Genomic DNA, 53,077 nt, shown 5'->3' with positions numbered 1-53,077 from the left:
CCGCACCTCCCGGCATGCGCGACGTGACGCCGCGCACCAATACCGGGCCGGGCGTGACCACGGGCGCCGCGCCGAGCAAGGCGGCCCCGGATACGCCGGCACCCGCTGACGGCGCGAAGTAACGAATTGCAACAATATGCAACAGCGGCGGGATTCAGATCCCGTCGCTTTCGTTTGTCTTAGCTGAACATCTTGTTGAGCTCGCCGCCGGGATAGCCGCTCGCCAGCTCCGCGAAGGTCCCCTTCTCCGCCATTTCCTTCGCGGCCCGCATGAAGCCGCCCCAGGCGGCGCGAGCGAGTGAACCGCCGACGCTGATCCGGCGCACGCCAAGATCGGCAGCTTCCTGCAATGACAGCCCGGAGCCGCCGATCAACAGGTTGAACGGTTTGGGTGCGACAGCCTTCACCACCGCGGCGATGTCCTCGCGGCCCTTCAGGCCCGGCGCGTAAAGGCAATCGGCGCCAGCATCTGCGTAGGCCGTCAGCCGGTCGATGACCAACTTGAGGTCGGTCACGCCCCACAGATCGGCCTCGCAGCGGCCGACCAGCAGCACGCCGCTATCGCCGATCGCCTTGCGCGATGCCTTGATGCGCTCGACTGCGAGCGCGCGCTCGTAGATCGGCTTGTCCTTGTCTCCGGTGGAATCCTCGATCGACAGGCCGGCAACGCCGGTGCGCACACAGCGATCGACATTGTCCGCGACCTGGTGCGGCTCGACCGCAAAGCCGCCCTCGAAATCAGCGTTCACGGGGATGTCGACCGACGTGCTCAATGCCGCCAGATGCTGACAAACGTCCTCGACGGTGACGTGGTTGTCGGCTTTGCCGATGGTCCAGGCAAAGCCCGCACTCGACGACGCGAGTGCCTTGAAACCGAGATGCTGCAACGCTTTCGCGCTGCCGACGTCGACCGGATTGGGCAGGATGAAGCAGCCGCTCTCGTGCAGCTTCCTGAAGGCCGCGCGCTTGTCAGCAGTTGTCACGTGCATGTTTCTCTCCCTTGTTGGCCGCGCAGAGATGGGGACGTGCCGCCACGAGCGCTAGTGCGCGTCGTGCACCGCGCGGCTGTCCTTTGGCGCCTGCTCGCGATCATTCATGCTGTAGTCACGGATGACGCTGGCGATACGCAAGTGATAATCGGCGAAGATTTTCGCGCGGCCCTTGGCCTGGGTGCGGCGATGCTCCATCGTGTTGCGCCAGGCTTGCACGGCCGCCTCGTCCCGCCAGAACGACACCGATAAGATCTTGCCCTTCTCGGTCAGGCTTTCGAAACGCTCGACCGAGATGAAGCCGTCGATGGTTTGCAGGATCGGCTTGAGGTCGGCCGCGAGGTCGAAATAATCCTGGCGGTGTTCCGGCTTCGGCCAGACCTCGAAGATCACGGCGATCATGGGCGTCTCTCCTGTCGTTGATGGCCTACGATAGCACTTACAAAACCACTTGGCGCAGAAACGTGCGCTCTTCCGCGAGGATGAATTTGTGCTCCTCGGCGAAGTGGAAGTTGGCCATGCCTTCCGTATCCTGACGCAGCCGGGCGCGATAGGCCTCATACGCAGCCAGACTCTCGAAGGTAATCAGCGCAAACGCGATGTTGTTGGTGCCCTCGTGCGGCATGAAATAGCCGATCAGATCGCCGCCGCATTTCGGGATGATGGTGAGCCAGCGCTTCGAATACTCCTCGAACTGCGCGCGCTTGAAGGGATCGAGCTGGTAGCGGATGAAGACGGTGACGGACATGATGGGCTCCTCTGGTTCCACACCGCCATTGCGAGCGCAGCGAAGCAATCCAGGAATCCCTCTGCGGAGGCAGCCTGGATTGCGTCGTCGCTTCGCGCCTCGCAATGACGAACAACCCCACGCTACGCGCTTGCCCGACCGCAATGCTTCGGCTACCATCGAAGCATGAAATCAGGTCCCGACATCGCCATGATCGCCTCGCTCGTCGGCGATCCCGCACGCGCCAACATGCTCACGGCGCTGATGAACGGCCGCGCGCTCACCGCGAGCGAGCTGGCGCAGGAGGCCGGCATCACGCCGCAGACCGCGAGCTCGCATCTTTCCAAGCTCGAGGCCGGTGGCCTGATCGAGCCGGAGAAGCAGGGCCGCCACCGCTACTACCGCCTCACCGACGACGATGTCGCCGGGGTGCTGGAGGGGCTTGCGGGCCTCGCCGCGCGGACCGGCCATATGCGCGTGCGCACCGGGCCGAAGGATCCGGCGCTGCGGCGTGCCCGGATCTGCTACGACCATCTCGCCGGCGATCTCGGCGTGCAGATGCTCGACACCCTCCGCGCGCAAAACCTGGTCAGGCAGAAGAAGCAAGAGATTGAGCTGACGGCCGAGGGCGAGCGGTTCCTGGCGAAGCATTTGCAGATCTCGCCCGACATGCTCGCCCATCCCCGCCGGCCGGTCTGCAAGGCCTGCCTCGACTGGAGCGAGCGGCGTCACCATCTCGCGGGCACGCTGGGCGCCGCCATGATGCAGCGTTTCGCCGAGCTGAAATGGGCTGCCCGCGACGCCACGCCCGGCAGCCGCGTGGTGAATTTTACGCGCACCGGCGAGAAGCAGTTTGCCGCGTTGTTCGGGACTGCGAAGGACTGAACACAAGCGCGTGTAAGCGTCTCTCGTCGTCATGGCCGGGCTTGACCCGGCCATCCACGTCTTTAGTGCAGTTTGCGTGGCACCACGTGGATGCCCGGGCCTTCGCCTCGCCGAAGCGGCTTCGGCCGCGCAGGCGGGCCAAGCCCGGGCATGACGGAGAATGTGTCTCCTAGCGCCAACATGACTCAGAGCCTTCAATGATCCGCCTCCTCCCGGCCGTGCTTTGCACGGCTCTTCTCGCCGCTCCTCTTACATCCCACGCCGCCGACACCGCCCCGCGCGAACCCTACGGCATCGCGCTCGAAGGCTTTGCCTATCCCTATCCCGTGCACCTGCTGCCTCTGATCAATGACAGCGAGCAGCTCAGCATCGCCTATATGGACGTGCCGCCTGCGCAGCCGAACGGCCGCACCGTCGTGCTGCTGCACGGGCGCAATTTCCCGTCGAGCTACTGGGCGCCTGTTATCAAGATGCTGAGCGAGGCCGGCTTCCGTGTTGTGGTGCCGGACCAGATCGGCTTCGGCAAATCTTCCAAGCCGATCGGCGAATTGCATTTCGACAATCTGGCGCGCAACACCATCGCGCTGCTCGATCACCTCAACATCGACAAGGCCGAGATCGTCGCCCATTCGCTCGGCGGCATGCTGGGCGTCCGCATCGCCCGCGCCTTTCCCGACCGCGTCGCCCACCTTGTTCTGACGGCCCCGATCGGGCTGGAAGATTACCGCCTCTATGTACCGCCGACGCCGACCGAGAAGATCATCGAGACCGAGGACAAGCTCACGGCCGATGGCTATCGCAAGCAGCTTCAGACCAATTATGCGATCAAGCTGCCGCCGGACGCGATCACGCCGTACATCGACGCCCGCTTCAACATCAAGGGCAGCCCGGATTATCCGCGCTGGCTGCGTGCCTTCGTCAGTTCCGGCCAGATGATCTATCGTGAGCCGGTGGCGCACGAGATCGCACTGATCACCGAGCCGACGCTATTCATCATGGGCGCCGACGACCACAACGCTCCGGGCCGGCCGAACGCGCCGGAGGCGCTGCGCGCGAAAATGGGAGAGAACGCCGAGCTGGCGAAGGCACTCGCGGCGAAGATGCCGAATGCGCGGGCCGAGGTGATCCCGGACACCGGCCATCTCGTCTTCCTCGAGGCGCCTGAGAAGTACAGGGAGCTAGTCCTGGGCTTTCTCGGCCGCTAGCGTCATTGCTGTCGTCCGGAGCCGCGTGCGGGGAATGTTCATGCCGCATTCAGGTCATGATTGGCAGATTTGGCTGGCGTCGTGTCGGCATGTTGCGATTTTAACGTGTCGAATCGTGTCTTTTGATTCATGGTGCGCCGAAAAGCGCCAAGCCCTCCTACCTGCCCCCAAAACCTACACCCAAGGACGAGAAGGAAGATCAAATGAAATACCTGTTTGCCGCCGTGATGCTCGCCAGCGCGGTCGTTGGTTTCAGCGAGGCGGCGAGCGCCGCCGGCGGTTGCGGCCCCGGCTGGTACCGCGGCGCCTATGGCGGCTGCCGCCCGATGCGCGGTCCGGTCGTTGTCCGCCCGGGTCCGATCGTGGTTGCGCCGGCCCCTGTCGTGGTCGTGCCGCGCGCCCGCGTGTGCCCCTACGGCTTCCGCTGGTACGCCGGCCGCTGCCGCCCGTTCTGATCTCGTTTTTTTCGCATTGCGAAATGGCCGCGCGGCGAAAGCCTGCGCGGCCATTTTCTTTTTGAGCGCCTGACGTCGCACCGGGATGTTTCGAATCAGAACGGGGACCGCGATCGCGGTCCCCGTTCAAGCCTGGTGCGCGAAGCTTACCAATGGCGGCGGTGCCATCGCCGGCGATGCCAGCCCCAGTGACGGCGGCGCCAACCCCAATGGCGATGGCGGCCGTGCCAGTGCACCTGCTCCGGCTTCAACTGCGCGGCTTCTTCGCTGCTGGTGACTGCGGGATGAGCGTCGGGATTGCCTTGCGGCATGCGGGGGTCACCGAGCGGCTGCGGCGCCAGCGGCGCAGCCTTTGCGGCGGTCGTGAACGCGGCAGCTCCGGCCGCGACACCGATTGCAAATTTTAAAAAGTTCCGGCGCTCCATGACTTCTTTCCTCTTGGATGGTCGTGCCAGTGATGCAGAGGCGAGTGTCGTGGTGACGACATGAACCGAAGCTGAATCGCGCGTTCAGCTTCGCTGCGACTCCGACGGTGACAGCCCGCCGCCGGGCGCTACTTGCCAAACTCCTGCGCCAGCACCAGCAACTCGCGCGTGCGCGTCACGTCGGGCCAATCGCGGTTGAAATCGGCCACCAGTTGCGTCAGCGCTTCGCCCTTCAGCATGGCGTGCAGCGCAGCCTCGCTCGCGAACTGATACATCGCCTGATGCAGTGAGGGATCGTCGACGCTCCAGAACCGCCAGGCCTTGCTCACGCCGAAGGCCTTCATCGCGTCGGGCAGATGTTCGGTCTCGTACCACCTGTCGAAGGCGGCGCGCTTGCCGGCATCGGCGACGACGGCGCGGACGACGAAGAAGGCTGACGGCATCGGATTTTCCTCCTGTTGTTTGGGGTGAGACTAGCCGATGACGTCGGCGACGACAAAAAAGGACGGCACCGGTGTCGGAACGCGCATCTCTCACCCGTCCTATGCCTGAACAGCAGACGGAGACACCACATGCCCGACCTCACGCTCACCACCTTCGACTGGGTTCCCCCGCCCCCGCGCGGTTTCGTGCGCGACCTTCGGGTGCGCTGGGCGCTCGAAGAGGCCGCATTGCCCTATCGCGTCGCGAGCGCGCCGTTCGACGGGCGCGGCGCCGAGCATCTTGCGCACCAGCCGTTCGGGCAGGTGCCGTGGCTGACCGACGGCGATCTCTCGATCTTCGAGAGCGGCGCGATCCTGCTGCATCTCGGCGGCCTCAGCGCGAAGCTGATTCCATCAGATCCGCGCGGCCGCAACCAAGCCACGGAATGGCTGTTCGCCGCGCTCAATTCGGTGGAGATGGCGAGCCTGCCCTGGACGATGTCGAAGTTCATGGGTCATCCGAGCGATACGGCCGCGTGGAAATTTGTCGACGACTTCCTAAAACTCCGCCTCAAGCACATGGAGGCGGTGCTGGCCAACCGCGAATGGCTGGCAGGCACGTTCTCCGTCGCCGACATCCTGATGTCAGACGTGCTGCGCATCGTCGATCAGTTCGATGGGCTCGCGGACAGTCCCGCCTGCCGCGCCTACGTCGCGCGCGCCACCGCCCGCCCGGCCTTCGCCAAGGCCCATGCCGACCAGATGGCGCATTTCGCTGCGGCGGACGCGACCCGCTGACGCGGCGCCCGCGTCAGATGTGACGTGCCTCACATAATGAATCCGGCGATGGCCGTAGGGTCACGGCCATCAAATCATCCCTGCGGAAGGTGACACATGGCCCGCATCGCATATCTCAGAGACCAGCTTGCCCGCGCTGAAAGACTGGCTAAGGCGATCCTCGACCGGCAAACCGCGGAGCAGCTTCAGGCGTTCGCAGCCGAATGCCGCGAGGAGCTGCAGGTGCTGTCGCGCAGGGCTGCGGCGTGACATTGGCCTGCGAGCGCCGCGTCACACCAGCTTCATCGGCGCATCGGCGACCACGCGAAGGTCAATGCGGCTGATCAGTTGAGACCGAAGCGCCTCCGCATCCCCGATCGCGCTCTCCGTCTGCCGCAGCGTGCTGACGTTCGAACCGAGCGAGACGATCCCGCCGAGCACCAGAGCGATCGATCCGAGCGCGGCGGTCTGGCCCATTCCGAGCAAGCCGAGGATCGTGATCAGCAACAGCGCAGCACCGCCACCGATCGCGAGCTTGGATGCCAGGATGTACTTCCGACATCGTTCGGCGATCTCGGCCAAAGCCTCGATCCGCGCTTCGATGTCTGAAATCTCGTCGGTCGGATCGTCTTCGGTCATTGGATTTGGATCGAGGATGCCAACTCAGAAACAGAATCGGTAGCCCGCATGAGCAAAGCGACATGCGGGAAGCTTGACGAAGAACCCGGATGTCGCTTCACTCATCCGGGCTACGAGGCGTCACAACGGCAAATTGTCGTGCTTCTTCGCCGGCGTTTCCACTTTCTTGTCCTTCAGCATCGACAGCGCCCGCGCGATCCGCTTGCGGGTCGAGTGCGGCATGATGACGTCGTCGATGTAGCCGCGCTCGGCGGCGATGAAGGGGGAGAGGAAACGGTCTTCGTATTCCTTGGTACGCGCGGCGATCTTGTCGGGGTCGCCGATGTCGGCGCGGAAGATGATCTCGACCGCGCCCTTGGCGCCCATCACCGCGATCTGGGCGGTCGGCCAGGCATAGTTCATGTCGGCGCCGATCTCCTTGGAAGCCATGACGTCGAAGGCGCCGCCATAGGCCTTGCGGGTGATGATGGTGACCAGCGGCACGGTGCACTGCGAATAGGCGAACAGCAGTTTCGCGCCGTGCTTGATCAGGCCGCCATATTCCTGCGCGGTGCCCGGCAGGAAGCCCGGCACGTCGACGAAGGTGACGATCGGGATGTTGAAGGCATCGCAAAAACGAACGAAGCGTGCCGCCTTGCGCGAAGCGTCGGAGTCGAGCACGCCGGCGAGCACCATCGGCTGGTTGGCGACGAAGCCGACGGTGCGGCCGGCGATGCGGCCGAAGCCGGTGACGATGTTCTTGGCAAAAGCGTCCGCGATCTCGAAGAAGTCGCCCTCGTCCACGACCTTCAGGATCAGCTCCTTCATGTCGTAGGGCTTGTTCGGATTGTCGGGGATCAGCGTATCGAGCGACATGTCGACGCGGCCGATGTCGTCGAAGCTCGGCCATTCCGGCACGCCGTCGGTGTTGTTGGACGGCAGGAAGTCGATCAGGCGCCGCATCTGCAAGAGCGTCTCGACGTCGTTCTCGAAGGCGCCGTCGGCGATCGAGGAGCGCGTGGCGTGCACCGAGGCACCGCCGAGCTCTTCCGCCGTGACGACCTCGTTGGTGACGGTCTTCACCACGTCGGGGCCGGTGACGAACATGTAGCTGGTGTTCTTCACCATGAAGATGAAGTCGGTCATCGCGGGCGAATAGACGTCGCCGCCAGCGCAGGGACCCATGATGACGGAGATCTGCGGGATCACGCCGGAGGCGAGCACGTTGCGGCGGAACACGTAGGAATAGCCGGCCAGGGCTGCGACGCCCTCCTGGATGCGGGCGCCGCCAGCGTCATACAGGCCGATGATGGGCGCACGCGCCTTCATCGCCATGTCCTGGAGCTTTGTGATTTTCAGCGCGTGCGTTTCCGACAGCGAGCCGCCGAACACCGTGAAATCCTTGGCGAAGACAAACGTCTTGCGGCCGTTGACGGTGCCCCAGCCGGTGACGACGCCGTCGCCGGGCACCTTGTTCTTCTCCATGCCGAACTCGGTGGAGCGGTGCTCGACGAACATGTCGAATTCCTCGAACGATCCCTTGTCGAGCAAGAGCTCGATGCGCTCACGTGCGGTCAGCTTGCCGCGGGCGTGCTGCGCCTCGATGCGCTTCTCGCCGCCGCCGAGCTTTGCACCGGCGCGACGGTCTTCAAGGGCGTCCAGGATATTCTTCATTTGCTCCCGCCAGTTCTTAGCCTAAATGCGATTGCCGGGGGTTCTAACACGGCATTTTGCGGGCCGGGAAGCGGCTTTCGGTCCCGCAGGGCTGCCTTGCCGCAGCGGGAAAGCGCAAGGAATTTCAAAGTTTTGCCTGGGAGACGAGCATGACCGAAGGAGCGGCCGAGACCGGCGCGGCGACGGGCGGCGTCAACATCCTGCTGCGGCTGGAGGGCCTGACCCTGTTTGTGGGGATGGTGATGCTCTACTGGGCCTGGGACGGCTCATGGCTGGTGTTCGCACTGCTGTTCTTCGTCCCCGATCTCAGCTTCCTGGCATACCTGTCGGACGCCAAACTCGGCGCGATGGTCTACAACGCCGCCCACAGCTACATGGCGCCGGTCGCGCTGCTGACGCTCGGCTTCGGCCTCGCCTCGCCGCTCACCCTGTCCATCGCTTTGATCTGGCTCGCCCATATCGGCATCGACCGGGCGCTGGGCTATGGCCTGAAATATTCGGCCGGGTTCGGCTTCACCCATCTCGGCCAGATCGGTCGGCAGAAGGATACCTGACCGCAGCGCGCTGCCCGTAAATATGGCGGCCCGGCCCGGTTGACCGGACTTGCCGATTCAGGCTTGCTCAGGTTTACGATCAGGCGCCGAATGTTGCGTGAGCTCAGTCGGTACGGCGGCGGTCATCATTTCCGGCTGCAAGCATCACCTCATGTCCGCGACGGTCGTTCCACTGCCACCGAACCCATCGTCCGAAACCACCGACTTCCTGCGGCGCATGGCCAGCATGGTGTCGGGGCGGAACGGCGAGATGTTGCTGCGCGCGGCCGCGCTGATCGAGTCGCTGACGCAACGGGCGATGTCGGCGGAACGGCTCTATCACCGGGAGCACGAAGAGAACACGCGCAACAGCGACCTGCGCGAGGCCGGTGAGATGGCGTCCGACGCCATGGTCAAGCAAATCGACGCGCTGCGCAGCCAGCTTGCCGAGGTCACCGCGGCCGCGGCGGCCGAGCGCGCGGCATTCGATGCCAAGCGCGGCAGCCTGCTCGGCCTGATGCAGCACGCCGAGAGCCATATCGGCAAGCTCACAAGCGAGCTGGAGACGCTGCACGCCTCGGTCGACAGCTTCAACGAGACCGCCATCTCCGTGCCGATCGAGGTGCTGCGGCTGGCGCGCACCCAGTTCGATGTCCTCTCTGCCGGCTTTGCCCGCAAGGGCGACGTGATCTCGCAGGCGATGAGCGAGATTGGCGGTTTTGCGATCGACCAGGCGCTGACGGTGAAGAAGCCTGACACCGCCTGAGGCGAACCGCCGGCTTGCGTCAATTTGACAGCGCGCGGGCCTGTTGTTCTACTCACTGAAAATCACGGGGGAGGATCCGATGCCGACGGCATTCCGCGTCGCCATGGCGCTCTGCATTTCAACGCTGTTCGTCGGCATGGGCGCCAACGCACAATCGCTTCCCCGGGAAGTCGCCACCCGCGCCGAGATCTACCCGATCTCCTCGCTCACCCTCTCCGACCAGCAATTCCTCAGCGGCGACGCCGCGGCCGGCAAGCCGGTGACGGTCGCCGGCGAGCTGCGCGTGGCGCAAGGCAGCGGAAAACTCCCCGTCGTGGTGCTGATGCACGGCTCGAGCGGCGTCGGCGCAACGACCGAAGCCTGGGTGCACGCGTTCAACGCCATGGGCATCTCGACTTTCCTGATCGACGGCTTTACCGGCCGCGGGCTGACGGTGGTGGGGCCGAACCAGGCCCTGCTCGGTCGGCTCAACCTCGTCATCGACATCTACCGCTCGTTGGAGATCCTTGCAAAGCATCCCCGCGTCGATCCGGATCGCATCGTGCTGATGGGCTTTTCACGCGGCGGACAGGCGACGCTTTATGCGAGCCTCGAGCGCTTCCACAAGCTCTGGAACAAGTCCGGCATCCAGTTCGCCGCCTACATTCCCTTCTACCCCGACTGTTCGACGACCTATCAGAACGACACGGACATCGCCGCGCGCCCGATCCGCATCTTCCACGGCACGCCCGACGACTACAATCCCGTCAAGAGCTGCAAGGCTTTCATCGAGCGGCTCAAGACGGCCGGCCGCGACGTGGTGCTGACCGAATACCCCGACAGCGCGCATGGTTTTGACAGTGGGCTGCTCGGCGTCAATACGGTTGCCGTGTCCACGGGTGCGCAGACCGTGCGCAACTGCCAGATCCGCGAAGGCGACGGCGGCGTGCTGATGAACGCCGATACGAAAGCGCCGTTCACCTACCAGGACGCTTGCGTCGAGCTCAATCCGCATGTCGGCGGCAATCCAACGACTGCCGCCGAGTCGCGCAAGGCCGTTGAGGAGTTTTTGCAGGCGCTGTTCAAGCTGGGTTAGGCCAGCGCGACATGTTCCGTCATTGCGAGCGCAGCGAAGCAATCCAGAATCTTTCCGCCGAGGCAGTCTGGATTGCTTCGTCGCTTCGCTCCTCGCAATGACGAAGGCTACGGCTCGCCCGGCTTGAACGGCTCCTGCTTGTCCGGCGGCACGGTCTCTTCGGCCATTGCGAGCAACATCGCGACCATCACGTAATTGCCGGCGACCGCGGTGAGGTCGACGATCTGCTGGTCGTTGAAGACCTTCTTCGCGCGCGCGAAGGTTTCGTCGCCGACCTTCTTCGTCGCGGTGAGCTCGGTGACGAAGTCGTAGACGACGGCCTCGTCCTCGGCCATGTTCGCAGGCCGCTTATTGGCCTTCAGCTCCGCGACGATGTCGGGCGACAGGCCCGCTTTCGCCGCGAGCGGCGCATGGGCGTACCACTCCACCTGCGAGCGCCATTGCCGCCCGATGATCAGGATCGCGAACTCGTTGAGTTTTGTCGGGACCGAGGTCTCCCAGCGCAGATAGTGTAATAGGTCGAACAGGCGCTGGCCGAGCACCGGGCTGCGGATCATCGGATTGTAGGGACCGCCGATGCCGACGCTCGAGACCTTCATGATCTGCTCGCCGAGGGGCTTCTGCTTGGCGTCGAGCTGGTCCATGGTGAGCTGAGGAAAGCGCGGCTCCCTGCTGGTGGCGGGACCGGCAAACATCGTGGCGGCGAGCCAGCCGCCTGCGGCGGCAAGCGTGAGCGACGGCAGCCAGAGTGGCGTTGAGTTCATGTTCTCCTCCCGGTTTTTCTTGACCCGGGGGATGCTAGTCGAGCAGCGCCAGCGCGGTATCGCTAGATAGCGCCGATCTCGGCAAGGCAGGCTTGCGTCAGCGGCATGCGCTCTCCGACCAGGCGCGGCTCCTTGCAGTCCATGTTGAGCGCGAACACGGTGTGCGCTTCGCCCTTCTCGGCCCAGCCCACCATCCAGCCAAGCGATGGCTCGCCGCGCTCGGCGCCAAGCAGCCCGGACTTGGCGCGAATGACGCTATCGCCGACCTTGGTCACCGGCAGGATGTCAGCGACGAGATCCTGGCTGCGTTTCGAGATCGGCAGTGCGCGGCGGCGCAGCCGGTCGATGAAATCGACCTGCTCGACCGGATCGATGCGCAAGGCGCCGGTGAGCCAGAACTGATCGATGCCGCCGCCGATGTCGCGATTGCCATAGTCGAACAGATCGACGTACTTTTGCATGCGTTCTTGCCCGATCCGGCGCGCGATCTCCTGATAGACCGGCACCGCGCTGACGAGAATCGCGCTGCGCAGCGTGTGGTCCTTGTTCCAGGCCTCGATCGGACGCTTCACGCCGTCCCAGGGAAATACGTCCTTGTCGGGGTCAGTGACCACGCCGGTTTCGAGCGCAATCAACGAGTTCGGAATCTTGAAGGTCGAAGCCGGCAGCTTCGCCTCGCCCGAACGTTCCTTGTCGCTGGCGACGACCAGATAGTCCTCGACCTTGTAGCCGACGAACGTCCCCGCCGTGCCGAGGTCAGTGAAGCGCTTTGCGAGGCTGTCACGGATTTCATTTCGCGGTGGCGCGACGTGAGCGAATGCACGCGATGGCAGGATCGCGGTTGCGGCGAGAAGGCCGAGAGTGGAACGGCGGGTAAGCACTGGCGATGTCCGTTACGCGATGAAGATGGCCGCGACCATGCAGCCGCTAACGTGGTGAAACGATGACAGCTACCGCCTGCCCGACAGCCGCAGCACGAACACCAGCACCTCGGCGACGGCCTTGTAGAGGTCCGGCGGGATCTCCTCGCCGAGTTCGACCTTGGAGAGCGCACCGGCCAGGATCTCGTTCTCCTCGATCGGGATGTCGTTGGCCTTGGCGATCTCGACGATTTTTTCGCCGATCGTGCCCTTGCCCTTGGCGACGACGACCGGCGCGTTGCTGCCCCTCTCGTAATGCAGCGCAATCGCAAGCTTCGACGGGTCGCTCATGTAGCGCGATCCAGAAAGTGGCCGGCGCGGGCCGGTGCGGGCTGTGGCGGCGTGCCATCGCGGACCAGGATGTCGCCGGGCTTGAGCTCGGCCCTGGTCAGTGCCTGGTTGAGCTCGCCGATTCCGGCGCGAAGCTGCTGTGCGGTCGTCGGCCGCTCCGACCACATCCGCACGAAGGTCTTGTCACCGTTGAGCGTAATCAAAGCGTGCACGGGGCCAGCCGGCTCGACATTCAGCGTGAAGCGCGCGCGCCAGGCGCGCCTGGCGGGATCGGCGGATTCATTGCCGCCGTCGCGTGAGATCTCGAACTGCGCCATTGCCGTGCCCTGCGGCGTTGCGAATGGAATCTCGAAATTCCACTGCGGCACGCTCGGATCAATCTTGTGACCGCTGGCGTCGGTGCGATCGGGGAGCGAAGCAACCTGGAGCAACGTCTGGCGCGCGAGAGCGGCATCGGTGTCATCGAGCAGGCGATGCACGGTCGCAGCGAGCGGCGTATCCGGTACGAGTGACGGCGAGGCAATGAATTGCGGCGACGGCAGCGCGCCGCGAACCGGTGGTGGCGTCGCGCGCGCGGCGGCTTCGAAAATATGTCCCTCGGGTACGGCCTTGTTCGAGCCCGGCACGTTTCCCGTCATTCGCGGCAGGCTTTGCGTGATCTCTTGCAGGAGGCTCGCGGCAAGGCCTGCGGTCATGGCCCGCGGCACCGCGGCCTGCGGAGCACCGCCAGCGATGTCCGCCAACACAGAGGCTGCGATATTGACGCTGCGCGGCATTTGCGGTGATTGGGCGATCTCGGGTTCGGTTGCGGGCAATGCGGCCTGCGTCTCCGCGGCAGTGAGCTGCGGTGTCGCCACGGTACCAGCCGGAAGCGCGGCACCTTGCGCCTGTGGCGCAATCGCCTCGAGCGTCGTCAGCGTTTGGCGCAGCACCAGCAATGCCGCCTTCAGGTCCGGCATCGTGCCGGAGGACGACGTCGCGCCCTCGGCGAGCGAGGCTTCGAGGAATAGGCCGGATTTTTGGAATGCGGATTCAATGTCGCCGCCATCGAGCCCGGTGTTGAGCGGCGTCTGCTGCGCCAGCACGCCCAGCATCGCCTGCTTCAGCCCCGCCGGAAGATCGCTGCCGGTGACGACCGCGGCCAGATTGGCGAACAGCGGCGCCTGGCTGCCCTGCTTTGTGACCGCCTCGGCCGAAGCTGCGGTAACGGCGACCTGCTCCGATGGCGTCAGCACGTTGCGTCCCGCGCTCGCCGACGGAGCAATCGGCGGGCTGTCAACCAGCGAGGCCGCAGCCGGCGTCAGCGTGACCTGATCGGCGCTCGCCTCGCCTGCCCCGCCCATGACGGCGAGCCGGATGGTGCCGCCGTTCTGCGACACCGCAAGCTGGAGATTTTGGCCTGGTGCCAGCGCCACCTCGGACATCACATCCATCGACAGGTTGGCGATCGCGATCCGCACCAGATTGCCGGCGAGCACGCTGACGACTCTTGCGTCGACGACGCTGCCGGCCTGCAGCACAAGATCGGGCGTCACCGCGTCAGCAACAGGGCTGGCGGCACTGACGGGAACGATCGAGCTTATCGGCGTCGGCATGGCGAGGGGCCTGGGGAGCGTAGGCCCTACCCTAAGGCCGCCCTCGTAAACCTCTCGTTAAGGACCTTTGGCCGCGGGCGCGTTCACAGCGGCCAAAACGGTCACGGCGGCATGAAAGTCCTTGAGGCGGGCGGCGCGGCGGTCGGCGGCTTCCTCGTCGACTCCCCATTTCTCGGCATTCCAGTCCTCATCGACATAAGCCGCCGCCCAGACCTGGCCGGCATCGCGCACGCCATGGGCCAGCGCCAGCGCCAGCAGGGCCGAGCCGGTCAGGGTGGTGATCACGTGGAGGGCGGCGACCGACCAGGCATCCCCCGGCAGCGCCGCACGCGCGGCCTGGACGGCCGCCTCCGGCTGCGTTACAGGCATGACGCCTTCGGACAGGATGAAATGCGCTCCCAGCGTCTCAGCGGCCCAGAACAACACTGGGTCCCAATGCGCCGCCTCGCGGGCGACGAGCCCCTCGGGATGGCCGGCGCGATAGAACAGCAGATCGGACTGGAGATACTTTGCGAGGTCGTCGCTGACGAGATCGACGTGGTCGACGACGCCCTCGACCACGCTATTGGCGATCCGCGTCAGCGGCATCGTCATGGGATTGATCGTCTCTTTCTGATCCGCCCACTCGGCAGCCACTGCGTCGGCTAGCACGCGCGCAGGGATGATCACCTGGCGGCCGGAAGGCGTGCGGATCGCCTTGCCGTCAAGCGTGATGGCAAAGCCGCCCTCAGCCTCAGCGACCCCCACCTCCTTGTAGAAGCGCTTGCGCAGCGGCACGCGCGAGGCCTGGCGGACCAACTCCTGCGGATCAAGCGGGGATCGCCCCGCAGCTTCATCGAACAATTCGCGCATCTGGTTTTCGGCCCTGATCACTCAATGCTAGCCTTGTAAGGTAAGAGCGACGACCGATAAAGCGAGCGGCAGGTATGAGGGAACTTGCGGGCATTGCGGCTCTCCTTGCCGGGTTTTGGCCGGCCGCGGCGCAGGCCGGCTTTCGGACTCCGGAATCGGTGGTCCGCAACGTCTACGCTCATTACGGCCAGGGCGCGCCGGAGCTCTCAAAAGGCCTGCCGCAGGATGGCGCGACCGCCCGGCAATTCTTCGACCCCTCGTTGCGCAAGGTGTGGTGCCGCGGGTCGAGCCCTACGATTTCCTGGTGCAGAGCCCGAGCTGGAAGCTCGGCCCCGTCGCGATCGCGGTCGTTCGCAGGCAATACGACAAGACCTATGTCGCGGCGAGTTTCGACAATCGCGGCCGGCCGCTCCGGCTGAACTTCATCCTGGTGAACGGCCCGGAGGGCTGGCTGATCACGGATGTCGAGAGCACGCACGACAGCTTGCGGATGTTTCTCGAGCAGTTTCGACTGACGTAACCTAGCCGATCTGGCGTTCGTCGCCAGCCATGTCTTGCAGAAGGAAGCAATGACTACATGCGACTATTGCAGTGGGACTTATAGAGCCTGAGCGATAGAGGACGGGCTTATCGTAAGGTGCTTTGTCACTCAAGGCGGAGAGCATTGCTCAGTTGCTTCGATGGAGCGTCTTTGAGGTGCGGCAGGTTGCGTCAGCATGTCCCGGCAGGTTACACACAGGACAGAGATTTCCTCCGCCGAAAGCCCGGGCCCAGCGCCTTCCGTTCCGTCTGCAGGAATGGCGAAAGTCACGGGACCAAGGCCGTCGATCTGGCCAAGGCAATAGACGTTGCGCGCGAGAGCCACTAAAGGTTTGGAAAAGAGCTGGTGGACAATCAATACCGGTGAGCTTCGCCGATGGCCGCCACAGCCGACGTCAGATCAGGCTAGTTTTGGTAGCTCCCACCTATCATGGGCAAGAACGAGTCAGCTTTGGATGATTTGCTAGAGGATGGACCAGGAGACATCGAGCAAATGGCTATTGCAGCCGGTAGAGGAATGGTCGGGAAATAAACAGCCCGTCACGTCCGTTCTGTTGGGCATTTTGGTGTGTTCCGGCGCCATCATGATCCTCTTGCATGGGATCGGGCTCGGATCGTGGTCAAGCGCCGCAGTGCTAATTTGCCCGCTGGTCGGTCTTGTCGCCGTGGGCCACTTCCGGAATACGATCTGGGATTCCGTCTTCCTCCTGTTCGTGCTTTGGCTTGGCATTTCTACCGTCGTCAATGGCCCAGGGCCTCTGAAGGAGGAAATCCTATTTATCCTCACCTTGGCGGCTTATCCCGCAGCTCGGTTGTCTGGAACGACCGGGCGACCATTTTTCGCGGTGCTCGGTCTGGTCGGGTTCCTTGGCCTGGTATGCATCGTCGTGGCGCTCCGAGATCAATGGAGCGATCTCCACGGGAAACCATTGGTCTTCGGCACTTTTGATGCCGCTCCGGCCCAGATTTCCGTTTGCTTTGCTCTTCTGCTGGCTGGTCTCGTCGCCTCACACCTCAATCGCTTATGGTTGGTTATCGGCTACATATGTGCCGGCGTGGTATTTGCCATCTTGGCGGCGTCACTCCTGCGTTTTTCGTTTGTGGCGCTGCTGTGCACGTTAGCCTGCGAAGCTGCTATCTCTCGCCGCACCCGAACTAAGGCACTCGTCGCCATCTTGGTGGTTTCGACCTCCTGGGCCGCCGGGTATTACACTCGCGTCGCTACCGCCGAGCGTCTAGCCGTCGCCATATCGGCTTCTCCTCCTGCTGAGGTGGGCTCTCCCGCTCAGGTGGGCCCTCCTGCTCAGGTGGGCGCTCCGGGCGAGCTCGGTCCTCGGGGCGACGTCGGTCCTCGGGGCGAGGTCAGTCCTCAGGCTGAGGTCGTTCCTCAGGCTGAGGCGGGCCCAGCGCCGTGCGGCGACCTAAAACAATATAATTCTGTCCTGACACGAAAGAAGCTCATCAGCGACGTGGCCAGCGCCATACCTCGTGCGGGGATCTTTGGTCACGGCCTTTCGAGCTTCACCCAGATGACATGCCTGGGCATGGAAACCCACCTCAGCCTAGCCCAGGTTGTCATTGAGTTCGGATGGGTGGCTGGCGTGCTGCTTGGATTTATAGCGCTTGGAGCGCTTGCCATGACCGCCCGCTTGGAACGAGCCGAGGCCAGATTTGCCTTTATGGGCTTCCTTTTCGTGGCAATGCTAAGCTTTGCTCATTGGCGATTTGGCGCGAGACGGGCTGCTTTTCCTGTTCTTGGGCTACCTGGTACGAATTTCGGAGCCGCAACCGTAGCGCTGGTATTTCGTCGTCGGGATCCCGCAGTGGCGTTTGACCGGTTTCGCAAGCGGTAGGAATGACGTAGCCAGCCAACCTGCGCGCCGCACTTAATTACTCTTCCGGCGCGTTCTCGATCGGATCAAACCGGCTCGCATCGAGCCCGAGCAGGTTCCATGACTGCTGCATGTGCTGCGGCAGCGGCGCGGTGGCATCAATGAAGCCGCCGCGGGGATGCGGGATGACGATGCGGCGCGCCAATAGGTGCAGCCGGTTTTGCAGGCCGCCCGGCAGTTGCCAGTTCTCGATGTTGAAATATTTGGGATCGCCGACGATGGGGTGGCCGATATGCTCCATGTGGGCGCGCAACTGGTGGGTGCGCCCCGTCACCGGCTTCAGCGACACCCAGGTCAGCTTGTTACCGGCGGTTTCGACCACCGCATAGTATGTCACCGCGTGACTTGCGCCCTCGTCGCCATGCTGGGCGATGCGCATGATGGTGTCGTCCTCGCTCTCCTCCTTGGCAAGGAAGGTCGAGATGCGGCCCTGCTTCGGCTTCGGGAGCCCCGGCACGAGCGCCCAATAGGTTTTTCGCGCCGACCGCGAACGGAAGGCGCCGGTCAGATGCGAGGCGGCAAAGCGGGTCTTGGCGACCAGGAGGCAGCCCGACGTCTCCCTGTCGATGCGGTGCACGAGGCGCGGCTTCTGGCCCTTAGAATCGCGCATCACCTCCAGCATCTGGTCGATGTGTCGCGTCATGCCCGAGCCGCCCTGCACGGCAAGTCCGGCCGGCTTGTTCAGCACGAGAACGTCGTCGTCCTCGTAGATCGTCATCTCCTTCAGCGCGGCAAGCGTCTTTTGCGCCGCCTCCGACTGCGGGTTGGGTGCCTTCGGCGTGTCGAGCTTCAGCGGCGGAATGCGGACGCTCTGGCCCTCCTCCAGGCGGTCCTTGCTGTCGACGCGCTTGCCGTCGACGCGCAGCTCGCCTTTACGAACGACGCGCTGGATGTGGGAGAACGACAGGCCGGGAAAGTGCGCTTCAAGGAAGCGATCGACGCGCATGTTGTTCTCGTCGGCCGTCACCTTGACGGTCTGCACCTTGGTCGGCAGCAATACCTCGACGGGCTTTGCCGGTGCAGCCTTTTCCGGTTCGGCTTTGGGCGCGCGCCGCTCGACGCGCTCGCTCGCAAAGCGCGGCGGCTTCGCACCGGGCTTGCCGCCCGGCCGCAGCCCAGCAGGCTTCGCGCTGCGCGCCTTGAACGGGCGCGCCTCCTTGCGCTCATCGCGCGAACGGGGCTTTGGATCGGTTCTTTTGATGCGGCGGCTCATGGTGCCTGCGTAGCTCAAAAGCAGCCTCGCGTCACGGCGAAATGGCGATTTTGGCTTCAGCCACCCCGCTCCTTCCGCAACTTCGCCCAATAATCCAGCCGCTTGCGGATCTCCCGCTCGAACCCCCGCTCGGGCGGGTCGTAGAAGGTCTGGCGGCCCAGGGCTTCCGGGAAATAATCCTGGCCGGAGAAGGCGTCGGGCGTGTCGTGGTCGTATTCGTAAGATGCGCCGTAGCCTTCCGACTTCATCAGCTTGGTCGGCGAGTTGAGGATGTGCTTCGGCGGCAGCAGCGAGCCGGCCTGCTTTGCGACCTGCATCGCCTTGCCGAAGGCGGTGTAGACGGCGTTCGATTTCGGTGCGGTGGCGAGATAGACCACCGCCTGCGCGATCGCGAGCTCGCCCTCGGGATGACCGAGGAAGTCGAAGGCGTCCTTGGCCGCGTTGGCGATGACCAGCGCCTGCGGATCGGCAAGCCCGATATCCTCGACCGCCATGCGAACGACGCGGCGGGCCAGAAACAGCGGGTCCTCGCCGGCATCGAGCATGCGCGCGAGATAATACAGCGCGGCATCGGGATCGGAGCCGCGCACCGACTTATGCAGCGCCGAGATCAAATTGTAATGGCCGTCGGCCGACTTGTCGTAGATGGGCGCGCGACGCTGCAATATCTCCTGCAACTGCGCGGCGTCGAAAATCTCGTCCTTGCGCGCGGCGCGCCAGACTTCCTCGACGAGCGTCAGCGATGCGCGGCCGTCGCCATCGGCCATGCGCACCAGCACGGCGCGCGCTTCCTCGTCGAGCGGCAGCTTGCGGCCCTCGACCTCCTCGGCATGCGCAAACAGCTTTTCGATCGCGGCCGCGTCGAGCGAGCGAAACACCAGCACGCGCGCCCGTGACAAAAGCGCCGCGTTGAGTTCGAAGGACGGGTTTTCGGTGGTGGCGCCGACCATCACCACCGTGCCGTCTTCCATGACCGGCAGAAACGAATCCTGCTGGGCGCGGTTGAAGCGATGCACCTCGTCGACGAACAGCAGCGTGCCCTTGCCCATCTCGCGGCGTGCACGCGCGGCCTCAAAGGCCTTCTTCAAATCGGCAACGCCGGAGAACACCGCGGAGATCTGCTCGAAATGCAGATCGGTGGCGTCCGCGAGCAGCCGCGCCACCGTGGTCTTGCCGGTGCCGGGCGGGCCCCAGAACACCAGCGAGCCCAGCGTGCGCGTCTCCAGCATGCGCGTGAGCGCGCCGTCGGGACCCAGGATGTGATCCTGGCCGACGACCTCCGAGAGCGCGCGCGGCCGCAGCCGATCCGGCAGCGGATGCGGAGCCTCGTGATCGAGCCCCGCCGCGGCGAAGAGAGTTGGCGTCTCCTGTGGTCGCTTCGGACTCATCCGCCCAGCGTGACGTTGATCTGCTGGCCGCCGCGCACCAGCGTGATGCGCCAGATGCGCTGGCGCTCGGCCGCCGCCTTTTCGAGATCGCTGGTCTTGCTGATCTTTTGGTTGTTGACCGCCAGGATGACGTCGCCCTTCTGGAAGCCGACATTCGCGGCCGCACTGTCGCCGCCGAGATCGGTGACCACCACGCCTTCGGTATCGGCGTCCAGATGCAGCTCGTCGGCGAGCGCCGGGGTGATGGTCGAGACCTTCGCGCCCTGGAGCGGCGAGCGCGCGGTGATGACGAGCTCGTTGCGGCCGGCATCGGGCGCGGCGTCCAGCGCCACCGTCAGCTTGACCGGCTTGCCGCCGCGCTGCACGTCGATCTGCGCGGTGCCGCCGAGCGGCCGTGTGGCGAAGCGATAGTCGAAAGCGTTGGGATCATCCACGGTCTGGCCGTCGATCGAGACGATCAGGTCGGAGGATTTCAGCCCGGCCTTGGCCGCCGGCCCGTTCGGGACAACGCTTGCGACCAGCGCACCGGTGGGCGAACGCAGGCCGAGACTCTCGGCGATCTCCGGCGTCACCGCCTGCAACTTCGCCCCGAGCCAGGGCCGCTTCACCGCCTTGCCGCCGCCCTTGGCGGAGGCGACGACGACGCGCACCATGTTGGCGGGGATCGCGAAGCCGATGCCCTGCGAGCCGCCGGAGCGCGAATAGATCGCGGTGTTGATGCCCGCGAGCCTGCCGTTCATGTCGACCAACGCGCCGCCGGAATTGCCAGGATTGATCGCCGCGTCGGTCTGGATGAAGAACTGGTAGTCGGTGATACCGACCTGCGTGCGCGCCAAGGCCGAGATGATGCCGTGAGTCACGGTCTGGCCGACGCCGAAGGGATTGCCGATCGCCAACACGACGTCGCCTACCATCAGCTCGTCCGAATTGGTAAATTCGAGAGCCGGAAACTTCTCCTTGGTGTCCTTCAGACGCAGCACCGCGAGATCGCTGCGAGAGTCCTTCAACACGATCTCGGCCTCGAACTCACGCTTGTCCGACAGCGACACCTTGACCTGGTCGGCGCCTTCGATGACGTGGACGTTGGTGACAACGAGCCCCGACGCATCGACGATCACGCCCGAACCGAGCGAGCGCTGCACCTGCTCCTGCTGCTGGCCGGGCACGCCGAAGAAGCGGCGGAAGATGGGGTCGTCGAGCAGCGGGTTGCGGTTCTGCACCACCTTGGCGGCGTAGACGTTGACAACCGCCGGCTGCACCCGCTGCACGATCGGCGCATAGGACAGCCGCAGTTCGGCGGGCGAGGACGGCACACGGCGGTCCTGCGCGGCGGCCGGATTGAAGTTGGCCGAAAAAGCTATGCACAGTGCCGTGACGACGGCGGTCCAGGTCGATCGAAACATTCCTACCTCTTGGAAAAGACGCCGGAATATAGGCGCGTTCGCCCCCCATTAGAAGGGCGCCCGGCGGCATATTCGACCCCCTTTGGCGTGTCCGGCCTGCAAGCTGTGCGTGCGAAATAGCAATTTGCCGGGGCTGTGGATTGGCATGATGTGCGTCATCTTGCATGGTGGTGCAAGGCGGATTCGGTTGCGGCGAATTTACACCAGTGGGAACCGCGCAACCGGCCGCAGCGTCGCGGGGCAGTCATCGATCAAACCTAGGCTCTCCGCCAGCGACTTGGGGAAGTTCGTCAAACGATGGAGTCATGACGTGAGCAGGACAAGAATTGCAGCCACGGCGATGGGTCTCGCCGCCGCACTGGCAGCCTCGCAGGCCCAGGCCCAATCGGCGAGCAGCAGCGACCAGGAGATCGCGCTCCTGAAGCAGCAGCTGAAGATGCTGGAGCAGAAGCTCGACAAGCTCCAGAGCCAGACCGCCGCGAATACCGCGGCCACAGCGAAGGCCAGGCTTGAGGCGAAGGCGGAGGCGAAAGCCGAAGCGCGTTCCGAAGCGAAGGCCGCCGTCGCCAACGCCAACGCGGCGATCCCGCTCAAGGGACCGGCGCCCGCATCCGGCGTCGTCGTGACAATGCCGAACAACCGACCGACCATCTGCACTGCCGATGGGGCTAACTGCGTCGGGATCACAAGCCGCGTGCATTGGGATGTCGGCGGCTACGACTATCGGCCCAACACGGCGGCGACCGTGCCGCAAAAGCTCGACAGCGGCGAGAACGTCCGCCGCGCGCGCATCGGTGTCGCCGGCAAGTTCTTCCACGACTGGAATTTCGCGCTGGTCTACGACTTCGGCGGCTCCTCCGACGGGTTTGGCGGCGCAGCTCCGGGTTCGCTGCCCGGCGGCGGCGTCTCCGGCATCGAGAACGCCTATCTCAGCTATACCGGCCTGAAACCGTTCGGCGGCAAGATGGCCATCGAAGGCGGCATCATGGACCTGCCCTACACCCTCGATGAGGCCACGAGCTCCAACGACATCATGTTCATGGAACGCGCCTCGGCGGGGATCGTCGCCACGAGCATCGCTGCGGGCGACTTCCGTTCGGCGGTCGGCACGCGCTGGTACAACGACGTGTTCTGGGCTGGCGCCTATGTCACCGGTCCCGCCACCGGTGCGATCCACTCAGCGTCGAGCGTTGCGCCGAACGGCACCACGGAACAATACGGCGCGGTCGCGCGTGTCGCCGGCCAAGTCGTCAGCGGCAAAGACTACTCGGTCCATCTCGGCGGCAATGCCGAATGGCTGATCCAGCCGACGCGCAATCTGGTGACGGGTGCACAGACGGTGACGCTGAACGATCGTCCGGAACTGCGCATCGATCCCACGGCGCTGGCTACGACGGGCGCAATCGCCAATGCCTCCGGCGCGCAGGTCTACAGCGTCGAAGCGGCCGCCACCTATGGACCGCTGATCCTGCAAGGCGAGTATTTCTGGTACAACATCGATCGCAGCGCCAATACCGGCCTGCCGCCGCTGGGTGCGCCAAGCCTCAAATTCCAGGGCGGCTATGCGCAAGCCGGCTACGTGCTGACGGGCGAGGGTCGCAGCTATAATGCGGCGAATGCGGCCTATGGCGGCGTCAAGCCGGCACACCCGTTCTCCCTCGAGGGCGGCGGCTGGGGCGCGTGGGAGGTCGCGGGACGCTTCTCCACGATCGACCTCAACGATCAACTCGGGACCGCAACCGGCATCGCAGGCGGCCGGCAGACCGTCTACACGGCAGCGCTGAACTGGTATGTCAACGGCAACGTCCGTTTCATGCTGGACTATCTGCATGGCACGGTATCGAGGCAGGCCACGCCGATCTCGACCGCCGATGTCGGTTCGAAGTTCGATGCGGTCGCGATGCGGACGCAGTTCGCGTTCTAGGTCTCGCTTGTCATCCCGGGGGCGCGCGAAAACGCGAACCCGGGACCCGGCATCTGCAACACTATCTGAAGGAGACAAGCCATGAAGGCCGTCGGCTACAGGAAGTCGCTTCCGATCGAGGATCAGGACGCGCTGTTCGATTTCGAGACCGCCAAGCCCGAACCCAAGGGCCGTGATATCCGCGTGGCTGTGAAGGCGATCTCGGCCAATCCGGTCGATTACAAGGTGCGCAAGCGCGCAGCCCCGCCCGAGGGCGAGACCAAGATTCTGGGCTATGACGCGGCCGGCGTTGTCGACGCCGTTGGTCCCGACGTCACGCTGTTCAAGCCAGGCGACGAGGTATTTTACGCCGGCTCGATCCTGCGCCAGGGTACCAATTCCGAATTCCACCTGGTCGACGAGCGCATCGTCGGCAACAAGCCGAAGAGCCTGTCGTTCGCGCAAGCCGCCGCCCTTCCCCTCACCTCCATCACCGCTTGGGAGCTGTTGTTCGATCGGCTCGGTGCGGTGCCCGGCAAGAGTGTCGATCCGCGCACGCTCTTGATCACGGGCGGCGCTGGCGGCGTTGGCTCGGTCCTGATCCAGCTCGCCCGCCGCCTCACCGGGCTGACGGTGCTCGCGACCGCGACGCGGCCGGAGTCGCAAAAATGGTGCCTCGGTCTCGGCGCGCATGCGGTGATCGACCACGGCCAACCGATGAAAGAGCAGGTCGAGAAGCTTAAGCTGCCGCCCGTCGCGCTGGTGGCGAGCCTCACATTCACCGACCAGCACTACAAGAGCATCGCCGAGTTCATGGCGCCGCAGGGCAGATTCGGCCTGATCGACGATCCCCCGGAATTCACTGTGAGCGCGTTCAAGGGCAAGGCCATCTCGGTGCATTGGGAATCGATGTTCACGCGCTCCTCCTTTCAAACCGCCGACATGATCGCGCAGCATCATCTGCTCAACGACGTCGCCGACCTCATCGACAAGGGCGTCTTGCGCACGACGCTCGACCAGACCTTCGGCACCATCAACGCGGCCAACCTCAAGCGCGCGCATGCACTGCTCGAGAGTGGCAAGTCGCGCGGCAAGATCGTGCTGGAGGGATGGTAGCGGCCACTCACTCCGTCATGCCCGGGCTTGTCTACGGTGCCACGCCCTCGACAAACAGCAGCCGACGCTCCAGCGCCGTGTGCCGCAGCTTCAGCGCCTCGGCGTACTCGGCCGAGGCATACCATTCCTGCGCCCGCGCCATCGATGGGAACTCCACGATGATGATGGTCTTGGGCGGCGGGCCGCCCTCCACCAATTCGGCGGCGCCGCCGCGCACGAGATAGCGGCCGCCATATTGCGCGATGGTTGCTACGGCCAGCTCGCGATAGGCTTCCATCGCGGCTCTGTCGCGTACCTCGACCTCGGAGATCACATAGGCCGGCATCCGCAGGCCTCAGGCAATCGTATTGATGATGCCGCCCTCCGCACGCAACGCCGCGCCGTTGGTCGCCGAGGCTTCCTTCGAAGCCGCATACACCACCATGTTGGCGATCTCATCGACGCTGGCGAAGCGCTGGAGCAGCGAGCTTGGGCGATGTTGTTTGACGAAATTGGCCGCGGCCTCATCGACCGACTGGCCGTTCTGCTTGGCAAGATCCTTCACGAACGTCTCGACGCCCTTCGACATTGTCGGGCCCGGCAGCACGGAATTGACGGTGACGCCGGTGCCCCGTGTGAGCTGCGCCAGGCCCCGCGCGACCGAGAGCTGCGCCGTCTTGCTCATGCCGTAGTGGATCATCTCGACGGGAATGTTGAGCCCGGACTCTGAGGAGATGAAGACGATTCGGCCCCAGTTGCGCTTGAGCATGCCTTTCATATACGCACGCGAGAGACGCACGCCGCTCATCACGTTGACCTCGAAAAAGCGGCTCCAGTCCTCGTCCGGAATGTCGAAAAAGTCCCTCGGCTCGAAGATGCCGGCATTGTTGATGAGGATGTCGACGTCTGGCAGCGCCGCGGCCAGCGCCTTGCAGCCCGCCGCGGTCGAGACGTCGGCGGCGATGCCGCGGACCTTTCCGCCCGCCCCTTCCAGCTTGCGCACGGCCGCATCGACCTTGTCCTGGCCGCGTCCGTTGATCACGACGCTCGCACCCGAGCCGGCAAGGCCCTTGGCGATGGCGTGGCCGATGCCGGCAGTCGAGCCGGTGACGAGGGCGGTCTTTCCGGATAGGTCGATGTTCATGCGTGATCTCCGTTGATGCTTGCGGAGATATTGGGCGCTGCCGGCACGATAGCAATCGGCACTCACCGACGCGTGAGGAGCGGGACGTAACCAACAGGACGGCCAATAAAAAAGCGGCGCCCGAAGGCGCCGCTTTCTGAAAACTCTCTGCCGGTCGGCTTATGCCGCCTCGGCTTCCTTTTCCTGCACCGGACCGGAATCCAGGCCCTTGGCATCGACATCACGATCGACAAACTCGATCACGGCCATCGGGGCGTTGTCGCCGTAGCGGAAGCCGGCCTTGATGATGCGGGTGTAGCCACCCTGGCGATCCTTGTAGCGGGGCGCGAGCGTGTCGAACAGCTTCCTGACCTGATCCTTGTCACGCATCTCCGAGATGGCCTGACGGCGCATGGCCAGCCCGCCCTTCTTGCCGAGGGTAATCAGCTTCTCGACGATCGGACGCAATTCCTTCGCCTTCGGCAGCGTGGTGACGATCTGCTCGTGCTTGATCAGCGCGGCGCACATGTTGGCGAACATCGCGCGGCGATGCTCAGCGGTGCGGTTGAGCTTGCGATGAACCTTGCCGTGACGCATTTATCTATTCCTTGAATTTCATTCGTCGCGACGGTTCGTCGGACCAGTTGCTCAGGTGGGCTGCCTGCGTTCGCCCGCTAAGGCGCGATGAATTCGCGCCTTAGCCTGTTGTCGTTCGGATCAGTAGTGATCCTCGAAGCGCTTGGCGAGCTCGTCGATGTTCTCCGGCGGCCAGCCCGGCACTTCCATGCCGAGGTGCAGACCCATCTGGGCCAGCACTTCCTTGATCTCGTTCAGAGACTTGCGGCCGAAGTTTGGAGTGCGGAGCATTTCCGCTTCGCTCTTCTGCACGAGGTCGCCGATGTAGACGATGTTGTCGTTCTTCAAGCAATTGGCCGAGCGCACCGACAGCTCGAGCTCGTCCACCTTCTTGAGGAAGGCCGGGTTGAAGGCGAGGTCCGGGATGATCTCCTGGGCGACTTCCTTGCGCGGCTCTTCGAAGTTGACGAACACGTTGAGCTGATCCTGCAGGATGCGCGCCGCGTAGGCCACGGAATCATCCGGCGTCAGTGCGCCGTTGGTCTCGATCGTCATGGTCAGCTTGTCGTAGTCGAGGATCTGGCCCTCGCGGGTGTTCTCGACCTTGTAGGAGACCTTGCGGACCGGCGAGTACAGGCTGTCGACCGGGATCAGGCCGATCGGTGCGTCCTCGGGGCGGTTGCGCTCGGCGGGAACGTAGCCCTTGCCGGTTGCGACCGTGAACTCCATACGGATCTCGGCGCCCTCATCGAGCGTGCAGATCTGCAGGTCGGGATTGAGCACGACGACGTCGCCCACGGTCTGGATGTCGCCGGCGGTGACGACGCCCGGTCCGGACTTCTTGACGACCATGCGCTTGGGGCCTTCGCCCTGCATCTTGATCGAGATGTCCTTGATGTTGAGCACGATGTCGGTGACGTCCTCACGGACGCCCGCGATCGAGGAGAACTCGTGCAGCACGCCGTCGATGTGCACCGACTGCACTGCCGCGCCCTGGAGCGAGGACAGCAGGATGCGGCGTAGCGCGTTGCCGAGCGTCTGGCCGAAGCCGCGCTCGAGCGGTTCGGCGACGATGGTCGCGAAACGGGTCGGATCGCTGCCGGGCTGTACCTGCAGCTTGTTCGGCCGAATCAGTTCTTGCCAATTTTTCTGGATCGTCACTGTTTCACCCATACAGGCCAGTCAGACTGCTGTTGCAGGCACTGGCGTTGGAGAAAGGCCGCAGATCATTTCCACGGCTTTGCAAAAAATCATCGCGGGCGCCAATGCGCCCGCAATCTGGTATCAAACGCGCCGACGCTTACGGGGACGGCAACCGTTGTGCGGGATCGTGGTCACGTCGCGGATCGAGGTGACGGTGAAGCCCGCGGCCTGCAGCGCCCGGAGCGCCGATTCGCGGCCCGAACCGGGACCGGCGACTTCGACTTCCAGCGTGCGCATGCCGTGCTCCTGCGCCTTCTTCGACACGTCCTCGGCGGCAACCTGTGCGGCATACGGGGTCGACTTGCGCGAGCCCTTGAAGCCCATCGTGCCGGCGGAGGACCAGGCAATCGTGTTGCCCTGCGCGTCGGTGATGGTGATGGTCGTGTTGTTGAACGACGAGTTCACGTGCGCGACGCCGGAGGCGATGTTCTTGCGCTCACGACGACGAACGCGGGTGGCTTCCTTGCCCATAGACTACCTTTCCTGAAGATCTCAACGCCGCCGTAATGCCAGCGGCTACACCTGTGGAACGAAAGGCGCGTGGCGAACGGGTCATCCCCGGGTCGCCACACGCCGTGATTGGATGCGAAAACTTACTTCTTCTTGCCGGCGATGGCCTTGGCCGGACCCTTGCGCGTACGCGCGTTGGTGTGGGTACGCTGGCCACGCACCGGCAGACCGCGACGATGGCGCAGGCCGCGATAGCAGCCGAGGTCCATCAGACGCTTGATGTTGATGCCGACCTCACGACGCAAATCGCCCTCGACCATATAGTCGCGGTCGATCACTTCGCGGATCTGGAGCACTTCGGCGTCGCTGAGCTGATTGACGCGACGATCCACCGGGATCTTCACCTTCTCCAGAATCTCACCGGCGATCTTCTGACCGATGCCATGGATGTACTGGAGCGCGATCAGCACGCGCTTGTTGGTCGGGATGTTCACGCCGGCAATACGGGCCACGGCCTTCTCTCCTGTCGCCAATCCCTCGTCAGGAATCGGGCTATAAGTGCTTGGTTTCTCGGGCAGGTGTTCACAAACGCGAACACGACGCCCACCCCTGGTCTTCCTGGGGCCCGGCATCGTTTGAAACTATCCGACTTGGATGCGGGCTTATTAGGGGATTCAGGGGGCTTTCGTCAACCGCTGCTAGCGCTTAGCTCGCCTTTTCGTGACCTTTTTTGCGGCCTTTTTGGCACCTTTCTTGACAGCCTTCCTGGCGGTCTTCTTGGCTGCCATCTTCTTTCCTGCCTTCTTGGCGGCTTTCTTGACGATTCTCTTGCCCGCCTTCGTAGCCTTCTTGGCCGCCTTCTCGGATTTGGCAGCCTTTTTGGCCGCTTTCGCAGACTTTTTGGCCGATTTCTTCGCCGCCTTGGCCTTTCTGGCCGGGGCCGCCTTTGTCGCACTCCGGGCGCGCGTCTTGCCATGTGCCTTGCCATGCGTCTTGGGCTCGACCGCCCCGAGCGCCAGGAGCTGGCGATGGATGGCGCGGGTGACCTCATCGATGGCCATCATGCCGTCGATGGTCGAGAGCTTGCGCCGCTCGGAATAGTAGTGAATCAGCGGTTCCGTCTGGCTGCGGTAGCTGGCGAGTCGCTTGGTCAGGACCTCCGGGGTGTCATCGAGCCGGACCTCTTCCCCGCGCTCGCGCATCTGGGCGACGCGAGTCTCGACGCGATTCAGGAGCGCGCTTTCGTTGACGCGGAGCTCGATCACGGCATCGAGCTTGAGGTGCTTGTGCTTGAGCAGCTCATCCAGCGCCTCGGCCTGCGGCACGGTCCGCGGGAAACCGTCAAGGATGAAACCGTTTTTGGCATCCGGCTGATCGATCCGATCGGAGATGATCCCCACCACGACATCGTCTGGCACGAGACCGCCGCTGGCCATGATCTCCTTAGCCTTGAGCCCGACCGGCGTTCCGGCCGCCACCGCTGCACGCAACATCTCGCCGGTCGAGAGCTGGACGATGCCATAGCGCTGCACCAGCAGCTGCGCCTGGGTGCCCTTGCCCGATCCCGGTGGCCCCAGAAGTATAATTCTCATCGGCGTACGCCCCCCGATTGGTGCGCGATACGTCGCGCGCCCGTGTTTTGAAGTCCAGTTACAGTGCAAATCATAATCAGCGCCGCACCGCTACCCATATCATAGGGGAGCAAATGGCCGGACGCCAAGAAGCCTTTGAGATCAATGCTTGCACGACAGGAAGAGCGACTCTGCCGAGGCGACCGAATGGCCGGCTCGCCGTCCGCGCGCATTGCACGCGCGGCGAATCGGCGGCGCAATCGCGCCGCCCGAGGGACGCCGCGCTTAACGGCGGCGGCCGCGCAGCTTCGACTTCCGGATCAGGCCTTCGTACTGATGCGCCAGGAGATAGCCCTGCACCTGCGCCACCGTGTCCATGGTGACGCTGACGACGATCAACAGCGAAGTGCCGCCAAAGTAGAACGGCACCGACGCGTAGGAGATCAGGATTTCCGGAATCAAGCAGACGATCGCCAGATACACCGCGCCGAGCACGGTGATCCGCGACAGCACGTAGTCGATATATTCCGCGGTACGCTCGCCCGGGCGGATACCCGGAATGAAGCCGCCGTGCTTCTTCAGATTGTCCGCGGTCTCGGTCGGATTGAACACGATCGCGGTGTAGAAGAAGGCGAAGAACACGATCAGCGCCAGATACATGATCAGGAACAGCGGACGGCCGTGGCCGAGCTGGGTGTTGATCCACTGGAACCATTCCGGCCCGCTGCCCGCGTTGAAGTTCGCAACCGTGGTCGGCAGCAGCAGCAGCGAGGACGCGAAGATCGGCGGGATCACGCCCGAGGTGTTGAGCTTGAGCGGCAGATGCGAGGACTGCCCCTCGAACATCTTGTTGCCGACCTGGCGCTTCGGATACTGGATCAAGAGCCGGCGCTGGGCGCGCTCCACGAACACGATGAAGGCGATCACGGCCACCGCCATGATGATGACCACCAGAATCAGGCCGGTCGACATCGCACCCTGACGGCCGAGCTCGAGCATGTTGGCGAGCGCCGCGGGCAGCTCGGCGACGATGCCGGAGAGAATGATCAGGGAAATGCCGTTGCCGATGCCGCGCGAGGTGATCTGCTCGCCCAGCCACATCAGGAACATGGTGCCGCCGGTCAGCGTGATCGCCGTCGACAGGCGGAAGAACATGCCGGGGTCGCTGACGACGTTGCCAGCGCCTTCGAGGCCCACCGCAATGCCGTAGGACTGGAACGCGGCCAGGATCACCGTGAGATAACGGGTGTACTGGTTCAGCAGCTTGCGGCCGGACTCGCCTTCCTTCTTCAGCGCCTCGAGCTGCGGCGAGACGGTGGTCAGGAGCTGGATGATGATGGACGCCGAGATGTACGGCATGATGTTCAGCGCAAAGATCGCCATGCGGTGAATGCCGCCGCCAGCGAACATATTGAACATGCCGAGGATGCCGCCCGCCTGGGAGCGGAACACCTGCTCCCAGATGTTGGGATCGATGCCGGGCAACGGGATGTAGGTCCCGAGCCGATAAACGAGCAGCGCGCCCAGGGTGAACCAGATGCGCTTCTTCAGTTCGTCGGCCTTGGCAAACGCACCGAAATTGAGATTGGCTGCCAGTTGTTCCGCTGCAGAGGCCATCTTGGACTTTCTCCCGCCGCTTATTGCGCCGTTATGCCCGCGGCCGGGCTACATTATACCGGACACCGGACATTATCTGGGGCTACGGCTTCGATAAGTCCATCGTCCCGCGTGCGTAAAGGCCCGCGAGCCGCGGGCCGATGACGCAGTTGTTACGCCGCCTCGCCTTCTTCCTTGGCAGGCGCGAGGATCTTCACCGAGCCGCCGGCCTTCTCGACTGCCGCGATCGCGGTCTTCGAGGCGCCGTGCACTTCGATGTTGAGCTTGGCCTTGAACTCGCCGCGGCCGAGCAGCCGCAGGCCACCCTTGGCGCGGCGCAGCACGCCGGCCTTGACCAGGGATTCGACGTTCACGACGCTGCCGGCGTCGATCTTCTTGGCATTGACCGCATCCTGGAGCCGGTCGAGATTGATCTCGGCGAACTCCACGCGGAAGATGTTGTTGAAGCCGCGCTTGGGCAGACGGCGATGCAAGGGCATCTGGCCGCCTTCGAAACCCTTGATACGCACGCCCGAACGCGCGGTCTGGCCCTTGCCACCGCGGCCGGCCTGCTTGCCCTTGCCCGAACCAATGCCGCGGCCGACGCGCATACGCTTCTTGCGCGAGCCGGCATTGTCGGCGATATCGCTGAGCTTCATCGCCCTGCTCCTTGTTTCTTGCGCATGACCTTCACCGAAAACGGGTCCCGCTTCGGGATCGTGCGCCTTTGCTTACTTCTCGTCGACAATGCGAACGAGATGGTGAACTTTCAAGATCATGCCGCGGACCGCCGGGGTGTCCGGCAGTTCGCTGATGCGGCCGATCTTGTTGAGCTTGAGCCCGATCAGCGTCGAACGCTGCGAGTGATGGCGGCGGATCGCGCTGCCGGTCTGCTCGAGCTTGATCGTCTTTGCGGTCGTAACGGCACTCTTGGCCATAGGCGTCTACTCCGAAAAGCTTCCGTTATTCGGCAACCGCCTCGGCGTCACCACCGATACGGCGGGACTGGAGGGTGGACACCTTGATGTTGCGGCGGGCAGCGACCGAGCGCGGCGAATCCTGATGCTTCAGCGCATCGAAGGTCGCGCGAACCATGTTGTACGGGTTCGACGAGCCGATCGACTTCGCAACCACGTCCTGGACGCCGAGCGTCTCGAACACGGCGCGCATCGGACCGCCGGCGATGATGCCGGTACCGGCCGGAGCTGCGCGCAGGTAAACACGGCCCGCGCCATGACGGCCGGCGATGTCGTGATGCAGCGTGCGGCCCTCGCGCAACGACACGCGGGTCAGGTTGCGCTTGGCGGATTCGGTTGCCTTGCGGATCGCCTCGGGCACTTCGCGCGCCTTGCCGTGACCGAAGCCGGCGCGGCCCTTCTGGTCGCCGATCACGACCAGCGCTGCGAAACCGAAGCGCTTGCCGCCCTTGACGACCTTGGCGACGCGATTGATGTGGACGAGCTTGTCAACGAACTCGCTGTCGCGCTCTTCCCTGCGTTCACGTCCGCCGCCGCGTTGATCGCGTCCACCACGTTGTTCGCGTTCTGCCATGGTTTTTCCAGTCCTTCAGAGGCTTACGCCTCAATCCTCAAATTCTGTTAGAAGCTCAGCCCGCTTTCACGCGCCGCGTCGGCAAGAGCCTTGACGCGCCCGTGATAGAGATAGCTGCCGCGATCGAACACGACTTCCTTGACACCCTTCTCGGCGGCGCGCTCGGCCAGCAGCTTGCCGACCGCCTTCGCCGCATCGATGTCGGCGCCGGTCTTGCCGCCATCGCGCATCGACTTCTCGAGCGACGAGGCAGAGGCCAGCGTCTCGCCCTTCAGGTCGTCGATGACCTGGGCGTAGATGTGCTTGGACGAGCGGAACACCGACAGGCGCGGACGGCCGCCACCCGAGCGGCGCAGCTTCAGTCGTACACTGCGCTTGCGCCGGGCATTCGTAACCTTGGCTTTCGACATGACCGGCTCCGTTACTTCTTCTTGCCTTCCTTGCGGAAGATGAATTCGCCAACATACTTCACGCCCTTGCCCTTGTAGGGCTCCGGCGGACGATAGGAGCGAATCTCGGCGGCGACCTGGCCGACGCGCTGAATGTCGCTGCCGGTCACCGTGATCTCGGTCGGCTTCGGCACGGTGATCGTGATCCCCTCCGGGATCGCGTAGACCACATCGTGGCTGTAGCCGAGCGCGAGCTGCAGGTTCTTGCCCTGCAGCGCGGCGCGGTAACCGACGCCGGTGATTTCGAGCTTCTTCTCGAAACCCTTGGTGACACCCTCGACCAGATTCGCGACCTGGGCGCGAGCGGTCCCGTACAGGGCCCGCGCGCGGTTGGTCTCGACCCGCGGGTTCACCTTGACCTGGCCGTTGTCGAGCTTCACCTCGACGTCGTTATGGACGACGAACTGAAGCTGGCCCTTCGGCCCCTTCATCTTGACAGTCTGCCCGTCGACGGTCGCGGTCACACCCGACGGCACCGCTACCGGTCTTTTGCCAACACGTGACATGGATCAAAAATCCTTCTCAGAACACCGTGAAGAGAACTTCGCCGCCCACGTTCGCTTCACGCGCACTGTGGTCAGCCATGATTCCCTTCGGCGTCGACAACACCGAAATGCCGAGTCCGTTATTGACCCGCGGCAGGTTCTTCACCGAGGCGTACACGCGACGTCCGGGCTTGGAGACACGCTCGATCTCACGGATAACGGGCTCGCCGTCGAAATACTTCAGCTCGATCTCGATCTCGCTGCGGCCCGAGGAATGCTCGAGCGTCGCGTAACCGCGGATGTAGCCTTCGCTCTTCAGCACCTCGAGCACGTTCTCGCGCATCTTCGAGCCAGGCGTGGAGACCTTGTTCTTGGAACGCATCTGCGCGTTACGGATGCGGGTGATCAGATCGCTGATTGGATCGTGCGTAGACATCTAAACGACCCTCCTTACCAGCTGGACTTCACGAGGCCCGGGACCATGCCCTTGGAGCCAAGGTCCCGCATTGCGATGCGGGACAGTTTGGTCAAGCGATAGTTCGAGCGCGAACGGCCCGACAGCTCGCAACGCAGACGGATGCGGGTCGCCGACGAGTTGCGCGGCATTTCCGCCAGCTTCAGGGTCGCAGCGAACCGCTCCTCCATCGGCAACGTCTTGTCGGCGATGATCGCCTTCAACCGCTCGCGCTTCGGGGCGGCGTTCTTCGTCATCCGCTTGCGCCGGTTGTTCTTCTCGATTGAACTCTTCTTTGCCATGCTTGGCTCCTGGGTATCCGCGTTTGAGAGGCTTTAGGTCAGCGTCTCACTGCCGGAACGGGAAATTGAATGCGGTCAACAAGGCCCTCGCCTCGTCGTCGGTCTTGGCCGTGGTGCAGACGGTGATGTCCATACCGCGGGATTCCGTGACCTTGTCGAAGTCGATCTCGGGGAAAATGATGTGTTCCTTGAGGCCGAGCGAGTAGTTGCCGCGGCCATCGAAGCTCTTCGGGTTCAAGCCGCGGAAGTCGCGGACGCGGGGCAGCGCGACCGTCACCAGACGATCGATGAACTCGTACATACGGGCCTTGCGCAGCGTGACCTTGCAGCCGATCGGCTGGTTCTCACGCAACTTGAAGGTCGCGATCGCGATCCGCGAATAGGTCACGATCGCCTTCTGGCCGGCGATCTGGGTCAATTCCGCAGCGGCGTTCTCGGCCTTCTTGCGGTCGTTGACGGAATCGCCAACGCCCATGTTCAGCACGACCTTGTCCAGGCGCGGAACCTGCATGACGTTCTCATAACCGAACTTCTCGGTCATTTCCGTCCGGATCTTCGCGTCGTATTCCGCGCGCAGGCGCGGTGTGTAAGCGGCCTCAGCCATCGATCTCAGCTCCCGAGCTCTTGGCGATGCGGACCTTCTTGCCGTCCGCCAGAATCTTGAATCCGACGCGGGTCGGCTTCCCGTCCTTGCCGACATACGCGATGTTGGACAGTTGGATCGGCGACTCTTTCGAGATGATGCCGCCCTCCTGGGCCTGCGTCTGCTTCTGGTGGCGCTTGACCATGTTGATGCCGCGCACCAGCGCCGTACCGGCGTCGGGACGCACTTCGAACACCTCGCCGGTGCGGCCCTTGTCGCGGCCGGTCAGCACGACGACCTTGTCGCCCTTGCGGATCTTCGCAGCCATCACAGCACCTCCGGCGCGAGCGAGATGATCTTCATGTGGTTCTTGGCGCGCAGCTCGCGCGGCACGGGCCCGAAGATACGGGTACCGACCGGCTCGGACTGATTGTTGATCAGAACGGCGGCGTTGCGGTCGAAGCGGATGACCGAACCGTCGGCGCGGCGAATGTCCTTGCGGACGCGCACCACGACGGCCTTCATCACGTCGCCCTTCTTCACCTTGCCCCGCGGAATAGCTTCCTTGATCGAGACAACGATGATGTCGCCGATCGTGGCGTAGCGGCGCTTGGAGCCCCCGAGCACCTTGATACACATGACACGGCGTGCGCCAGAATTATCGGCCACGTCGAGGTTGGTCTGCATCTGAATCATTGATGCACCTCGTCCTCTTCTCTTTGCGCCAGCCCAGCCGGCGCTCAACATTAACCTGAAGTCAGTCGGCTAAAGCCAACAGATCAGGCGCTTTTCTTGTGTTCGCCCCGGATCACGACCCAGCGCTTCAACTTCGAAATCGGCTTCGATTCCTCGATCCACACCATGTCGCCCGGCTTGAACTCGTTGCTCTCGTCGTGCGCGTGGTAGTTCTTCGAACGGCGGATCGTCTTCTTGTAGATCGGGTGCGTAAAGCGGCGATCGACGCGCACCACGATGGTCTTGGCTTGCTTGTCGCTGACGACCACGCCCTGCAAAGTACGTTTCGGCATCTTCGTAAGCCTCTTACTTCTTCTTCGCGCGCGTCTGCGCGGCGACGGTCTTGATCCGGGCGATGTCACGGCGGGCTTCGCGCAGGCGCGAGGTGTTCTCGAGCTGCCCGGTGGCGCGCTGGAAGCGCAGGTTGAAGCGCTCCTTCTTCAGGTTCAGGATGGCGTCGTCCTGCTGATCGGGGCTCAACGCGCGGATGTCTTCGATTTTCATCTGGGCCATGGCCATTACTCCGCAATGCGCTCGACGAAGCGCGTCTTGATCGGCAGCTTGGCTGCCGCCAGGGTCAGCGCTTCACGCGCCGTCTGGGTGTTGACGCCGTCGATCTCGAACAGCACCCGGCCCGGCTTGACGCGCGCGACCCACAATTCCGGCGCGCCCTTGCCGGAACCCATGCGGACTTCGGCAGGCTTCTTCGACACGGGAACGTCGGGGAATATGCGGATCCAGACGCGGCCGGCGCGCTTCATGTGGCGGGTCAGCGCGCGGCGAGCGGCTTCGATCTGGCGCGCGGTGACGCGCTCAGGCTCGGTCGCCTTCAGACCGAACTGGCCGAACGCCAACGTCGCGCCCGAAGACGCAACGCCGTGGATACGGCCCTTATGCGCCTTCCGGAACTTCGTTTTCTTAGGTTGCATCATGGCTTCAAGCCCTCAAATTCTCTGTGCTGGCGTCAGGCTGCAGCGTTGTCCCGGCGCTGCCGGCCGCCGCGATCGCCGCCGCCACCAGTCTCACCTTCGGCCATTCTCTTGTCCTGGGCCATCGGATCGTGCTCGAGGATCTCGCCCTTGAAGATCCAGACCTTGACACCGCAGGTGCCGAAGGTCGTGAACGCGGTCGCAACCCCGTAGTCGATGTCTGCGCGCAGCGTGTGCAGCGGCACGCGACCTTCGCGGTACCACTCCATGCGCGCGATTTCCGCGCCGCCCAGACGTCCCGAGCAGTTGATGCGGATGCCTTCCGCACCGAGACGCATCGCTGACTGCACGGCGCGCTTCATGGCGCGGCGGAACGCCACGCGGCGCTCCAGCTGCTGCGCGATCGACTCGGCCACCAGCGTCGCATCGAGCTCCGGCTTGCGGATTTCGACGATGTTGATGACCACGTCGGACGCCGTGATGTCCGCGACCTTCTTGCGCAGCTTGTCGATGTCGGCGCCCTTCTTGCCGATCACCACGCCCGGACGAGCCGAGTGGATGGTGACGCGGCACTTCTTGTGCGGACGCTCGATCACGATGCGGGCAACGGCTGCCTGCTTGAGCTCCTTGTGCAGGATCTCACGAATCTTGACGTCCTCGTGCAGCAGCTTGCCGTATTCCTGCTTGCCGGCGTACCAACGGGAATCCCAGGTCCGGTTGATGCCGAGACGCAGACCGATCGGATTGATCTTTTGACCCATCGTGTTCTCCTGCGTCCCTTAAGCCGCTGCTGCGGCTTCGACCTGACGAACGATGATCGTCAGCTGTGAAAATGGTTTGTAGACACGGCCCGAACGGCCACGGCCGCGGGCGGCAAAGCGCTTCATCACGAGGCCGTTGCCGACGAAGGCCTGCGCCACGACGAGATCGTCGACGTCGAGGTCGTGGTTGTTCTCGGCGTTGGCAATAGCCGATTCCAGGCACTTCTTCACGTCAACCGCGATCCGCTTGCGCGAAAACTGCAGGTCGGCGAGCGCAGCAGCCGCCTTCCGGCCGCGAATGAGCTGGGCGACCAGGTTGAGCTTCTGCGGGCTCACCCGCAGCATCCGGGCGACCGCCTTGGCCTCGTTCTCGGCGAGGCTCCGTTCGCGCTTAGGTTTGCTCATCGTTTAATCCTCAAGCCTTCTTGGCTTTCTTGTCCCCGGAGTGGCCATGGAAGGTGCGGGTCGGCGAGAACTCGCCGAACTTGTGACCGACCATTTCCTCGTTGACGGCCACCGGCACGTGCTTCTGACCGTTGTAGACGCCGAAGGTCAGGCCGACGAATTGCGGCAGGATCGTCGAGCGACGGCTCCAGATCTTGATGACGTCGTGACGGCCGGACGAGCGCGCGGCATCTGCCTTCTTGAGCAGAGAACCCTCGACGAACGGGCCTTTCCAGACTGAACGAACCATGTCCGGCGTTCCTTACTTCTTCCGCTTGTGGCGGCTTAGGAGAATGAATTTGTTGGTCGACTTGTTGGAGCGGGTCTTCTTGCCCTTGGTCGGCTTGCCCCACGGAGTAACCGGGTGGCGGCCGCCCGAGGTACGACCTTCACCACCGCCGTGCGGATGGTCGATCGGGTTCATCGAAACGCCGCGGTTGTGCGGCTTGCGGCCCAGCCAACGGTTGCGGCCGGCCTTGCCGATCGACGTGTTCATGTGATCCGGGTTCGATACCGCGCCGATCGTGCCGCGGCAACGGCCGTGCACCAGGCGCTGTTCGCCCGAGTTCAGGCGGATGATCACGTAGTCCTGGTCGCGACCGACGAGCTGGGCGTAGGTGCCCGCGGAACGGGCGAGCTGGCCGCCCTTCCCGATCTTGACCTCGATGTTGTGGATGATCGTGCCGACCGGCATGTTGCCGAGCGGCATGACATTGCCCGGCTTCACGTCGACATAGTTGCCGGCGACGACGGAATCACCGACCGCCAAACGCTGCGGCGCCAGGATATAGGCCTGGGTGCCGTCTTCGTACTTGACCAACGCGATGAATGCGGTGCGGTTCGGATCGTACTCCAGCCGCTCGACCGTCGCGGGCGCATCGACCTTGTCGCGCTTGAAATCGACGGTACGCAACGTTCGCTTATGACCACCGCCGCGGAAGCGCACGGTGATGCGACCGGTGTTGTTACGGCCGCCGGAGGAGTGCTTGCCTTCGGTGAGCGCCTTGACCGGCTTGCCCTTGTAGAGGGCCGAACGATCGACCATGACCAGCTGGCGCTGGCCCGGCGTCGTGGGATTGAATGTCTTCAGTGCCATCGTCGTACGACCTTACAGACCGGTGGTCACGTCGATCCGGTGACCCTCTTCGAGAGTCACGATCGCGCGCTTGGAGTTCGACTGCGAGCCGAGATTGCCGCGGAAGATCTTGGTCTTGCCCTTGCGGACCAGCGTGTTGACACTCTTGACCTTGACGTCGAACAGCTTCTCGATCGCTTCCTTGATCTGCGGCTTGGTCGCCTTCGCGGCCACCTTGAACAGCACCTTGTTGTGCTCCGAGGCGATCGTGGCCTTTTCGGTCACGACCGGCGACAGGATCACGTCGTAGTGGCGAGGCTCGATGTTCTTCGTCATTTGAAGCGCGCCTCCAGCGCATCGATGGCGGCCTTGGTCAGAACAAGCTTCCGACGGCGCAGGATGTCATAGACGTTGATGCCCTGGATCGGCAGCACGTCCATGTTCGGGATGTTGCGGGCCGCAGCGGCGAAACCGTTGTTGAGCTCGGCGCCGTCGATGATCAGCGCGTTGGTCAAACCCAGACCGGAGAAATGACCGAGCAGCGCCTTGGTCTTGGCAGCTTCCAGCGCGGCCTTGTCGATCACGATGAGATCGCCGTCCTTGGCCTTGGCCGAGAGCGCATGCTTGAGGGCGAGCGCACGGACCTTCTTCGGCAGGTCGGTGGCGTGCGAACGCACCACCGGACCGAAGGCACGGCCACCTCCGCGGAACTGCGGCACCCGGGCCGAGCCGTGACGAGCACCACCGGTACCCTTCTGCTTGTACATCTTCTTGCCGGTGCGCCAGATCTCGGCGCGGCCCTTGGCCTTGTGCGTACCGGCCTGGCGCTTGTTGAGCTGCCACTGCACGCAACGTGCAATGATGTCCTGGCGCGGCTCGAGGCCGAAAATGGTATCGGAAAGCTGGACCGAGCCGGCTTCCTTACCTTCGAGGGTCGTGACCTTCAATTCCATCTCACGCCTCCTGCGCAGCCGGAGCAGCGTCCGCTTCGCCAGCAACCTTGAACTTGCCGGGCTTCGGAGCTTCCTTAGGCAGCGGCTTCTTGACGGCGTCGCGCACGCGGATCCAGCCGCCCTTGGAACCGGGAACGGCGCCTTCGACGAGGATCAGACCGCGCTCGACATCGAGCTGAACGACCCGAAGGTTGAGCGTGGTGATGCGGTCAACGCCCATGTGACCGGGCATCTTCTTGTTCTTCCAGGTCTTGCCCGGGTCCTGACGGCCACCGGTCGAACCGATCGAACGGTGAGAGACCGACACGCCGTGGGTGGCGCGCAGACCGCCGAAGTTCCAGCGCTTCATACCGCCGGCAAAACCCTTGCCGACCGAAGTACCGGTGACGTCGACGAACTGACCGACGACAAAGTGGTCGGCCAGGATCTCGGCACCGACGGGGATCATCTGATCCGCGGAGACGCGGAATTCCTCGACCTGCCGCTTCGGCTCGACCTTCGCGACCGCGAACTGGCCGCGCTCCGCCTTGGGCATGTACACGGTCTTGCGGCTGCCAGAACCAAGCTGGAGCGCGACATAACCGTTTTTCTCTTCGGTGCGGTGGCCTACGACCTGGCAATTGCCGAGCTTCAGCACGGTCACGGGGATATGTTCGCCGGCCTCTGTAAAGACCCGCGTCATCCCGACCTTTTGTGCGATCACTCCGGAGCGCATCGGCGTGCTTCCTGTTCTTTCTGTCCGCTAGTGGCGAACGTGATCCAAAAATCTTAGAGCTTGATCTCGACGTCGACACCGGCGGCCAAGTCGAGCTTCATCAAAGCATCGACGGTCTGCGGGGTCGGATCGACGATGTCGAGCAGGCGCTTGTGAGTGCGCATCTCGAACTGCTCGCGGCTCTTCTTGTCGACGTGCGGCGAACGGTTGACGGTGAACTTCTCGATGCGGGTGGGCAGCGGAATGGGTCCGCGGACCTGCGCGCCGGTGCGCTTCGCCGTGTTCACGATCTCGCGGGTCGACGTATCGAGGATACGATGGTCGAACGCCTTGAGACGGATGCGAATGTTTTGGCCGTTCATTGCCGTGGTCTTTCTTCAATGGGGTGGCGAATAGCGAATAGCGAATGTCACATTCGCTATTCGCCGATCCCTATTCTCGTAATTACTCGATGATCGAGGCGACGACGCCGGCGCCGACGGTGCGGCCACCTTCGCGGATCGCGAAGCGGAGCTTCTCTTCCATCGCGATCGGCACGATCAGGTGCACTTCCATCGCGATGTTGTCGCCCGGCATCACCATCTCGGTGCCTTCCGGCAGATGCACGACACCGGTCACGTCGGTGGTGCGGAAGTAGAACTGCGGACGGTAGTTGGTGAAGAAGGGAGTGTGGCGGCCGCCCTCTTCCTTGGTGAGGATGTAGGCCTCAGCCTTGAACTTGGTGTGCGGCTTGACCGAACCCGGCTTGCACAGCACCTGGCCGCGCTCGACGTCCTCGCGCTTGGTACCGCGAAGCAGCGCACCGATGTTGTCGCCGGCCTGGCCTTGATCCAGCAGCTTGCGGAACATTTCGACACCGGTGACCGTGGTCTTCTGCGTGGCGCGCAGACCGACGATCTCGATTTCCTCGCCGACCTTGACGATACCGCGCTCGACACGGCCGGTCACGACGGTGCCGCGGCCCGAGATCGAGAACACGTCTTCAACCGGCATCAGGAACGGCAGATCGACCGGACGCTCCGGCTGCGGAATGTAAGCGTCGACCTGCTTCATCAGCTCGAGGATGGCGTCATGGCCGAGCGTCTTATCGGAATCTTCGAGGGCGGCAAGCGCCGAGCCCTTGATGATCGGGATGGTGTCGCCCGGGAATTCGTACTTCGAGAGCAGCTCGCGGACCTCGAGCTCGACGAGCTCGAGCAGTTCCGGATCGTCGACCATGTCGCACTTGTTGAGGAACACGACGAGCGCGGGAACGCCGACCTGGCGGGCGAGCAGGATGTGCTCGCGGGTCTGCGGCATCGGACCGTCGGCGGCCGACACGACCAGGATCGCACCGTCCATCTGGGCGGCGCCGGTGATCATGTTCTTCACGTAGTCGGCGTGGCCGGGGCAGTCGACGTGCGCGTAGTGGCGGTTCTTGGTCTCGTATTCGACGTGCGCCGTCGAGATCGTGATGCCGCGCGCCTTCTCTTCCGGCGCCTTGTCGATCTGGTCGTACGCGGTGAACGTCGCGCCGCCGGCTTCGGCGAGGACCTTGGTGATCGCCGCGGTCAGCGACGTCTTGCCATGGTCGACGTGACCGATGGTGCCGATGTTGCAGTGCGGCTTGTTACGTTCAAACTTTGCTTTGGCCATTTGACTCTCCGTTCAATCGTCAGTTCGAGACCGACGACAATCAGGCAAACTTCTTCTGGACTTCTGCCGACACGTTGGCCGGCGCTTCTGCGTAGTGGTCGAACTGCATGGTGAAGGTTGCGCGACCCTGGCTCATCGAGCGCAGGTTATTCACGTAACCGAACATGTTCATGAGCGGCACCATCGCGTTGATGACGTTGGCGTTGCCGCGCATGTCCTGACCCTGGATCTGACCGCGCCGCGAATTCAGGTCGCCGATGACGGAGCCGGTGTAATCTTCCGGGGTCACCACTTCGACCTTCATGATCGGCTCGAGCAGGACGGACTTGCCCTTCTGCAAGGCTTCGCGGAATGCAGCACGCGATGCGATTTCGAAGGCGAGCGCCGACGAATCGACGTCGTGATACTTGCCGTCGACGAGCTGAACCTTGACGTCGACCACGGGGAAGCCCGCGACCACGCCGGAACTCAGCACGCTGTTGATGCCCTTCTCGACGCCGGGGATGTATTCCTTCGGCACCGCACCGCCGACGACCTTGGACTCGAACTCGTAGCCCTTGCCGGGCTCGTTCGGCTCCACGATGATCGACACTTCCGCGAACTGTCCGGTACCGCCGGTCTGCTTCTTGTGGGTGTACTTGACTTCGGACCTCTTGGTGACGCGCTCACGGAACGCCACCTGCGGCGCGCCGATGTTGGCATCGACCTTGTAGGTGCGGCGGAGAATGTCGACCTTGATGTCGAGATGGAGCTCGCCCATGCCCTTGAGGATGGTCTGGCCGGACTCCTGATCGGTCGACACGCGGAAGGACGGATCCTCCGCGGCGAGCTTCGCCAGCGCCACGCCCAGCTTTTCCTGGTCGGCCTTGGACTTAGGCTCGATCGCGATCTCGATGACGGGCTCGGGGAATTCCATCTTTTCGAGGATCACCGCCTTGTCGGGATCGCACAGCGTGTCACCGGTGCGCGCTTCCTTCAGGCCAGCCAGTGCGACGATGTCGCCGGCATAGGCTTCCTTGATGTCTTCGCGGTTGTTCGCATGCATCAGCAACATGCGGCCGATGCGCTCCTTGCGGTCGCGCGTCGAATTGATGACGCCGGTGCCCGACAGCAGCGTGCCGGAATAGATGCGGCAGAAGGTGATGGTGCCGACGAACGGGTCGTCCATGATCTTGAAGGCCAACAGAGCCAGCGGCTCCTTATCGTCCGGCAGGCGAACGACCTCGTTGCCGTCTTCATCGACGCCCTTGATGGCGGGCACGTCAACCGGCGACGGCAGATAATCCACGACTGCGTCGAGCAGAGGCTGCACGCCCTTGTTCTTGAACGCCGAGCCGCACAATACCGGGAAGAACGCGCCAGTCAGCACGGCCTTGCGGATCAAGCGCTTCAACGTCGGCTCATCGGGCTCCTTGCCGTCGAGGTAAGCGGCGAGAACTTCGTCGTCGAGCTCGACGGCGGCTTCCAACAACTTCTCGCGATATTCCTTGGCCTTCTCGACCATGTCCTCGGGAATATCGATGTCCACGAACTTGGCGTCGAGCTTCTCTTCTTCCCAGACCACGCCCTTCATGCGAACGAGGTCGACCAGGCCCTTGAAGTTGTTCTCGGAGCCGATCGGAAGCTGGATCGCGATCGGCTTTGCGCCGAGGCGGTCGACGATGTCCTGCATGCACTTGTAGAAGTCAGCGCCGGTCTTATCCATCTTGTTGGCGAAGACGATGCGCGGAACTTTGTACTTGTCGCCCTGGCGCCAGACCGTCTCGGTCTGGGGCTCGACGCCCTGGTTCGAGTCGAGCACGCACACGGCGCCGTCGAGCACGCGCAGGCTGCGCTCGACTTCGATGGTGAAGTCGACGTGGCCGGGAGTGTCGATGATGTTGAGACGCTTGCCTTCCCAGAACGCGGTGGTCGCGGCCGACGTAATCGTAATGCCGCGCTCCTGCTCCTGCTCCATCCAGTCCATCGTCGCGGCACCTTCGTGCACTTCGCCGATTTTGTGGCTCTTGCCGGTGTAATAGAGAATGCGCTCGGTGGTCGTGGTCTTGCCGGCATCGATATGCGCCATGATACCGAAGTTGCGGTAATTCTCTATGGCATGAACGCGGGGCATGGAGTGTTCCTTAGATTCCGTGTGTCGCCGTTACCAGCGATAGTGCGAGAAGGCGCGGTTGGCTTCCGCCATCCGGTGCACGTCTTCGCGCTTCTTGACGGCGTTACCCCGGTTGTTCGACGCATCCAGGAGCTCCGCAGAGAGCCGCTCGGTCATCGTCTTCTCGTTGCGATCGCGCGCAGCCGAGATCAGCCAGCGAATGCCCAGCGCCTGACGGCGCACCGAGCGAACTTCGACCGGAACCTGATAGGTCGCGCCACCGACGCGGCGGGAGCGCACTTCAATCGTCGGCATGACGTTCTCGAGCGCCTGCTCGAACACGCCGAGCGGGTTCTGCTTTGTCTTGCTTTCAATGAGGCCGAACGCGCCGTAGACGATGCCTTCGGCGACCGACTTCTTTCCGGCGTACATTACCGAATTCATGAACTTCGTGACGATGATATTCCCGAACTTCGGATCGGGAAGGACTTCGCGCTTTTCGGCAGAATGGCGACGAGACATGGACCTGGTTCCCGCTTACTTCGGACGCTTGGCGCCGTACTTCGAACGGCGCTGCTTACGGTTCTTGACGCCCTGGGTATCCAGAACGCCGCGGAGGATGTGGTAGCGCACGCCGGGTAAGTCCTTGACGCGACCGCCGCGGATCATGACCACCGAGTGCTCCTGGAGGTTATGGCCCTCACCGGGGATGTAGCCGATCACCTCGAAGCCGTTGGTCAGGCGCACCTTGGCAACCTTACGAAGCGCCGAGTTCGGCTTCTTCGGGGTCGTGGTGTAAACGCGTGTGCAAACACCGCGCTTCTGCGGCGACTGCTGCAGCGCCGGCACCTTCTTGCGCGACTTCTGCACTTCCCGCGGTTGAGCGATCAGCTGGTTGATCGTCGGCATCCTGGCATTACCCTTTGTGTTCTGCCGCGGCCCGTCACCGGGTCCGCAAATTCTTTCGAGCTACCCGCCCGACGAGGCCGCCTTCCGCGGAACAATCCGCACAAAGCGAAATCGCGCCAACCACCCGTCAACGGGCGGAAAGCGCTTCGACGCCACAGAGGACCGCAGTAGTTGAACCGGTCAGCTTGAAGCTGCGGCCCGCGCACCGAGGTCATGCATCCGAATTCGATCTCGAGAGAACATGCTCAAGAGAACTAAAATCGCACTGGCATTGCCTAGCTATGATCGACAGCGTTTGAGCGGCATTCGTCGAGGTTGGTGCCTGTCTTGGTGATCCCAGGGGATCAAACAGGTGGCCCGTTCCGACGTTGGCGATGCTCACCGCCTGTCGTTAAGTGAGGGGGTTCTATAAGTGGGAGTCGGTCAAGTCAAGGCGAAACGTCAGTCAGAAGCGCTTCCCGCACCTGCCGAAATCGCTTCTTGGGCCGCTCGCTGCGCCTTCGTGAGATGGAAACGAAGAGCGCGTCGCGCCACCTCGAAACCTATTTATACCCGGGTTAAATATACTTTTATAACCATTGGCTAAGGCTTTCTTTCCTGTTGGAGCGCCAATGTGCCGCCTTGGGCAGAGATTAGCGCCATGCGGTACACCGACATTGCCATTATCGGCGGGGGATTGTCCGGCTCGACCGCCGCCGCGATGCTCGGCCGTAGCGGCATTTCGACCATCCTGATCGATCCGCATGAGAGCTATTCGGCGGACTTTCGGGTCGAAAAACTCAGCGGTCACGTGCAGGTCGGGCGATTCCTGCAGACGGGAATCGCCGAATCGGTGTTGCACCGCGCGACCTTTGTGGGTGAGAACTGGATCGCGCGCTTCGGCCGCCTTCTCGACAAGGCGCCGAGCCGGCAGTTCAACATCCTCTACGATTCCCTCGTCAACGCTGTCCGCGACGAAATTCCTGCCGGCGTCGAGCGCATCTGCGCCAAGGCTGTCTCGGTTGAGACGAGTGCGGAGCGGCAGAAGGTCACTCTCTCCAACGACGCGATGGTCTCCGCCCGGCTGGTCGTGCTCGCCAACGGACTCAATGTCGGCCTGCGCCACCAGCTGGGAATCGCCCGAAAAGTCGTCAGTGCCTGCCATTCGATTTCGATCGGGTTCGACGTGGTGCCCGCGGGACGGGACTCGTTCGACTTCCCTGCGCTGACCTATTTCTCGGAACGGCCGAGCGACCGCATCCCCTACCTCACGCTTTTTCCGATCGGGACGCGGATGCGCGCCAATCTGTTCGTCTATCGCAGCTTCGACGATCCCTGGCTGCGTGAGCTGCGCCGCGCGCCGGCCGAGACGTTGAACGCTGCGCTGCCACGGCTCAAGCACATCACCGGACCATTCGACATTCCCAGTGAGCTGAAAATCCGTCCGGTCGATCTCTATGTGAACGATGCCAGCGGCCAGCCGGGTCTCGTGCTGGTGGGCGATGCCTTCTCGACCTCCTGCCCGGCCGCCGGCACCGGGTGCGACAAGGTCTTCACCGACGTCGAGCGGCTCTGCAACGTCTATATCCCGCAGTGGCTGGCCTCCGACGGGATGGATACAAGCAAGATCGCCGCCTTCTACGCAGACCCGGTCAAGCGGGAGTGCGACGATTGGTCGGCCGCGAAGGCCTTCGATTTCCGCTCAGTCTCCATTGCGACAAGCCCTTATTGGACGGCGCAGCGCTGGGCACGCTTCATTGCCTGGTCGGTTCAGGGACTATTGCGGCCGCTTGGAGCAGCCTTCGATCTGGAGCCGAACTTCCTCGGTCACTCCTCCTCATCGTCCTCGTCGAGGTCGTCTTCATCCTCGTCGTCTTCGTCGTTGTCCTCGTCGACGTGAGCCGGCGCGCCATGCGGTTGGTGGATCTGGTCGTTCCACAGCTTGCGATAGGTGCCGTTCTTGGCGAGCAGCTCGGCATGCGAGCCGCGCTCGATCGCCCTGCCCCCTGAAATCACGATGATCTCGTCCATCTCGACCACCGAGGTCAGGCGGTGGGTCGACCAGATCATGGTGCGGCCCTTGGCGACCTTCAGCAGCGTGCGGTTGATCGCAGCTTCCGTGGTCTGGTCGAGCGCCGAAGTGGCTTCGTCGAGCAGCAGCACGGAAGGATTACGGATGACCGCGCGCGCGATCGCGATGCGCTGGCGCTGGCCGCCCGACAAGGTATCGCCGCGCTCGCCCACCGGCGTGTCGTATCGTTGCGGCAGGCTCATGATGTAACGGTGGATCTCGGCTTTCTTGGCCGCCTCCTCGACCTCCTCATCGGTCGCGCCCTCCTTGCCGAGCCGAATGTTCTCCCGGATCGACATGTTGAACAGCATATTCTCCTGGAACACCACCGCCATGCTCCGGCGCAGGGAGTCCAGCGTCACCTTGCGGACGTCGACGCCGTCGATGGTGACGCGCCCCTCGTCCGGCACATAGAGCCGCAGGATCAGATTCAGCAGCGTGCTCTTGCCGGAGCCGGACGGACCGACGATGGCAATGCGCTTGCCGACATTGAGCTTGAGGCTGAGATTGTCCAGCACCGGCGTCTGGCTGCCTTCGTACTGGAACGTCACGTGATCGAAGGTGATGTCGTTGGTGATGCGGGGCAGATCGGGCGCGCCGGCACGATCGGCGCTGCGCGTGGGCTCGTCGAGCAACTCCTGCATATGACGGATCGCGGCTGCCGCGGAGATCGACACGGGGATGAAATGCATCACATGGGCGATGTTGTAGGACACCTCCCAGAACGCACTCTCGAAGGTGACGAAGGTGCCGATGGTAATCTGCCCCTTCGTCGCCAGATATGCGCCGATCGCGAGCACGACGAGATGCAAGAGCAGCACCGAGATGGTGACCGTCCGCTCCACCATGGTCGACAGGAACGCCGCCGAGGCCATCCTGTTTCGCGTCTCGTCGTTGCGGAATTTGAAGAAGCCGAACATCCGGCGTTGCAGGCTGAACGCCTTGATCACGGCCTGCGCCGCCACGTTCTCCTGCACCATGCCGAGCAGCGCAGATTCATTGAGCTTCTGCTCGTAATTCGCCTGGACAGCCTTCGGCGTCAGCATGCGGGGACCGATCAGCGTGATCGGAAACACCAGCAGCGCAACCGCCGCGAGCTGCCAGTTCAGGAACACCATCAGGATGATGCCCGCGATCAGCTCCAGGAACGGCAATGCCGCGCTGTTGGCGAAGGTCTTGACCGAACCCTCGAAGGCCGCGAGGTCGACTGAGAAGCGCGACAGGATCTCGCCGCGCTTGGTGCGGCCGAAATAGGCCGCCGGCAGGTCCTGGACGTGCTCGAACAGCCGTTTGCGGACGTCGGAAATGATGCACGCCGCGAGCCGCGCATCCCAGCGCTCGTACCAGACCGCGACGATCGAGGTGAATATGCCCGCGACCGCGAGCACGCCGAGGATCTTGTACAGCGCCTGAAAATCCTCCTCGCCGAGCGCGTCGTCGATCAGGTACTTCAGGCTGAGCGGCATGATGACGTTGAAGAGCGTCTCGACGAAGACGCCGAACGCCACGAAGGACAGCATCTGCTTGTAGTTGAACAGGAAGGGTTTGACGAAACCCAGGATGGTCGCGAGCGCGCCGGCGGCCTCGCGCGCGGTAAAGACGACGAGGTCCTCGTCCTCATCGTCGTCATCGAGCTCCAGCCCGCCATCCTCCTCGTCTTCATCGTCCTCGTCGTCTTCAAGGTCCGGCTTGGCGGTAGGGACAAGCTTGTCGTCGAGCTCGGCCGCCTCTTCCGCGGCGAGCTTCTGTTTGTCGGGCGGGAGGGGCTTGGACGCCATGAAACCAACCGATGCTGACGGCCGGCATGACCGCAGAGAAAGCAGGAAATAGCGCCAACCGCTACTGCATCGATTCTATGCGATCAAGATGAATTCGGCAAAACAATTGGCGAAGGCGCCCGCTTCAGGCGGCTAGTCGTCTTCCTCATCCTCGACCTTGTCGAAAAAGGAATAGCGCAAGGAATCGGCGTCGGCGTACCACTGGCCCGGTCCCTTGTTGGCGGCGAGCGTCGTGTCCCAGAGCGCGTCCGTGCAGTCCTTGCGGTGCATCGACAGCTCGAAGCCGTTGCCGAAGAACAGTTCGGACCATTCCCACCAGGTGCCGAGCTTCTTGACGCCGCGCAGAAGGTCGTAGCGGTCGATCAGTGCCGGCGCCATGTCCGAGGTGATCGAGCCGAACACGAGCCCGGTCTTGACCACACGGTTCAGCTCCCTGATCGCACGGACCACCTGCTTCGGGGAAACATGGCAGAGGCTGGTCTCGAACACGAAGTCGAACGCACCGTCCTTGAACGGCATGTCGGTGATCGAACCGAGCTTGTTGTACTTCCTCAGCGCCTTCGGCGTTCTGGCGTGAATGGTGCGGTTGTTCTCGATACCGAAGGCATCGATGCCGCGATCACGTAGCGCGCCGACAAGCTCGCCGCTGGCCGAGCCCGCGATCAAGAGCTTCGTGCCTTTGGCCTTGCCCCAGACGATGCCGATCAGTTTTGTGAGATAGTCGGGATCCGTGAAGTGTTGCCACACTTCGCTGTAGGGGCCCTGGCCGCGATAATTGTCAAAATAGGCACGATCGATCTTGTCCGAGAGCGGCTTGTCGTCCTGCGAACGCTCGCGGCGCAAGCGCATCATCTCGGTCAAGATGATGTCGGTCGCCGCGTCCGAGGAATCGAGCAGGCCGTTCAGCGTCGAGTCGAACAGATAGTCGCCGACCACGACGATTCCGGGATGTTCCTTCGGCTCGGGCCGGTGGTTGGTCATGACGTCGCGCACGGGCAAGCCGCCCGGAATCGCGTTCACCGAGGACAGCCAGCGGTGGATCTTGCCTTCCATGAAATGCGCGCGTGCATCGCCGAGCGATGCCGGAAGCGATTTCAGCGCGGCATCGATCAGCTCCCGGTCGGAGAGATTCGCAAAGGCCAGCGCATCGGAGCCCGGAATCAGCCAGTTCAGCACGCCGTGCTTGCCCACATCATGGCGGGCGCCCTCGTTATAGACGCAGCAACCGCCAAAGGCTTCCGACATGAACCAGGCGCCGGCGATCTTGTCGCCCCAGAACGGCGTGTCGAACAGGATCGAGACACGCAAATAGTGCGCAGGACGGTCGAAGTACGCGACGTGCTTGACCATCGACTTGCGGAGCTGTTCGCCTTCCCAGCCGACGGTCCCAAGCCAGGAATGCGGCAGACAGACCAGCACAAGGTCGAAGTCGCGCGTCTCCGGCCCCTTGCCGTTCATCATCTTGAGTTGATAGCGGCCGGTCGGCGCCTTGCCGACCGTGAGAATTCGGTGATTGAGCTGGATGTCGGCATTGACCTCCGACTGGAGGCACTCGATGAGCTGCTCGTTGCCGTTCTGGATGGAATAGAGGCCGATATAGCCGTCGACATCCATCAGGTAGTTCTTGAGCGCGTTGAGCCCGTTGGTGTTGTGGCTCTCGGTCGCGAGGTCCGAGCGCGCCATCACCTTGAAGAATCGCTTTGCGGTCTCGTCCTCGACCTCCTCGTCGAGCACCTGTTCGGCGGTCTTGTAGGCCCAGGGATTCTCGTTGTCGTGCGCGCCGACACCCTCGTAGTACTCGATCGGCGTCATCGCCTCGGCGCAGCGCTTACGGAACGCCTCGATTGCGGCTGCGGTCTTGGCACCGTATTTGCGGCGCATGCCCGCGACGTCGTTGAGGAGCTCACCGCCGAACTGCACCTGCTCGGCATCCATCGGAATGGTCTGCAGGCCGAAATGCTGGATCAACTCGCGCAACGGATCCGGCCCGGTCATCGAGTAGTCGTAGATCTCGGCAACGCCGGCCTCGTACATCGCGGGCGCGGAATCGAATTTGCGCGTGACGATCTTGCCGCCGAGCCGGTCGGATGCTTCGTAGATGGTGACGCGGCAGAGGTCGCCAAGCTTGCGCTTCAGATACCAAGCGCTCATCAGCCCGCCGGGGCCGCCGCCTACGATTGCGAGATCAAGCATGAGAATTCCGTGGTCTCCGGCCCGCCCCCTTCACGGGACCACCGGTCTAAGCTCTCCTAGCAGAAGCGCTTTTGCGCCTGAAGGAAAGATGAACAAAGGTTGATCCTGCACCGCAACAGGGAAACAAAGCAGCAAAAAGGCCGGCTTTCGCCGGCCTTTTCAGTGTCCTCGGTATTCCTACGGATGAACGATCATTCCGCAGGTGGCAGCGCCATCGGCTCCACTTCCGGCGCCGGCGGCACGACCGCCGCCTGCTTCTCGCGCTCGTCGAGGATCATCTTGTCGCGCTTCACAGCGACTTCGCGGATCTTCGCCATGGAGGCGCCGGTGCCTGCCGGAATCAGCCGGCCGACGATGACGTTCTCCTTGAGGCCTTCGAGCGGATCGACCTTGCCGTTGACCGCCGCTTCCGTGAGGACTCGGGTGGTCTCCTGGAACGAGGCCGCCGAGAAGAAGGAGCGGGTCTGAAGGCTCGCCTTGGTGATGCCGAGCAGAACCGGCGTCCCCGTGGCGATCTTCTTGCCCTCTTCCTTGGCCTTCGCGTTGATCTGGTCGAACTCGATCTTGTCGATCTGCTCGCCCGAGATCATGTCCGTGTCGCCCTGGTCGGTGACTTCCACCTTCTGGAGCATCTGACGGACGATCACCTCGATGTGCTTATCGTTGATGAGCACGCCCTGGAGCCGATAGACCTCCTGGATCTCGTTGACCAGATAGGCCGCGAGTTCCTCGATGCCCTTGACCGCCAAAATGTCGTGCGGCGCCGGATTGCCTTCCACGATGAAGTCGCCCTTTTCGACGACGTCGCCGTCCTGAAGGTGGATGTGCTTGCCCTTCGGGATCAGGTACTCGCGCGCCTCTTCGGTCTTGTCCATCGGCTCGATCGAGATGCGACGCTTGTTCTTATAGTCGCGCCCAAACCGGATGGTGCCCGCGATTTCGGCGATGATCGCCGCATCCTTCGGACGCCGAGCCTCGAACAGTTCCGCCACCCGCGGCAGACCGCCGGTGATGTCGCGCGTCTTGGCGCTTTCGGTCGAGACACGGGCGAGAATGTCGCCCGCCTGGACCTTGGCGCCGACATCGACCGACAGAATGGCATCGACCGACAGCATGTAGCGGGCATCGCCGCCACGGGCGAGCTTGAGCACCTTGCCGTCCTTGCCCTTGATCACGATGGCGGGACGCAGGTCCCCGCCGCCGCGCATCGAGCGCCAGTCGATGACCACGCGCTTGGCAATACCGGTGGCCTCGTCGAGCGTTTCCGAGATCGACTGTCCCTCGACCAGATCCTCGAAGCCGATAGTACCTTCGACCTCGGTGAGGAGCGGACGGGTGTAGGGATCCCATTCCACGATACGCTGGCCACGCTTGACCATGTCGCCCTCGTCGACGTGCAGGCGCGAACCGTACTGAATACGGTGCGTCGCACGCTCGGTGCCGTCGGCATCGACGATCGCGATCACCATGTTGCGAACCATCGCGACCAGGTGGCCTTCGCTATTGCGGGCGATGGCCTTGTTCCTGATCACGATCTTGCCGTCGAAGTTGGATTCGACGAAAGATTGCTCGTTCAGCTGCGCCGCACCGCCGATGTGGAAGGTGCGCATGGTGAGCTGGGTGCCCGGCTCGCCGATCGACTGGGCCGCGATGACCCCGACCGCTTCGCCGTGGTTGACCGGCGTGCCGCGAGCGAGATCGCGGCCGTAGCACTTGCCGCAGATGCCGTTGACGAGCTCGCAGGTCAGCGCCGAGCGGATCTTCACCTCCTGGACGCCGCCCTGATGGATGGCATCCAGATGGCTCTCTTCCATCAGCGTACCGCGCTTGAAGATCACCTTGCCCGTGCTGTCACGCACGTCTTCGCAGGCCGTGCGTCCTAGGATGCGCGAGCCGAGCGAAGCGACCACGGTGCCGGCATCGACGATGGCGCGCATCTTGATGCCGAGCTTGGTGCCGCAATCGTCCTGCGTGATGATGCAATCCTGCGCGACGTCGACGAGACGACGGGTCAGATAGCCGGAGTTCGCGGTCTTCAACGCGGTGTCCGCGAGGCCC

At 63.5% G+C, this 53,077-nt stretch carries 64 protein-coding genes and 1 pseudogene (2 of these 65 cut by a window edge); 14 read left to right on the top strand and 51 right to left on the bottom strand.

From position 1 onward, the window contains the following. Positions 1–122, top strand: partial view of a hypothetical protein gene (locus IVB13_RS33225; RefSeq protein ID WP_018456491.1) — the final stretch only. It extends 271 nt beyond the left edge of the window; 122 of the gene's 393 nt are visible here — the last part of the coding sequence; its start codon lies beyond the left edge, outside the window; it ends in the stop codon at positions 120–122. Positions 123–179: 57 nt separating this feature from the next. Here the strand turns inward: IVB13_RS33225 and IVB13_RS33220 are convergent, their stop codons facing one another. Genes IVB13_RS33220 through IVB13_RS33210 form a run of 3 tightly spaced genes read right to left on the bottom strand, consistent with a single transcriptional unit; the run spans position 180 to position 1,737 of the window. Beyond that, positions 180–989 (bottom strand): isocitrate lyase/phosphoenolpyruvate mutase family protein, encoded by an 810-nt coding sequence (locus IVB13_RS33220; protein ID WP_247491363.1) that lies wholly within the window; start codon positions 987–989, stop codon positions 180–182. 51 nt (positions 990–1,040) lie between these two features. After that, on the bottom strand, positions 1,041–1,391 hold the full coding sequence (locus IVB13_RS33215; protein WP_018456489.1) for an antibiotic biosynthesis monooxygenase: 351 nt from the start codon (positions 1,389–1,391) through the stop codon (positions 1,041–1,043). A 37-nt stretch (positions 1,392–1,428) separates the two neighbouring features. Then, positions 1,429–1,737: an NIPSNAP family protein gene (locus IVB13_RS33210; RefSeq protein ID WP_007603076.1), complete on the bottom strand. Its 309-nt coding sequence runs from the start codon at positions 1,735–1,737 to the stop codon at positions 1,429–1,431. 165 nt (positions 1,738–1,902) lie between these two features. On the opposite strand from IVB13_RS33210, the gene IVB13_RS33205 reads away from it, so the two are divergent. The 3 genes from IVB13_RS33205 to IVB13_RS33195 all read left to right on the top strand — a co-directional run bounded on the left by IVB13_RS33205 (position 1,903) and on the right by IVB13_RS33195 (position 4,261). Further along, a complete protein-coding gene (locus IVB13_RS33205; RefSeq protein ID WP_018456488.1) occupies positions 1,903–2,601 on the top strand; it encodes a winged helix-turn-helix domain-containing protein in 699 nt (232 codons plus the stop codon). Positions 2,602–2,798: 197 nt separating this feature from the next. After that, on the top strand, positions 2,799–3,806 hold the full coding sequence (locus IVB13_RS33200; protein ID WP_276578411.1) for an alpha/beta hydrolase: 1,008 nt from the start codon (positions 2,799–2,801) through the stop codon (positions 3,804–3,806). A gap of 203 nt (positions 3,807–4,009) precedes the next feature. Next, positions 4,010–4,261, top strand: coding sequence for a hypothetical protein (locus tag IVB13_RS33195; RefSeq protein ID WP_007603074.1), 252 nt, complete (start codon positions 4,010–4,012; stop codon positions 4,259–4,261). A 146-nt stretch (positions 4,262–4,407) separates the two neighbouring features. Here IVB13_RS33195 and IVB13_RS33190 read toward each other — a convergent pair whose 3' ends face one another. Then, on the bottom strand, positions 4,408–4,686 hold the full coding sequence (locus IVB13_RS33190; RefSeq protein WP_018456486.1) for a twin-arginine translocation signal domain-containing protein: 279 nt from the start codon (positions 4,684–4,686) through the stop codon (positions 4,408–4,410). Positions 4,687–4,814: 128 nt separating this feature from the next. After that, positions 4,815–5,129 (bottom strand): hypothetical protein, encoded by a 315-nt coding sequence (locus IVB13_RS33185; protein WP_247491361.1) that lies wholly within the window; start codon positions 5,127–5,129, stop codon positions 4,815–4,817. Positions 5,130–5,258: 129 nt separating this feature from the next. Here IVB13_RS33185 and IVB13_RS33180 point away from each other — a divergent pair, with 129 nt between their 5' ends. Next, entirely contained in the window at positions 5,259–5,906 is a 648-nt protein-coding gene (locus IVB13_RS33180) for a glutathione S-transferase family protein (RefSeq protein ID WP_204511502.1), read from the top strand. 96 nt (positions 5,907–6,002) lie between these two features. Beyond that, entirely contained in the window at positions 6,003–6,155 is a 153-nt protein-coding gene (locus IVB13_RS33175) for a hypothetical protein (RefSeq protein ID WP_018456483.1), read from the top strand. A gap of 21 nt (positions 6,156–6,176) precedes the next feature. On the opposite strand, the gene IVB13_RS33170 is transcribed toward IVB13_RS33175, so the two are convergent. Together IVB13_RS33170 and IVB13_RS33165 are read right to left on the bottom strand one after the other, a co-directional pair. Beyond that, entirely contained in the window at positions 6,177–6,524 is a 348-nt protein-coding gene (locus IVB13_RS33170; protein WP_085351300.1) for a hypothetical protein, read from the bottom strand. A gap of 120 nt (positions 6,525–6,644) precedes the next feature. Beyond that, positions 6,645–8,177 carry an acyl-CoA carboxylase subunit beta gene (locus tag IVB13_RS33165; protein ID WP_007603066.1) on the bottom strand — a complete coding sequence of 511 codons (1,533 nt, stop codon included), beginning with the start codon at positions 8,175–8,177 and terminating at the stop codon, positions 6,645–6,647. 149 nt (positions 8,178–8,326) lie between these two features. Between IVB13_RS33165 and IVB13_RS33160 the strand changes: the two genes are divergently transcribed. From IVB13_RS33160 to IVB13_RS33150, 3 genes are all read left to right on the top strand, one after another. Continuing rightward, positions 8,327–8,731, top strand: coding sequence for a DUF4260 domain-containing protein (locus IVB13_RS33160; RefSeq protein ID WP_085395650.1), 405 nt, complete (start codon positions 8,327–8,329; stop codon positions 8,729–8,731). 151 nt (positions 8,732–8,882) lie between these two features. Continuing rightward, positions 8,883–9,476: a hypothetical protein gene (locus IVB13_RS33155; protein WP_085384257.1), complete on the top strand. Its 594-nt coding sequence runs from the start codon at positions 8,883–8,885 to the stop codon at positions 9,474–9,476. A gap of 79 nt (positions 9,477–9,555) precedes the next feature. After that, a complete protein-coding gene (locus IVB13_RS33150; RefSeq protein WP_247491359.1) occupies positions 9,556–10,551 on the top strand; it encodes a dienelactone hydrolase family protein in 996 nt (331 codons plus the stop codon). A gap of 107 nt (positions 10,552–10,658) precedes the next feature. On the opposite strand, the gene IVB13_RS33145 is transcribed toward IVB13_RS33150, so the two are convergent. The 5 genes from IVB13_RS33145 to IVB13_RS33125 form a co-directional block, all read right to left on the bottom strand. Further along, entirely contained in the window at positions 10,659–11,315 is a 657-nt protein-coding gene (locus IVB13_RS33145) for a carboxymuconolactone decarboxylase family protein (RefSeq protein WP_247491357.1), read from the bottom strand. 62 nt (positions 11,316–11,377) lie between these two features. Continuing rightward, positions 11,378–12,196, bottom strand: coding sequence for a penicillin-binding transpeptidase domain-containing protein (locus IVB13_RS33140; RefSeq protein WP_085364670.1), 819 nt, complete (start codon positions 12,194–12,196; stop codon positions 11,378–11,380). 69 nt (positions 12,197–12,265) lie between these two features. Beyond that, positions 12,266–12,526, bottom strand: a complete 261-nt coding sequence (locus IVB13_RS33135; protein WP_085351295.1) for an EscU/YscU/HrcU family type III secretion system export apparatus switch protein — start codon at positions 12,524–12,526, stop codon at positions 12,266–12,268. Continuing rightward, positions 12,523–14,121, bottom strand: coding sequence for a flagellar hook-length control protein FliK (locus IVB13_RS33130; RefSeq protein ID WP_247491355.1), 1,599 nt, complete (start codon positions 14,119–14,121; stop codon positions 12,523–12,525). The genes IVB13_RS33135 and IVB13_RS33130 overlap by 4 nt, the downstream gene beginning before the upstream one ends. Before the next feature lie 57 nt (positions 14,122–14,178). Then, a complete protein-coding gene (locus IVB13_RS33125) occupies positions 14,179–14,973 on the bottom strand; it encodes an ATP12 family protein (protein WP_247491414.1) in 795 nt (264 codons plus the stop codon). 74 nt (positions 14,974–15,047) lie between these two features. Here IVB13_RS33125 and IVB13_RS33120 point away from each other — a divergent pair. Next, positions 15,048–15,493 (top strand): annotated as a pseudogene (locus tag IVB13_RS33120) (hypothetical protein). Positions 15,494–15,983: 490 nt separating this feature from the next. Continuing rightward, entirely contained in the window at positions 15,984–17,366 is a 1,383-nt protein-coding gene (locus tag IVB13_RS33115; RefSeq protein WP_247491352.1) for a collagen-like protein, read from the top strand. A gap of 37 nt (positions 17,367–17,403) precedes the next feature. On the opposite strand, the gene IVB13_RS33110 is transcribed toward IVB13_RS33115, so the two are convergent. The 3 genes from IVB13_RS33110 to IVB13_RS33100 are packed head-to-tail and all read right to left on the bottom strand — an operon-like array spanning position 17,404 to position 21,409. Next, the gene (locus IVB13_RS33110) at positions 17,404–18,618 is read right to left on the bottom strand and encodes an RluA family pseudouridine synthase (RefSeq protein ID WP_204511506.1); all 1,215 of its coding nucleotides are present in this window, start codon (positions 18,616–18,618) and stop codon (positions 17,404–17,406) included. A 56-nt stretch (positions 18,619–18,674) separates the two neighbouring features. Beyond that, a complete protein-coding gene (locus tag IVB13_RS33105) occupies positions 18,675–20,006 on the bottom strand; it encodes a replication-associated recombination protein A (protein ID WP_247370509.1) in 1,332 nt (443 codons plus the stop codon). Beyond that, positions 20,003–21,409, bottom strand: a complete 1,407-nt coding sequence (locus tag IVB13_RS33100) for a DegQ family serine endoprotease (RefSeq protein ID WP_247370508.1) — start codon at positions 21,407–21,409, stop codon at positions 20,003–20,005. The genes IVB13_RS33105 and IVB13_RS33100 overlap by 4 nt, the downstream gene beginning before the upstream one ends. A gap of 310 nt (positions 21,410–21,719) precedes the next feature. On the opposite strand from IVB13_RS33100, the gene IVB13_RS33095 reads away from it, so the two are divergent. Together IVB13_RS33095 and IVB13_RS33090 are read left to right on the top strand one after the other, a co-directional pair. Continuing rightward, positions 21,720–23,333 (top strand): OprO/OprP family phosphate-selective porin, encoded by a 1,614-nt coding sequence (locus IVB13_RS33095; protein ID WP_247377506.1) that lies wholly within the window; start codon positions 21,720–21,722, stop codon positions 23,331–23,333. 81 nt (positions 23,334–23,414) lie between these two features. After that, a complete protein-coding gene (locus IVB13_RS33090) occupies positions 23,415–24,428 on the top strand; it encodes a zinc-binding alcohol dehydrogenase family protein (RefSeq protein ID WP_247491351.1) in 1,014 nt (337 codons plus the stop codon). A 31-nt stretch (positions 24,429–24,459) separates the two neighbouring features. On the opposite strand, the gene IVB13_RS33085 is transcribed toward IVB13_RS33090, so the two are convergent. The 33 genes from IVB13_RS33085 to rpsL form a co-directional block, all read right to left on the bottom strand. Then, positions 24,460–24,753 carry a DUF1330 domain-containing protein gene (locus IVB13_RS33085; RefSeq protein WP_247491349.1) on the bottom strand — a complete coding sequence of 98 codons (294 nt, stop codon included), beginning with the start codon at positions 24,751–24,753 and terminating at the stop codon, positions 24,460–24,462. 9 nt (positions 24,754–24,762) lie between these two features. Further along, the gene (locus IVB13_RS33080) at positions 24,763–25,551 is read right to left on the bottom strand and encodes an SDR family oxidoreductase (RefSeq protein ID WP_247491347.1); all 789 of its coding nucleotides are present in this window, start codon (positions 25,549–25,551) and stop codon (positions 24,763–24,765) included. 159 nt (positions 25,552–25,710) lie between these two features. Further along, positions 25,711–26,127 (bottom strand): 50S ribosomal protein L17, encoded by a 417-nt coding sequence (gene rplQ, locus IVB13_RS33075; RefSeq protein ID WP_018456461.1) that lies wholly within the window; start codon positions 26,125–26,127, stop codon positions 25,711–25,713. Between the two features lie 120 nt (positions 26,128–26,247). Continuing rightward, on the bottom strand, positions 26,248–27,279 hold the full coding sequence (locus IVB13_RS33070) for a DNA-directed RNA polymerase subunit alpha (RefSeq protein WP_007603046.1): 1,032 nt from the start codon (positions 27,277–27,279) through the stop codon (positions 26,248–26,250). A 111-nt stretch (positions 27,280–27,390) separates the two neighbouring features. Next, the gene (rpsK, locus tag IVB13_RS33065) at positions 27,391–27,780 is read right to left on the bottom strand and encodes a 30S ribosomal protein S11 (protein ID WP_007603045.1); all 390 of its coding nucleotides are present in this window, start codon (positions 27,778–27,780) and stop codon (positions 27,391–27,393) included. 122 nt (positions 27,781–27,902) lie between these two features. After that, positions 27,903–28,271, bottom strand: coding sequence for a 30S ribosomal protein S13 (rpsM, locus tag IVB13_RS33060; protein ID WP_018456460.1), 369 nt, complete (start codon positions 28,269–28,271; stop codon positions 27,903–27,905). Positions 28,272–28,457: 186 nt separating this feature from the next. Then, a complete protein-coding gene (locus IVB13_RS33055; RefSeq protein ID WP_204511513.1) occupies positions 28,458–29,351 on the bottom strand; it encodes an adenylate kinase in 894 nt (297 codons plus the stop codon). A gap of 264 nt (positions 29,352–29,615) precedes the next feature. Then, on the bottom strand, positions 29,616–30,947 hold the full coding sequence (secY, locus tag IVB13_RS33050; RefSeq protein WP_007611601.1) for a preprotein translocase subunit SecY: 1,332 nt from the start codon (positions 30,945–30,947) through the stop codon (positions 29,616–29,618). A 152-nt stretch (positions 30,948–31,099) separates the two neighbouring features. Further along, complete coding sequence (gene rplO, locus IVB13_RS33045; RefSeq protein WP_085351284.1) at positions 31,100–31,585, bottom strand: 50S ribosomal protein L15; 486 nt, start codon at positions 31,583–31,585, stop codon at positions 31,100–31,102. A gap of 72 nt (positions 31,586–31,657) precedes the next feature. Beyond that, positions 31,658–31,864 (bottom strand): 50S ribosomal protein L30, encoded by a 207-nt coding sequence (rpmD, locus tag IVB13_RS33040; protein ID WP_018456457.1) that lies wholly within the window; start codon positions 31,862–31,864, stop codon positions 31,658–31,660. Positions 31,865–31,889: 25 nt separating this feature from the next. Next, on the bottom strand, positions 31,890–32,477 hold the full coding sequence (rpsE, locus tag IVB13_RS33035) for a 30S ribosomal protein S5 (RefSeq protein ID WP_007603037.1): 588 nt from the start codon (positions 32,475–32,477) through the stop codon (positions 31,890–31,892). A 47-nt stretch (positions 32,478–32,524) separates the two neighbouring features. Next, entirely contained in the window at positions 32,525–32,887 is a 363-nt protein-coding gene (gene rplR / locus IVB13_RS33030) for a 50S ribosomal protein L18 (protein ID WP_007603036.1), read from the bottom strand. Between the two features lie 11 nt (positions 32,888–32,898). Then, positions 32,899–33,432 carry a 50S ribosomal protein L6 gene (gene rplF, locus IVB13_RS33025; protein ID WP_007603035.1) on the bottom strand — a complete coding sequence of 178 codons (534 nt, stop codon included), beginning with the start codon at positions 33,430–33,432 and terminating at the stop codon, positions 32,899–32,901. Positions 33,433–33,448: 16 nt separating this feature from the next. After that, the gene (gene rpsH, locus IVB13_RS33020; RefSeq protein ID WP_007603034.1) at positions 33,449–33,847 is read right to left on the bottom strand and encodes a 30S ribosomal protein S8; all 399 of its coding nucleotides are present in this window, start codon (positions 33,845–33,847) and stop codon (positions 33,449–33,451) included. A gap of 14 nt (positions 33,848–33,861) precedes the next feature. After that, positions 33,862–34,167, bottom strand: a complete 306-nt coding sequence (gene rpsN / locus IVB13_RS33015) for a 30S ribosomal protein S14 (protein ID WP_007611604.1) — start codon at positions 34,165–34,167, stop codon at positions 33,862–33,864. A 46-nt stretch (positions 34,168–34,213) separates the two neighbouring features. Continuing rightward, positions 34,214–34,771, bottom strand: coding sequence for a 50S ribosomal protein L5 (gene rplE, locus IVB13_RS33010; RefSeq protein WP_007603032.1), 558 nt, complete (start codon positions 34,769–34,771; stop codon positions 34,214–34,216). Then, a complete protein-coding gene (rplX, locus tag IVB13_RS33005; RefSeq protein WP_007603031.1) occupies positions 34,764–35,078 on the bottom strand; it encodes a 50S ribosomal protein L24 in 315 nt (104 codons plus the stop codon). The genes rplE and rplX overlap by 8 nt, the downstream gene beginning before the upstream one ends. Beyond that, on the bottom strand, positions 35,078–35,446 hold the full coding sequence (gene rplN, locus IVB13_RS33000; RefSeq protein ID WP_007603030.1) for a 50S ribosomal protein L14: 369 nt from the start codon (positions 35,444–35,446) through the stop codon (positions 35,078–35,080). Before rplN ends, rplX begins: the two co-directional genes overlap by 1 nt. An 83-nt stretch (positions 35,447–35,529) precedes the next feature. Continuing rightward, entirely contained in the window at positions 35,530–35,778 is a 249-nt protein-coding gene (gene rpsQ / locus IVB13_RS32995) for a 30S ribosomal protein S17 (RefSeq protein ID WP_007603028.1), read from the bottom strand. Between the two features lie 13 nt (positions 35,779–35,791). Further along, positions 35,792–35,998 carry a 50S ribosomal protein L29 gene (rpmC, locus tag IVB13_RS32990; protein WP_007603026.1) on the bottom strand — a complete coding sequence of 69 codons (207 nt, stop codon included), beginning with the start codon at positions 35,996–35,998 and terminating at the stop codon, positions 35,792–35,794. A gap of 5 nt (positions 35,999–36,003) precedes the next feature. Then, on the bottom strand, positions 36,004–36,417 hold the full coding sequence (gene rplP / locus IVB13_RS32985) for a 50S ribosomal protein L16 (protein WP_007603024.1): 414 nt from the start codon (positions 36,415–36,417) through the stop codon (positions 36,004–36,006). A gap of 32 nt (positions 36,418–36,449) precedes the next feature. Then, the gene (gene rpsC, locus IVB13_RS32980) at positions 36,450–37,175 is read right to left on the bottom strand and encodes a 30S ribosomal protein S3 (RefSeq protein WP_007603023.1); all 726 of its coding nucleotides are present in this window, start codon (positions 37,173–37,175) and stop codon (positions 36,450–36,452) included. An 18-nt stretch (positions 37,176–37,193) separates the two neighbouring features. Beyond that, complete coding sequence (gene rplV, locus IVB13_RS32975) at positions 37,194–37,580, bottom strand: 50S ribosomal protein L22 (RefSeq protein ID WP_007603022.1); 387 nt, start codon at positions 37,578–37,580, stop codon at positions 37,194–37,196. A gap of 10 nt (positions 37,581–37,590) precedes the next feature. Further along, on the bottom strand, positions 37,591–37,869 hold the full coding sequence (gene rpsS / locus IVB13_RS32970) for a 30S ribosomal protein S19 (RefSeq protein ID WP_007603021.1): 279 nt from the start codon (positions 37,867–37,869) through the stop codon (positions 37,591–37,593). Positions 37,870–37,881: 12 nt separating this feature from the next. Continuing rightward, positions 37,882–38,715, bottom strand: coding sequence for a 50S ribosomal protein L2 (gene rplB, locus IVB13_RS32965; protein WP_007611609.1), 834 nt, complete (start codon positions 38,713–38,715; stop codon positions 37,882–37,884). 12 nt (positions 38,716–38,727) lie between these two features. Further along, complete coding sequence (locus tag IVB13_RS32960) at positions 38,728–39,030, bottom strand: 50S ribosomal protein L23 (RefSeq protein ID WP_007603019.1); 303 nt, start codon at positions 39,028–39,030, stop codon at positions 38,728–38,730. Then, on the bottom strand, positions 39,027–39,647 hold the full coding sequence (gene rplD, locus IVB13_RS32955; RefSeq protein ID WP_007603018.1) for a 50S ribosomal protein L4: 621 nt from the start codon (positions 39,645–39,647) through the stop codon (positions 39,027–39,029). The genes IVB13_RS32960 and rplD overlap by 4 nt, the downstream gene beginning before the upstream one ends. 1 nt (position 39,648) lies before the next feature. Then, a complete protein-coding gene (gene rplC / locus IVB13_RS32950) occupies positions 39,649–40,362 on the bottom strand; it encodes a 50S ribosomal protein L3 (protein WP_007603016.1) in 714 nt (237 codons plus the stop codon). Positions 40,363–40,415: 53 nt separating this feature from the next. Next, on the bottom strand, positions 40,416–40,724 hold the full coding sequence (gene rpsJ / locus IVB13_RS32945) for a 30S ribosomal protein S10 (RefSeq protein WP_002712302.1): 309 nt from the start codon (positions 40,722–40,724) through the stop codon (positions 40,416–40,418). Positions 40,725–40,806: 82 nt separating this feature from the next. Continuing rightward, the gene (gene tuf / locus IVB13_RS32940) at positions 40,807–41,997 is read right to left on the bottom strand and encodes an elongation factor Tu (protein ID WP_018456453.1); all 1,191 of its coding nucleotides are present in this window, start codon (positions 41,995–41,997) and stop codon (positions 40,807–40,809) included. A gap of 40 nt (positions 41,998–42,037) precedes the next feature. Continuing rightward, complete coding sequence (gene fusA, locus IVB13_RS32935) at positions 42,038–44,110, bottom strand: elongation factor G (RefSeq protein WP_026233180.1); 2,073 nt, start codon at positions 44,108–44,110, stop codon at positions 42,038–42,040. Between the two features lie 30 nt (positions 44,111–44,140). Continuing rightward, positions 44,141–44,611: a 30S ribosomal protein S7 gene (rpsG, locus tag IVB13_RS32930; RefSeq protein WP_007603009.1), complete on the bottom strand. Its 471-nt coding sequence runs from the start codon at positions 44,609–44,611 to the stop codon at positions 44,141–44,143. 15 nt (positions 44,612–44,626) lie between these two features. Then, positions 44,627–44,998 carry a 30S ribosomal protein S12 gene (rpsL, locus tag IVB13_RS32925; RefSeq protein ID WP_007603006.1) on the bottom strand — a complete coding sequence of 124 codons (372 nt, stop codon included), beginning with the start codon at positions 44,996–44,998 and terminating at the stop codon, positions 44,627–44,629. Between the two features lie 640 nt (positions 44,999–45,638). Here rpsL and IVB13_RS32920 point away from each other — a divergent pair. Then, on the top strand, positions 45,639–46,877 hold the full coding sequence (locus IVB13_RS32920) for an NAD(P)/FAD-dependent oxidoreductase (protein WP_085351283.1): 1,239 nt from the start codon (positions 45,639–45,641) through the stop codon (positions 46,875–46,877). Here the strand turns inward: IVB13_RS32920 and IVB13_RS32915 are convergent. From IVB13_RS32915 to rpoC, 3 genes are all read right to left on the bottom strand, one after another. Next, positions 46,805–48,826 carry an ABC transporter ATP-binding protein gene (locus IVB13_RS32915; protein ID WP_247491345.1) on the bottom strand — a complete coding sequence of 674 codons (2,022 nt, stop codon included), beginning with the start codon at positions 48,824–48,826 and terminating at the stop codon, positions 46,805–46,807. The two genes, IVB13_RS32920 and IVB13_RS32915, sit on opposite strands and share 73 nt — an antisense overlap. 132 nt (positions 48,827–48,958) lie before the next feature. After that, positions 48,959–51,019 carry an FAD-dependent oxidoreductase gene (locus IVB13_RS32910; protein WP_247491343.1) on the bottom strand — a complete coding sequence of 687 codons (2,061 nt, stop codon included), beginning with the start codon at positions 51,017–51,019 and terminating at the stop codon, positions 48,959–48,961. A 191-nt stretch (positions 51,020–51,210) separates the two neighbouring features. Then, positions 51,211–53,077: the 3' portion of a DNA-directed RNA polymerase subunit beta' gene (gene rpoC / locus IVB13_RS32905; RefSeq protein WP_026233179.1), read on the bottom strand. The gene runs 2,330 nt beyond the window's last position; only the last 1,867 of its 4,197 coding nucleotides appear in the window; the start codon falls outside the window, past its right edge — the gene reads right to left on this strand; its stop codon occupies positions 51,211–51,213.

Source organism: Bradyrhizobium sp. 17, assembly GCF_023073515.1.
Classification (GTDB): domain Bacteria; phylum Pseudomonadota; class Alphaproteobacteria; order Rhizobiales; family Xanthobacteraceae; genus Bradyrhizobium; species Bradyrhizobium canariense_D.
Note: the sequence above shows the minus strand (reverse complement) of the source record. Positions and strands in the feature narration are given on the sequence as shown.

Excerpts from the sequence above, each read along its gene's own strand:
- IVB13_RS33180 (WP_204511502.1), top strand. The coding sequence starts at position 5,259 with ATGCCCGACCTCACGCTCACCACCTTCGACTGGGTTCCCCCGCCCCCG.
- IVB13_RS33125 (WP_247491414.1), bottom strand. The coding sequence starts at position 14,973 with ATGCGCGAATTGTTCGATGAAGCTGCGGGGCGATCCCCGCTTGATCCG.
- IVB13_RS33185 (WP_247491361.1), bottom strand. The coding sequence starts at position 5,129 with ATGCCGTCAGCCTTCTTCGTCGTCCGCGCCGTCGTCGCCGATGCCGGC.
- rplO (WP_085351284.1), bottom strand. The coding sequence starts at position 31,585 with ATGAAGCTCAGCGATATCGCCGACAATGCCGGCTCGCGCAAGAAGCGT.
- rplX (WP_007603031.1), bottom strand. The coding sequence starts at position 35,078 with ATGGCTGCGAAGATCCGCAAGGGCGACAAGGTCGTCGTGCTGACCGGC.
- IVB13_RS32915 (WP_247491345.1), bottom strand. The coding sequence starts at position 48,826 with ATGGCGTCCAAGCCCCTCCCGCCCGACAAACAGAAGCTCGCCGCGGAA.
- rpsE (WP_007603037.1), bottom strand. The coding sequence starts at position 32,477 with ATGGCAGAACGCGAACAACGTGGTGGACGCGATCAACGCGGCGGCGGA.
- rplB (WP_007611609.1), bottom strand. The coding sequence starts at position 38,715 with ATGGCACTGAAGACATTCAATCCCACGACGCCGGGCCAGCGCCAGCTG.
- rpsS (WP_007603021.1), bottom strand. The coding sequence starts at position 37,869 with ATGGTTCGTTCAGTCTGGAAAGGCCCGTTCGTCGAGGGTTCTCTGCTC.
- IVB13_RS33090 (WP_247491351.1), top strand. The coding sequence starts at position 23,415 with ATGAAGGCCGTCGGCTACAGGAAGTCGCTTCCGATCGAGGATCAGGAC.
- IVB13_RS33210 (WP_007603076.1), bottom strand. The coding sequence starts at position 1,737 with ATGTCCGTCACCGTCTTCATCCGCTACCAGCTCGATCCCTTCAAGCGC.
- IVB13_RS33155 (WP_085384257.1), top strand. The coding sequence starts at position 8,883 with ATGTCCGCGACGGTCGTTCCACTGCCACCGAACCCATCGTCCGAAACC.
- IVB13_RS33205 (WP_018456488.1), top strand. The coding sequence starts at position 1,903 with ATGAAATCAGGTCCCGACATCGCCATGATCGCCTCGCTCGTCGGCGAT.
- IVB13_RS33085 (WP_247491349.1), bottom strand. The coding sequence starts at position 24,753 with ATGCCGGCCTATGTGATCTCCGAGGTCGAGGTACGCGACAGAGCCGCG.
- IVB13_RS32920 (WP_085351283.1), top strand. The coding sequence starts at position 45,639 with ATGCGGTACACCGACATTGCCATTATCGGCGGGGGATTGTCCGGCTCG.
- IVB13_RS33130 (WP_247491355.1), bottom strand. The coding sequence starts at position 14,121 with ATGCCGACGCCGATAAGCTCGATCGTTCCCGTCAGTGCCGCCAGCCCT.
- rplN (WP_007603030.1), bottom strand. The coding sequence starts at position 35,446 with ATGATTCAGATGCAGACCAACCTCGACGTGGCCGATAATTCTGGCGCA.
- rpsG (WP_007603009.1), bottom strand. The coding sequence starts at position 44,611 with ATGTCTCGTCGCCATTCTGCCGAAAAGCGCGAAGTCCTTCCCGATCCG.
- IVB13_RS33170 (WP_085351300.1), bottom strand. The coding sequence starts at position 6,524 with ATGACCGAAGACGATCCGACCGACGAGATTTCAGACATCGAAGCGCGG.
- IVB13_RS33150 (WP_247491359.1), top strand. The coding sequence starts at position 9,556 with ATGCCGACGGCATTCCGCGTCGCCATGGCGCTCTGCATTTCAACGCTG.
- IVB13_RS33195 (WP_007603074.1), top strand. The coding sequence starts at position 4,010 with ATGAAATACCTGTTTGCCGCCGTGATGCTCGCCAGCGCGGTCGTTGGT.
- rpmD (WP_018456457.1), bottom strand. The coding sequence starts at position 31,864 with ATGGCCAAGAGTGCCGTTACGACCGCAAAGACGATCAAGCTCGAGCAG.
- rpsK (WP_007603045.1), bottom strand. The coding sequence starts at position 27,780 with ATGGGCAAGGAAGCCACCCGCGTTCGTCGTCGTGAGCGCAAGAACATC.
- rpmC (WP_007603026.1), bottom strand. The coding sequence starts at position 35,998 with ATGGCCCAGATGAAAATCGAAGACATCCGCGCGTTGAGCCCCGATCAG.
- rpsH (WP_007603034.1), bottom strand. The coding sequence starts at position 33,847 with ATGTCTACGCACGATCCAATCAGCGATCTGATCACCCGCATCCGTAAC.
- IVB13_RS33115 (WP_247491352.1), top strand. The coding sequence starts at position 15,984 with ATGGACCAGGAGACATCGAGCAAATGGCTATTGCAGCCGGTAGAGGAA.
- IVB13_RS33190 (WP_018456486.1), bottom strand. The coding sequence starts at position 4,686 with ATGGAGCGCCGGAACTTTTTAAAATTTGCAATCGGTGTCGCGGCCGGA.
- IVB13_RS33160 (WP_085395650.1), top strand. The coding sequence starts at position 8,327 with ATGACCGAAGGAGCGGCCGAGACCGGCGCGGCGACGGGCGGCGTCAAC.
- rpsJ (WP_002712302.1), bottom strand. The coding sequence starts at position 40,724 with ATGAACGGCCAAAACATTCGCATCCGTCTCAAGGCGTTCGACCATCGT.
- IVB13_RS33145 (WP_247491357.1), bottom strand. The coding sequence starts at position 11,315 with ATGAACTCAACGCCACTCTGGCTGCCGTCGCTCACGCTTGCCGCCGCA.
- rplF (WP_007603035.1), bottom strand. The coding sequence starts at position 33,432 with ATGTCACGTGTTGGCAAAAGACCGGTAGCGGTGCCGTCGGGTGTGACC.
- IVB13_RS33135 (WP_085351295.1), bottom strand. The coding sequence starts at position 12,526 with ATGAGCGACCCGTCGAAGCTTGCGATTGCGCTGCATTACGAGAGGGGC.
- IVB13_RS33175 (WP_018456483.1), top strand. The coding sequence starts at position 6,003 with ATGGCCCGCATCGCATATCTCAGAGACCAGCTTGCCCGCGCTGAAAGA.
- rplQ (WP_018456461.1), bottom strand. The coding sequence starts at position 26,127 with ATGCGTCACGGCAAGGTTCATCGCAAGCTCAACCGCACCGCTGAGCAT.
- IVB13_RS32910 (WP_247491343.1), bottom strand. The coding sequence starts at position 51,019 with ATGCTTGATCTCGCAATCGTAGGCGGCGGCCCCGGCGGGCTGATGAGC.
- IVB13_RS33220 (WP_247491363.1), bottom strand. The coding sequence starts at position 989 with ATGCACGTGACAACTGCTGACAAGCGCGCGGCCTTCAGGAAGCTGCAC.
- IVB13_RS33055 (WP_204511513.1), bottom strand. The coding sequence starts at position 29,351 with ATGAGAATTATACTTCTGGGGCCACCGGGATCGGGCAAGGGCACCCAG.
- secY (WP_007611601.1), bottom strand. The coding sequence starts at position 30,947 with ATGGCCTCTGCAGCGGAACAACTGGCAGCCAATCTCAATTTCGGTGCG.
- IVB13_RS33165 (WP_007603066.1), bottom strand. The coding sequence starts at position 8,177 with ATGAAGAATATCCTGGACGCCCTTGAAGACCGTCGCGCCGGTGCAAAG.
- rpsL (WP_007603006.1), bottom strand. The coding sequence starts at position 44,998 with ATGCCGACGATCAACCAGCTGATCGCTCAACCGCGGGAAGTGCAGAAG.
- tuf (WP_018456453.1), bottom strand. The coding sequence starts at position 41,997 with ATGGCCAAAGCAAAGTTTGAACGTAACAAGCCGCACTGCAACATCGGC.
- fusA (WP_026233180.1), bottom strand. The coding sequence starts at position 44,110 with ATGCCCCGCGTTCATGCCATAGAGAATTACCGCAACTTCGGTATCATG.
- IVB13_RS33100 (WP_247370508.1), bottom strand. The coding sequence starts at position 21,409 with ATGTTTCGATCGACCTGGACCGCCGTCGTCACGGCACTGTGCATAGCT.
- rplE (WP_007603032.1), bottom strand. The coding sequence starts at position 34,771 with ATGGCTGAGGCCGCTTACACACCGCGCCTGCGCGCGGAATACGACGCG.
- IVB13_RS33215 (WP_018456489.1), bottom strand. The coding sequence starts at position 1,391 with ATGATCGCCGTGATCTTCGAGGTCTGGCCGAAGCCGGAACACCGCCAG.
- rplD (WP_007603018.1), bottom strand. The coding sequence starts at position 39,647 with ATGGAATTGAAGGTCACGACCCTCGAAGGTAAGGAAGCCGGCTCGGTC.
- IVB13_RS33080 (WP_247491347.1), bottom strand. The coding sequence starts at position 25,551 with ATGAACATCGACCTATCCGGAAAGACCGCCCTCGTCACCGGCTCGACT.
- rplP (WP_007603024.1), bottom strand. The coding sequence starts at position 36,417 with ATGATGCAACCTAAGAAAACGAAGTTCCGGAAGGCGCATAAGGGCCGT.
- IVB13_RS33110 (WP_204511506.1), bottom strand. The coding sequence starts at position 18,618 with ATGAGCCGCCGCATCAAAAGAACCGATCCAAAGCCCCGTTCGCGCGAT.
- IVB13_RS33105 (WP_247370509.1), bottom strand. The coding sequence starts at position 20,006 with ATGAGTCCGAAGCGACCACAGGAGACGCCAACTCTCTTCGCCGCGGCG.
- rpsQ (WP_007603028.1), bottom strand. The coding sequence starts at position 35,778 with ATGCCGAAACGTACTTTGCAGGGCGTGGTCGTCAGCGACAAGCAAGCC.
- IVB13_RS32960 (WP_007603019.1), bottom strand. The coding sequence starts at position 39,030 with ATGACGAAGAACATCGAGCCTCGCCACTACGACGTGATCCTGTCGCCG.
- rplV (WP_007603022.1), bottom strand. The coding sequence starts at position 37,580 with ATGAGCAAACCTAAGCGCGAACGGAGCCTCGCCGAGAACGAGGCCAAG.
- IVB13_RS33070 (WP_007603046.1), bottom strand. The coding sequence starts at position 27,279 with ATGGGTGAAACAGTGACGATCCAGAAAAATTGGCAAGAACTGATTCGG.
- IVB13_RS33200 (WP_276578411.1), top strand. The coding sequence starts at position 2,799 with ATGATCCGCCTCCTCCCGGCCGTGCTTTGCACGGCTCTTCTCGCCGCT.
- rpsN (WP_007611604.1), bottom strand. The coding sequence starts at position 34,167 with ATGGCAAAGAAGAGTTCAATCGAGAAGAACAACCGGCGCAAGCGGATG.
- rplC (WP_007603016.1), bottom strand. The coding sequence starts at position 40,362 with ATGCGCTCCGGAGTGATCGCACAAAAGGTCGGGATGACGCGGGTCTTT.
- rplR (WP_007603036.1), bottom strand. The coding sequence starts at position 32,887 with ATGTCGAAAGCCAAGGTTACGAATGCCCGGCGCAAGCGCAGTGTACGA.
- rpsC (WP_007603023.1), bottom strand. The coding sequence starts at position 37,175 with ATGGGTCAAAAGATCAATCCGATCGGTCTGCGTCTCGGCATCAACCGG.